At 67.4% G+C, this 53,832-nt stretch carries 46 protein-coding genes; 17 read left to right on the top strand and 29 right to left on the bottom strand.

The window, feature by feature from the left end; genetic code table 11:
• Positions 1–67: 67 nt before the first annotated feature.
• The 9 genes from ACTJJM_RS14420 to ACTJJM_RS14460 all read right to left on the bottom strand — a co-directional run bounded on the left by ACTJJM_RS14420 (position 68) and on the right by ACTJJM_RS14460 (position 8,644).
• Positions 68–622 carry a hypothetical protein gene (locus ACTJJM_RS14420; RefSeq protein ID WP_053443736.1) on the bottom strand — a complete coding sequence of 185 codons (555 nt, stop codon included), beginning with the start codon at positions 620–622 and terminating at the stop codon, positions 68–70.
• A 105-nt stretch (positions 623–727) separates the two neighbouring features.
• Complete coding sequence (locus tag ACTJJM_RS14425; protein ID WP_171954844.1) at positions 728–1,054, bottom strand: low molecular weight protein tyrosine phosphatase family protein; 327 nt, start codon at positions 1,052–1,054, stop codon at positions 728–730.
• A 104-nt stretch (positions 1,055–1,158) separates the two neighbouring features.
• Positions 1,159–3,351 carry a DNA helicase II gene (gene uvrD, locus ACTJJM_RS14430; RefSeq protein ID WP_440865778.1) on the bottom strand — a complete coding sequence of 731 codons (2,193 nt, stop codon included), beginning with the start codon at positions 3,349–3,351 and terminating at the stop codon, positions 1,159–1,161.
• Between the two features lie 10 nt (positions 3,352–3,361).
• The gene (locus ACTJJM_RS14435) at positions 3,362–4,783 is read right to left on the bottom strand and encodes an FAD/NAD(P)-binding protein (protein WP_197602371.1); all 1,422 of its coding nucleotides are present in this window, start codon (positions 4,781–4,783) and stop codon (positions 3,362–3,364) included.
• Between the two features lie 45 nt (positions 4,784–4,828).
• On the bottom strand, positions 4,829–6,247 hold the full coding sequence (gene cls, locus ACTJJM_RS14440) for a cardiolipin synthase (RefSeq protein WP_010482360.1): 1,419 nt from the start codon (positions 6,245–6,247) through the stop codon (positions 4,829–4,831).
• Positions 6,248–6,521: 274 nt separating this feature from the next.
• On the bottom strand, positions 6,522–6,689 hold the full coding sequence (gene rpmG / locus ACTJJM_RS14445) for a 50S ribosomal protein L33 (RefSeq protein WP_169411268.1): 168 nt from the start codon (positions 6,687–6,689) through the stop codon (positions 6,522–6,524).
• Between the two features lie 10 nt (positions 6,690–6,699).
• Positions 6,700–6,936, bottom strand: coding sequence for a 50S ribosomal protein L28 (rpmB, locus tag ACTJJM_RS14450; protein ID WP_005411638.1), 237 nt, complete (start codon positions 6,934–6,936; stop codon positions 6,700–6,702).
• Between the two features lie 249 nt (positions 6,937–7,185).
• On the bottom strand, positions 7,186–7,695 hold the full coding sequence (gene dnaQ / locus ACTJJM_RS14455) for a DNA polymerase III subunit epsilon (protein ID WP_053443739.1): 510 nt from the start codon (positions 7,693–7,695) through the stop codon (positions 7,186–7,188).
• Between the two features lie 55 nt (positions 7,696–7,750).
• The gene (locus tag ACTJJM_RS14460) at positions 7,751–8,644 is read right to left on the bottom strand and encodes a LysR family transcriptional regulator (protein WP_053443740.1); all 894 of its coding nucleotides are present in this window, start codon (positions 8,642–8,644) and stop codon (positions 7,751–7,753) included.
• A gap of 108 nt (positions 8,645–8,752) precedes the next feature.
• Here ACTJJM_RS14460 and ACTJJM_RS14465 point away from each other — a divergent pair, with 108 nt between their 5' ends.
• The 5 genes from ACTJJM_RS14465 to ACTJJM_RS14485 all read left to right on the top strand — a co-directional run bounded on the left by ACTJJM_RS14465 (position 8,753) and on the right by ACTJJM_RS14485 (position 15,440).
• Complete coding sequence (locus ACTJJM_RS14465) at positions 8,753–9,142, top strand: RidA family protein (protein WP_440865779.1); 390 nt, start codon at positions 8,753–8,755, stop codon at positions 9,140–9,142.
• Between the two features lie 227 nt (positions 9,143–9,369).
• Complete coding sequence (locus ACTJJM_RS14470; RefSeq protein WP_010482368.1) at positions 9,370–9,702, top strand: hypothetical protein; 333 nt, start codon at positions 9,370–9,372, stop codon at positions 9,700–9,702.
• A gap of 56 nt (positions 9,703–9,758) precedes the next feature.
• Complete coding sequence (locus ACTJJM_RS14475; protein ID WP_010482369.1) at positions 9,759–11,012, top strand: TolC family protein; 1,254 nt, start codon at positions 9,759–9,761, stop codon at positions 11,010–11,012.
• Complete coding sequence (locus ACTJJM_RS14480) at positions 11,009–12,214, top strand: efflux RND transporter periplasmic adaptor subunit (RefSeq protein ID WP_440865780.1); 1,206 nt, start codon at positions 11,009–11,011, stop codon at positions 12,212–12,214. The genes ACTJJM_RS14475 and ACTJJM_RS14480 overlap by 4 nt, the downstream gene beginning before the upstream one ends.
• A 10-nt stretch (positions 12,215–12,224) precedes the next feature.
• Positions 12,225–15,440, top strand: coding sequence for an efflux RND transporter permease subunit (locus tag ACTJJM_RS14485; RefSeq protein WP_440865781.1), 3,216 nt, complete (start codon positions 12,225–12,227; stop codon positions 15,438–15,440).
• A 54-nt stretch (positions 15,441–15,494) separates the two neighbouring features.
• On the opposite strand, the gene ACTJJM_RS14490 is transcribed toward ACTJJM_RS14485, so the two are convergent.
• The 9 genes from ACTJJM_RS14490 to ACTJJM_RS14530 all read right to left on the bottom strand — a co-directional run bounded on the left by ACTJJM_RS14490 (position 15,495) and on the right by ACTJJM_RS14530 (position 23,574).
• Positions 15,495–17,267, bottom strand: a complete 1,773-nt coding sequence (locus ACTJJM_RS14490; RefSeq protein WP_440865782.1) for a DUF885 domain-containing protein — start codon at positions 17,265–17,267, stop codon at positions 15,495–15,497.
• A gap of 162 nt (positions 17,268–17,429) precedes the next feature.
• Positions 17,430–17,777: a lipid-A-disaccharide synthase N-terminal domain-containing protein gene (locus ACTJJM_RS14495; RefSeq protein WP_008267433.1), complete on the bottom strand. Its 348-nt coding sequence runs from the start codon at positions 17,775–17,777 to the stop codon at positions 17,430–17,432.
• Entirely contained in the window at positions 17,777–18,499 is a 723-nt protein-coding gene (locus tag ACTJJM_RS14500) for a glycosyltransferase family 2 protein (RefSeq protein WP_043399632.1), read from the bottom strand. Before ACTJJM_RS14500 ends, ACTJJM_RS14495 begins: the two co-directional genes overlap by 1 nt.
• Before the next feature lie 89 nt (positions 18,500–18,588).
• The gene (locus ACTJJM_RS14505; RefSeq protein WP_005411650.1) at positions 18,589–19,554 is read right to left on the bottom strand and encodes an NAD-dependent epimerase/dehydratase family protein; all 966 of its coding nucleotides are present in this window, start codon (positions 19,552–19,554) and stop codon (positions 18,589–18,591) included.
• Positions 19,555–19,605: 51 nt separating this feature from the next.
• Positions 19,606–20,337 (bottom strand): suppressor of fused domain protein, encoded by a 732-nt coding sequence (locus ACTJJM_RS14510; RefSeq protein ID WP_049480334.1) that lies wholly within the window; start codon positions 20,335–20,337, stop codon positions 19,606–19,608.
• A 126-nt stretch (positions 20,338–20,463) separates the two neighbouring features.
• A complete protein-coding gene (locus ACTJJM_RS14515; RefSeq protein WP_049413186.1) occupies positions 20,464–21,387 on the bottom strand; it encodes a ParB/RepB/Spo0J family partition protein in 924 nt (307 codons plus the stop codon).
• Positions 21,387–22,184 (bottom strand): ParA family protein, encoded by a 798-nt coding sequence (locus tag ACTJJM_RS14520; protein WP_010482381.1) that lies wholly within the window; start codon positions 22,182–22,184, stop codon positions 21,387–21,389. The genes ACTJJM_RS14515 and ACTJJM_RS14520 overlap by 1 nt, the downstream gene beginning before the upstream one ends.
• 112 nt (positions 22,185–22,296) lie before the next feature.
• Positions 22,297–22,935, bottom strand: coding sequence for a 16S rRNA (guanine(527)-N(7))-methyltransferase RsmG (gene rsmG / locus ACTJJM_RS14525; protein ID WP_010482382.1), 639 nt, complete (start codon positions 22,933–22,935; stop codon positions 22,297–22,299).
• A gap of 39 nt (positions 22,936–22,974) precedes the next feature.
• Positions 22,975–23,574, bottom strand: coding sequence for a 4'-phosphopantetheinyl transferase family protein (locus ACTJJM_RS14530; RefSeq protein WP_049454213.1), 600 nt, complete (start codon positions 23,572–23,574; stop codon positions 22,975–22,977).
• An 84-nt stretch (positions 23,575–23,658) separates the two neighbouring features.
• On the opposite strand from ACTJJM_RS14530, the gene ACTJJM_RS14535 reads away from it, so the two are divergent.
• Positions 23,659–23,910, top strand: coding sequence for a GlsB/YeaQ/YmgE family stress response membrane protein (locus tag ACTJJM_RS14535; RefSeq protein WP_005411656.1), 252 nt, complete (start codon positions 23,659–23,661; stop codon positions 23,908–23,910).
• A gap of 46 nt (positions 23,911–23,956) precedes the next feature.
• On the opposite strand, the gene ACTJJM_RS14540 is transcribed toward ACTJJM_RS14535, so the two are convergent.
• From ACTJJM_RS14540 to ACTJJM_RS14550, 3 genes are all read right to left on the bottom strand, one after another.
• The gene (locus ACTJJM_RS14540) at positions 23,957–25,867 is read right to left on the bottom strand and encodes a CocE/NonD family hydrolase (protein ID WP_019338311.1); all 1,911 of its coding nucleotides are present in this window, start codon (positions 25,865–25,867) and stop codon (positions 23,957–23,959) included.
• Between the two features lie 222 nt (positions 25,868–26,089).
• The gene (locus ACTJJM_RS14545; RefSeq protein WP_010485044.1) at positions 26,090–26,476 is read right to left on the bottom strand and encodes a DUF4440 domain-containing protein; all 387 of its coding nucleotides are present in this window, start codon (positions 26,474–26,476) and stop codon (positions 26,090–26,092) included.
• A complete protein-coding gene (locus tag ACTJJM_RS14550) occupies positions 26,473–27,834 on the bottom strand; it encodes an MFS transporter (RefSeq protein ID WP_171954455.1) in 1,362 nt (453 codons plus the stop codon). The genes ACTJJM_RS14545 and ACTJJM_RS14550 overlap by 4 nt, the downstream gene beginning before the upstream one ends.
• 105 nt (positions 27,835–27,939) lie before the next feature.
• Between ACTJJM_RS14550 and ACTJJM_RS14555 the strand changes: the two genes are divergently transcribed.
• Positions 27,940–28,845 carry a LysR substrate-binding domain-containing protein gene (locus tag ACTJJM_RS14555; RefSeq protein WP_049452751.1) on the top strand — a complete coding sequence of 302 codons (906 nt, stop codon included), beginning with the start codon at positions 27,940–27,942 and terminating at the stop codon, positions 28,843–28,845.
• A 110-nt stretch (positions 28,846–28,955) separates the two neighbouring features.
• On the opposite strand, the gene ACTJJM_RS14560 is transcribed toward ACTJJM_RS14555, so the two are convergent.
• Together ACTJJM_RS14560 and ACTJJM_RS14565 are read right to left on the bottom strand one after the other, a co-directional pair.
• Positions 28,956–31,247 (bottom strand): NADP-dependent malic enzyme, encoded by a 2,292-nt coding sequence (locus tag ACTJJM_RS14560; RefSeq protein WP_043400158.1) that lies wholly within the window; start codon positions 31,245–31,247, stop codon positions 28,956–28,958.
• 230 nt (positions 31,248–31,477) lie between these two features.
• Positions 31,478–32,821 (bottom strand): dicarboxylate/amino acid:cation symporter, encoded by a 1,344-nt coding sequence (locus tag ACTJJM_RS14565; RefSeq protein ID WP_010480813.1) that lies wholly within the window; start codon positions 32,819–32,821, stop codon positions 31,478–31,480.
• A 330-nt stretch (positions 32,822–33,151) separates the two neighbouring features.
• Here ACTJJM_RS14565 and ACTJJM_RS14570 point away from each other — a divergent pair, with 330 nt between their 5' ends.
• Together ACTJJM_RS14570 and ACTJJM_RS14575 are read left to right on the top strand one after the other, a co-directional pair.
• Complete coding sequence (locus ACTJJM_RS14570) at positions 33,152–34,321, top strand: OprO/OprP family phosphate-selective porin (RefSeq protein WP_043400155.1); 1,170 nt, start codon at positions 33,152–33,154, stop codon at positions 34,319–34,321.
• 66 nt (positions 34,322–34,387) lie between these two features.
• Complete coding sequence (locus ACTJJM_RS14575; RefSeq protein ID WP_423165926.1) at positions 34,388–37,030, top strand: hybrid sensor histidine kinase/response regulator; 2,643 nt, start codon at positions 34,388–34,390, stop codon at positions 37,028–37,030.
• Between the two features lie 471 nt (positions 37,031–37,501).
• Here the strand turns inward: ACTJJM_RS14575 and ACTJJM_RS14580 are convergent, their stop codons facing one another.
• Genes ACTJJM_RS14580 through ACTJJM_RS14595 form a run of 4 tightly spaced genes read right to left on the bottom strand, consistent with a single transcriptional unit; the run spans position 37,502 to position 41,306 of the window.
• Complete coding sequence (locus tag ACTJJM_RS14580; RefSeq protein ID WP_005414428.1) at positions 37,502–38,152, bottom strand: response regulator; 651 nt, start codon at positions 38,150–38,152, stop codon at positions 37,502–37,504.
• 28 nt (positions 38,153–38,180) lie between these two features.
• Positions 38,181–39,236 carry an ABC transporter substrate-binding protein gene (locus ACTJJM_RS14585; protein WP_010480822.1) on the bottom strand — a complete coding sequence of 352 codons (1,056 nt, stop codon included), beginning with the start codon at positions 39,234–39,236 and terminating at the stop codon, positions 38,181–38,183.
• Positions 39,233–40,624, bottom strand: a complete 1,392-nt coding sequence (locus ACTJJM_RS14590) for a sensor histidine kinase (protein WP_029379709.1) — start codon at positions 40,622–40,624, stop codon at positions 39,233–39,235. The genes ACTJJM_RS14585 and ACTJJM_RS14590 overlap by 4 nt, the downstream gene beginning before the upstream one ends.
• Positions 40,617–41,306, bottom strand: a complete 690-nt coding sequence (locus ACTJJM_RS14595) for a response regulator transcription factor (protein WP_019337115.1) — start codon at positions 41,304–41,306, stop codon at positions 40,617–40,619. Before ACTJJM_RS14595 ends, ACTJJM_RS14590 begins: the two co-directional genes overlap by 8 nt.
• A 242-nt stretch (positions 41,307–41,548) precedes the next feature.
• Between ACTJJM_RS14595 and ACTJJM_RS14600 the strand changes: the two genes are divergently transcribed.
• From ACTJJM_RS14600 to ACTJJM_RS14620, 5 genes are all read left to right on the top strand, one after another.
• Positions 41,549–42,688 (top strand): OprO/OprP family phosphate-selective porin, encoded by a 1,140-nt coding sequence (locus ACTJJM_RS14600; protein WP_043400149.1) that lies wholly within the window; start codon positions 41,549–41,551, stop codon positions 42,686–42,688.
• A 75-nt stretch (positions 42,689–42,763) separates the two neighbouring features.
• Positions 42,764–44,092 (top strand): CitMHS family transporter, encoded by a 1,329-nt coding sequence (locus tag ACTJJM_RS14605; RefSeq protein WP_029550722.1) that lies wholly within the window; start codon positions 42,764–42,766, stop codon positions 44,090–44,092.
• Between the two features lie 24 nt (positions 44,093–44,116).
• Positions 44,117–44,857, top strand: coding sequence for an acetoacetyl-CoA reductase (gene phbB / locus ACTJJM_RS14610; RefSeq protein WP_005419193.1), 741 nt, complete (start codon positions 44,117–44,119; stop codon positions 44,855–44,857).
• 207 nt (positions 44,858–45,064) lie between these two features.
• Positions 45,065–45,589 carry a hypothetical protein gene (locus ACTJJM_RS14615; RefSeq protein ID WP_010480836.1) on the top strand — a complete coding sequence of 175 codons (525 nt, stop codon included), beginning with the start codon at positions 45,065–45,067 and terminating at the stop codon, positions 45,587–45,589.
• A gap of 160 nt (positions 45,590–45,749) precedes the next feature.
• Positions 45,750–48,047 carry a TonB-dependent receptor gene (locus tag ACTJJM_RS14620; RefSeq protein WP_440865783.1) on the top strand — a complete coding sequence of 766 codons (2,298 nt, stop codon included), beginning with the start codon at positions 45,750–45,752 and terminating at the stop codon, positions 48,045–48,047.
• Positions 48,048–48,562: 515 nt separating this feature from the next.
• On the opposite strand, the gene ACTJJM_RS14625 is transcribed toward ACTJJM_RS14620, so the two are convergent.
• Both ACTJJM_RS14625 and rsgA read right to left on the bottom strand, forming a co-directional pair.
• The gene (locus ACTJJM_RS14625) at positions 48,563–49,816 is read right to left on the bottom strand and encodes a flavohemoglobin expression-modulating QEGLA motif protein (RefSeq protein WP_049435336.1); all 1,254 of its coding nucleotides are present in this window, start codon (positions 49,814–49,816) and stop codon (positions 48,563–48,565) included.
• Between the two features lie 126 nt (positions 49,817–49,942).
• On the bottom strand, positions 49,943–51,052 hold the full coding sequence (rsgA, locus tag ACTJJM_RS14630) for a ribosome small subunit-dependent GTPase A (protein ID WP_053443496.1): 1,110 nt from the start codon (positions 51,050–51,052) through the stop codon (positions 49,943–49,945).
• Positions 51,053–51,166: 114 nt separating this feature from the next.
• Here rsgA and ACTJJM_RS14635 point away from each other — a divergent pair, with 114 nt between their 5' ends.
• Genes ACTJJM_RS14635 through ACTJJM_RS14645 form a run of 3 tightly spaced genes read left to right on the top strand, consistent with a single transcriptional unit; the run spans position 51,167 to position 53,783 of the window.
• Positions 51,167–52,441, top strand: a complete 1,275-nt coding sequence (locus tag ACTJJM_RS14635; protein ID WP_440865784.1) for a pyridoxal phosphate-dependent aminotransferase — start codon at positions 51,167–51,169, stop codon at positions 52,439–52,441.
• Between the two features lie 3 nt (positions 52,442–52,444).
• On the top strand, positions 52,445–53,062 hold the full coding sequence (locus ACTJJM_RS14640) for an SGNH/GDSL hydrolase family protein (protein ID WP_019338543.1): 618 nt from the start codon (positions 52,445–52,447) through the stop codon (positions 53,060–53,062).
• 4 nt (positions 53,063–53,066) lie between these two features.
• Positions 53,067–53,783, top strand: a complete 717-nt coding sequence (locus tag ACTJJM_RS14645; protein ID WP_049452762.1) for a methyltransferase domain-containing protein — start codon at positions 53,067–53,069, stop codon at positions 53,781–53,783.
• Positions 53,784–53,832 lie beyond the last annotated feature (49 nt).

A 53,832-nucleotide genomic window follows, 5' to 3' on the forward strand; every position in this document is an offset into this window, starting at 1 on the left:
GGCTGCTCTTCGATAACTGACCGGAAAAGCAGCCGAGCATGGGCTCGGCTCTACATCAGGCCCGCCTTCAGGCGATCTGCACCACGCGTGCGTTCTGGCACAGCGGATAGCTGGCCACGAATTCGGCAATCGCATCACGCATCGCCTCGAACGATTCGCCATACATGTACAGCGCGGTTTCGGTCGGGCCCTGCCACCAGCTGCAGATCTCGCCCAAGCCGTCGATGTTCTCCGACAGCTGTTCGAACACGTGGTTGGAATCGCACTGTTCGTAGACTTCGTCCGGCAGATTCAAGCCATCCAGGTAGATGCCGAGGCCCTCGGTCACGCCGAAGCTGCGATCAGCCTCGCCAGCCCCCTGCAGCTGCGAACCCTTCGGCGCGCCCAGCTGTTCCAGCAGGTCGATCAGCTTCGGCACGCCATCCGCACCGACCAGTGCCACTTCGATATCGCCGTATTCGACCTCACCCAGATCCGACATCGCGGTGCCGCCGCCGGTGAGCTCGCCCACCTGGGCCGCCTGCAGCAGCGCGTCGAGCGGATCTTCGAACAGCTCGTGGCGATGCTCCGGCTGCAGCCGGGCGTTCAACTTCACGGTGACGTGCAGCGTAGGTTCGGTCATGGGGCGTTCCTGGAAGAAGTACCGCCTATTGTAGAGCCAGGCCCATGGTCGGCTGCTTTTCGCGCCGGAAGCAGCCGAGCATGGGCTCGGCTCTACAACAGCCCGTCAGCGCAGGAACGGCGTCACCTTGCGCTTCAGCAACTCCACCAGCACCGGGGCCATGTACTCGTAGTCATCGGGAATATCCAGGCAGATCACCCGCTTGCCGTTCAGCCATGCCTTGTAGCGGCTGGACAGCCGGTTGCGGTGGGCCCGCTCCATCACGAACACGATATCGGCCCACTGCAGCAGCTCGGGGCTGAGCACTTCCTCGGCGTCGGCCAGCAACCCGGCCGAGGCGGTCTCGATGCCCGGCCAATCGGCGAATACCTGCTCGGCCGTCGGGCTGCGCAGGCGGTTCTGGCTGCAGAGGAAGAGCACGTTGCGGGTCATGCGTACTCACCTTGGTAGAGCCGAGCCATGCTCGGCTGGTTTTCTCCGCCAAAAGCAGCCGAGCATGGCTCGGCTCTACAGGAGTTCCCGCCCCTCGACGGTGATCAGATCACCGTCAGATTCGCATACGCCATCACCAGCCACTTGCTGCCGGCGTCGGCAAACTCGACCTGGACGCGGGCGTGCGCGCCGCTGCCCTCGTAGTCAGTCACCATGCCTTCGCCGAACTTGGGGTGGGTGACCAGCGCACCGAGCTTGACCGGCGGTGCCTCGATCGAGGCATGGCCCATCACCCGGCTGGCGCCCATCGAGGCCGGCCGCGAGACCTGCACCTTCGGGCGCACTTCGTGCAGCAGCTCGCGCGGGATCTCGCGCAGGAAGCGCGAGGGCAGGCTGTAGTTGTCCTGGCCGTGGATGCGACGCGATTCGGCATAGCTCAGCACCAGCTTCTGGCGCGCGCGGGTGATGCCGACGTAGGCCAGGCGGCGCTCTTCCTCCAGCCGCCCGCTTTCTTCCAGCGAACGTGCGCTGGGGAACAGGCCGTCTTCCATGCCCGCCAGGAACACCAGCGGGAATTCCAGGCCCTTGGCCGAGTGCAGGGTCATCAACTGCACACCGTCCTCGCCGGCCTGCGCCTGGCCTTCGCCGGCCTCCAGCGCGGCATAGGCCAGGAACGCGACCAGCTCGTCCATGTCCTCGCCCACTTCCTCGACGTCGTCGGCGCGGCGCACGAAGCGCGACGCCACCGAGACCAGTTCGTCGAGGTTGTCGGTACGCGATTCCGAATCCAGCGAATTGCGGCTTTCCTTGCTCCAGTGCTCGCGCAGCTGCGAGCGGGCCAGCACGTGGTCCACCCGCTCGGCCAGGGCCATGTGCAGGGTCTGCGCCTGCAGCTCGTTGACCAGCCCCAGGAAGCCGGCCAGCGCATTGCGCGCACGTGCGGCCAGCGCGCTGCCCTGAGTGACCAGCATGGTCGCTTCCCACAGCGAGATGCCCTGCGCACGCGCTTCGCGGCGCACTTCGTCCAGTGTGCGGTCGCCGATGCCCCGGGTGGGCGTGTTGACCGCGCGCTCGAACGCCGCGTCATCGTTGCGGTTGGACAGCAGGCGCAGGTAAGCCAGCGCATCCTTGATTTCGGCACGCTCGAAGAAGCGCATGCCGCCATACACCCGGTACGGCACCTGTTCACTCAGCAGCGCTTCTTCCAGGGCGCGCGACTGCGCGTTGCTGCGGTAGAGCACGGCCACTTCGGTGTAACTGCCACCGTCGCGCACCCATTGGCGGGCACGCTCAACGATGTAGCGCGCCTCGTCCATCTCGTTGTACGCCGCGTACAGATCGATCAGCTCGCCGTCACCGCTGTCGGTCCACAGCTGCTTGCCGATGCGGTCGGGATTGTGCGCGATCACCGCGTTGGCGGCACCGAGGATGTTGGCGGTGGAGCGGTAGTTCTGCTCCAGGCGGATGGTCTGCGCACCCGGGAAGTCGCGCAGGAAGCCCTGCACGTTCTCGACCTTGGCACCGCGCCAGCCATAGATGGCCTGGTCATCGTCGCCGACCACGAACACGTGGCCGGAATCGCCGGCCAGCACGCGCACGAAGGCGTACTGGATGGCGTTGGTGTCCTGGAACTCGTCCACCAGGATCTCGCGGAAGCGGGCGCGGTAATGCGACAGCAGCGCCGGGTTGTCGCGCAGCAGTTCGTGCGCGCGCAGCAGCAGCTCGGCGAAGTCGACCAGGCCGGCGCGGTCGCAGCGCGCCTGGTACTCGATGTAGGCCTGGCGCATGGTTTCCAGCCACGCGTCGTGCGGCTCGGGCTGGATGTGCTGCGGGCGGCGGCCCTCATCCTTCTGCGCGTTGATCCACCACGCGATCTGCTTGGCCGGGTACTTGCCGTCGTCCAGTTCCAGCGCCTGCACCACGCGCTTGACCAGCCGCAGCTGGTCGTCCGAATCCATCACCTGGAAGCCTTCAGGCAGCTTCGCGTCCTGCCAGTGCAGGCGCAGCAGGCGGTTGGCCAGGCCGTGGAAGGTGCCGATCCACATGCCGCGGCTGCCATGGGGCAGCTGGGCGTCGATGCGGTGGCGCATCTCGCCGGCCGCCTTGTTGGTGAAAGTCACCGCGAAAATGCCGTGGGTCGGCACGCCATTGACTTCATGCAGCCAGGCGATGCGGTGGGTGAGTACGCGGGTCTTGCCGGAACCGGCACCGGCCAGCACCAGGTGGTGGCCGGGAGGAGCGGAGACGGCTTCGCGCTGGGCCGGGTTCAGGCCATCAAGCAGGTGGGAGACATCCATGCCCCCCATTTTACGGCATCGCCGTCGCGGCTCCTGCGACCACCTGGGTGGCCAGTGCCTGGGCCTGCTGACGCAGTTCAGGCACCGCCAGGCTTTCCCACAGGCTGCCGATGCGCAGGCTGCCGAGCACACCCAGCCGTGCCTGCGGCTGGCCACCGGCAGCACGCAGGCGGTCGCCCGGCACGGTGCTGTCCAGGCCCAGCCCATGCGGGCCGGGGCGTGCCAGCCCATCGGCCTGCAGCTGCTGCAGCAACGGATTGCGCAGCGCACTGGCGCGGGTTTCGACGCCGGTGGCGTTGATCACACCGCTGATCGTCCACTGCTGTTCATTGCCGGAGGCATCGCGGCCCGACAACTGCAGCGCATCGCCGTCGCGCCAGACGCGCTGCAGGCGGGACCGGTGGATACGCAGTTGGCCGCTGTCCTGCAGGGCCTGCAGCTGCGCGTCCACCTCTTCGGCGATGCGGTGGCGATGCACGTCCCAGTAGCGCACCACATGGCGCAGGAAACGACGCTGGTCGGCCTCATCGAGGCTGCACCACAGCGCCTGCCCGTGCGGACGGATACGGTCCATCACGCTCTGCCATGGCAAGCCGTCGGCCTGCGCCTGACGCGCGAACCCACGTAGCGCGCGCAGGCGCTGGCGCAGGTTCATCGGCAGCAGCATCGCCGGATCGAAGCTGGGCAGGCCGCCGTGCGCGTGTGGCAGCGGCAGCAGGCCATGACGCGAGATCACATGCAGCGGCCCGGTGTGACCGGCGGCGACCAGCGCCAGCACGGTGTCGGCCATGCTCAAGCCGGAGCCGACAATGGCCACGGCCTGTTCGCCGGCCAAGGTACGCACACCGTCGTAGTCCCAGGCCTCGATCACGTCGTCGGCGGGCAGTGCCTCGGCACCGGCCACCGGCAGCGGCCGCATGCTGTTGCCGGTGGCGAGCACCGCCTGCGCGGCGTGCAGCGTGCCGCCATCGCCGAGTGCCAGCTGGTAGCCATGGTCATCCGGCTGCAGGCCCAGCACCGGTTGCGCGATCACCTGCAGCTGCGCCGGGCTGGCGGCCACGGTGTCCTGCAGGCGCTGCTGCAGGTAGGCGGCAAAGAAGTGGCGGCACACGTAGCGCTCGCCCAGCACCTCGCGCGCCTCGCCCGGGTAGGCGTTGGCGGCCATCAGGTAATCGAGGAAATCGCCGGGATGGTCGGCAAACGCGCTCATCTTGGCCGCCGGCACGTTCAGCAGATGCTCCGGCCACGGCGTGGCATAGGCGATGCCCTGGGCCAGCTGCGAGGCGGGTTCGAAGATGGCCAGCGCCAGCGGCGCGTGGGCCTGGCGCAGTACCTGGATCGCCACCAGCACCCCCGCCGCACCACCACCGATGATCGCCAGGTCCAGTTCGCCATTACGCGGTGAATCAGTCATGCACCGATTGTAGGCCATCGGCGATGACAGGCCGGATTGCCGAAGCGGGCGGTTACCGCCGCCTCACATCAACGCATCGGCCAAGCGTGCGATGCCCTCGCGGCTGCGCCGCCAGGCAGGACGCTTCCGCCATTGCTGCAGATCCAGCTGCCGCGATTCACGCAGGTAGCCATCCTCGATCCCGCACAGCTGCTTCACCAGCGCATGGTCGTAGCAGATCAGGCCGATCTCGGCATTCAGCGCGAACGAACGGATATCCATGTTGATCGAGCCGAGCACGGCGATGTCCTCGTCCACGCTCATGTGCTTGGCGTGCAGGAACTGCGGTTCGTACAGGGCGATGCGCACGCCACAACGCAGCAGCTCGTCGTAGTAGGCCTCCTGCGCCCACGAGGTCAGCCGCTGGTTGTTGCTGGCCGACAGGATCAGCTGCACCTGCACGCCGGACAATGCGGCGATACGCAGCGCGCTCAACGTGGCCTCGTCGGGCACGAAATACGGGGTCACCATCACCAGCCGGCGCCGCGCCAGATGGATCAGCGCCGCAACCGCATCGCGCGCGTTGCTGTACGGGTAGGCCGGGCCGCTGGGCAGCAGCTGGGTGGCGATGTCGTCGCCGCATTCGGGAACATCGGTGATCACATCCAGGCGCTGGCCGGTTTCCATGTACCAGTCGCTGGCGAATACCGCTTCCAGATGCGCGACCGCCGGGCCGCGCACGCGCGCCACCAGCTCGCGGTTCGGGTGGCCAGGCACGAACTGCGGGCCGGCCAGGTTCTGCGAACCGACATAGGCCACTTCGTTGTCGATCACCGCGATCTTGCGGTGGTTGCGCAGGTCCATGCGGCCGCTGCGGCGCCAGCGCAGGCCACCGGGCAGCATCGCACGCACTTCGATATCGCGTGCTTCCAGACGCTTGCGGTAGGCGCGCAGGCCGCGCTTGGCACCCACCGCGTCGAGGAGCACACGGCACTGCACGCCCCGTGCAGCCGCACGCTGCAGTGCCTCGACGATAGCCTCGCCCACCGCGTCGTCGAACATCAGGTAGTACAGCAGGTGCACCCGGTCTTCGGCCTGATCGATGTCGGCGATCAGCGTGTGCAGCGATTCGTCGTAGTCGGTCAGCAGATCGACGGCGTTGCCGTGCACCGGCATGAAATCGCCCTGGCGCTGCACCAGCGGCACGATCTCGGCGCTTGCGGTATCCGGCTGCGGGGTCCAGCGCAGGCGGTGCTGCAGCGCCTGTTCCTCGCGGATGACCTGCGAGGCCTCGGCCTGGCGGCGGATGCGTTCGCGTGACAGCCACGGGTGGCCAAACAGCAGATACAGCGGCAGGCCCAGCAGCGGCACGAAGCCGACCAGCAGCAGCCAGCTGCGCGCCGCACCCGGCGTGGTGCGGGTGGGAATCCAGCACAGCGCGACCAGCCGGATCAGCCAGTCGATCAGCAGCAGATACGAACCCAGCAGCCACTCGAACAGCATCGCGTCGCCCGTCGGGAGGTGATGGGCCATTCTGCCCAGCAGGGTGTGTAGAGTCGAGCCGCGCTCGACTGCTTTGAACCAGCGTGTTGACCAAGGTCGACACCTACCAGGCGCGGGGACAGTGCGCCGGCCAAGGTTGGCGGCCGCCGGGTATGGGAACAGCGTGCCGACCAACGGTCGGCACCCACCATGGGAACACCGGGCGTGGATACCGGGCATGAAAAAACCCGCCACAAGGGCGGGTTTCTTCGCGGGGATCAGCAATCCTTGCGGATTACTTGATCTTGCCTTCCTTGTACAGGACGTGCTTGCGCACGACCGGATCGTACTTCAGGAATTCCATCTTCCCCGGGGTGTTCTTCTTGTTCTTGTCGGTCGTGTAGAAGTGGCCGGTACCGGCCGAGGAAATCATACGGACCTTATCGCGCTTGCCTGCCATGATGCTTTACTCCTCAGACCTTTTCGCCGCGCGCACGCAGCTCAGCCAGAACGGAATCAATGCCGTTCTTGTCGATGGTGCGCAGTGCATGCGCGGAAACACGAAGCTTGACCCAGCGGTTCTCGCTGGCCACCCAGAAACGGCGCTCGTGCAGATTCGGCAGGAAACGACGACGGGTCTTGTTGTTGGCGTGCGAGACGTTGTTACCCGTCTGCACTCGCTTGCCGGAAACCTGGCATACGCGGGACATTGCGCACCTCGATAGTAGTAGTTGTCAGCCCGTAGCCCGGGAGACGGCGGCCTCGATGGTTGCCCACCACACGTCAAGAGAATCAAAGGGTTACGCTGGCGTTGGGCGGCCGGGGACGTGCTCCCGGAGGCGCCGCCCGGTAGAAAACCGGACACAGCGAGCCGCGCATTATGCACGGGTTCAAGCACTTGCGCAAGTTACCCACAGGCCGGGGCTGAACGCGACGGCCCCCTGTAGAGCCGGGCCGGCTTAACGCAGGTGCGGAATCACCTGGGCCAGCAGATGGGCGTCCTTCAGTGCGCCATGCAGGCCACGCGTCCCTGGAATGCGCAGGCGCTGCAGCACGTCGTCCAGCTTGTTGCCCTGACCGGGCCAACGCCCCCGCGCCAGCTTCAGGCTGCAGGTGATGCGGCAATGCTGGGCCAGCATGCCGGGGATGCCAGCCAGGCGCAGCTCGTTGTCCAGGAAGCCCACGTCGAAGGTGGCGTTGTGCGCGACCATCTCGCTGCCGCGCAGGAAGTCCAGCAGTTCGGCGGCCTTGCTGGAAAACAGTGGCTTGCCCACCAGCATCGCATCGCTGATGCCATGCACGCGCTGTGCGCCCCAATCGACCCTGCGCTGCGGCTGCAGGTAGGTGTGGAACTGGCGGCCGGTGAGCTGGCCATCGATCAGTTCGACGGCACCGATTTCGATCACCCGGTGCCCCAGGCGGTGGGAGATGCCGGTGGTTTCGGTATCCAGTGCGACGATGCGACTCATGCGTGAGGCTGTTTCCTGTTGCGTGCTGTGGTGATTTTCGCACGCCCGGTGTGTGTCACCCCAACGCTTCCACCACCCAATCGATGAACACCCGCAGCCGCTGGCTCATGTGCCGGTTCGGCGGGAACATCACGTGCATCGGCATCGGTGGCAGCTGCCAGTCCTGCAGCAGCGGCAGCAGCTCGCCACGCGCCACGTGCGGCGCGGCCATGTAGCTGGGCAACGCGACCACGCCAAGCCCCGCCAACGCAGCGGCCAGATAGGCATTGCCGTCATCGAAGCCAACCGTATAGCGGCCCTGCACTTCTACGCGCTCCTCGCCGCGCTGCGCGCTGAACACTCTCGCCCGGCCACTACGCGGGCTGAGGAAGCCGACCATGTGATGATCAGGCCCTTCCAGCGCGCGCGGGTCGGTCGGCAGGCCGAAGCGCTGCACATAGCCTGGACTGGCGTGGAAGCCGATCGGCAGTGCAGCCAACGGCCGCGCCACCAGCGCCGGGTCGGCCGGCGTGCCACCACGGATCACGCAGTCGACGTTGTCGGCGATGACATCGACCTCGCGATCACTCACGCCGAGGTCGAGCTGGATCTCCGGGTAGCGCGCCTGGAAATCCGGCAGCACCGGTACCAGCCGCAGCCGCGCGTAGGGCCCTGGCACATCCACGCGCAGGCGGCCACGCGGCTGGGCGGCCGCGTCGCCCAGCCCGCCTTCGACCTCGTCCAGTTCGGCCAGCAGGCGGGCGATGCGCGGGTAATAGGCCGCGCCGTCGGCGGTGACGCTGACCCGCCGGGTGGTGCGGTTGAGCAGGCGCAGCCTTAGGTGCGCCTCCAGCTGCTGCACCAGCTGGGTAACCGTGGTGCGGCTGATCTGCAGGGTGTGCGCGGCGCGGGTGAAGCTGCCGGTTTCCACTACCCGGGCAAAGGCCCGCATCGCCTCGAAACGGTCCATTTCCGGCGGTTATTGTTTGGGATTGGCAATCAATCTAAGCCGATCATCGCGGTTTTTCCAGACAGCGCTCGCGAGGAGGATGGCGTTCTCTCCCACGGGATCTTCCCCATGTCACAGCGTGATGTCGTTTTCCCCGCCGGGCGCCAGGCCCTGTACGAGCGCAACCGCTACTCGCCGGCGATCCGGTCCGATGGCTTCCTGTTCGTTTCCGGCCAGGTCGGCAGCCGCGAGGACGGTTCGCCCGAGCCGGACTTCGAAACCCAGGTGCGCCGCGCCTTCGAGAATCTCAATGCGGTGTTGGCTGCCGCCGGCTGCACCTTCGATGACGTGATCGACGTGACCGTGTTCCTGGTCGATCCGGAAACCAACTTCGAGAAGACCTGGGCGATCGTGCCCGAGTACTGGGGCGAGGCGCCGCACCCGACCCTGACCGGTATCGGCGTGACCTGGCTGTATGGGTTCCAGTTCGAGATCAAGGTGATCGCGAAGCTGCCGTGACCGAGCCCATGCTCGGCTGGTCGTGCGAAAGCAGCCGAGCGTAGGCTCGGCTCTACAGACGCGCAGCCGGTGTCCGCCCCCACGGGCCGAAAAGCGTGCCGACCAAGGTCGGCGCCCATCAGGGCAGAAGGCCCCCAGGCCGCCCACCTGAACGGGAGATTCCGACGTATTCCCGAAGCGGCCATTGATATTGTATCCGGCGAAAACCGCTTGCTAGCCTCCCCTTCATGCGCTGGATCACCCGCCACCTCCGTTCGACCCTGCTGATGCTGCTGATGGCGGCATTCGTGGTCGTGCCGGTGGCCGATGCCCTGGCGTGCACGGTGGAACCGCACGCCAGCACGGTGCATGTGGAATCCGCACCGGATGCCGATGGCGATACCGACGGCAAGCATGTCGGTGCCTGTGGCCACAACCACTGCCACCACTCCAACCTGAGCCTGCCGGCGCACACGATCGCCGCCTTCGGGGCGCCACTGCCGGCGCGCTGGATGAGTGCGGGCGATGCGGCGGCCTATACGGTCGCCCAGGATGAATTGACGCGTCCACCCCGGGCGTGAGTTGAGCGCGTCCCGCGATTGCGGGCTCCCGTTTCACTCACAACCGGAATCCCCCTATGTCGATCCTGACACCTCGGTCGCCGCGTGCGGCCGGGCTGGTCGTCGCCGTGTTGCTGGGCCTGGCCCCGGCGGCATCGGTGATGGCGCAAGCCGCCCCCTCCTACGACACCCTGCTTGAACGCCTGGACCAGCTGCCCGGCACTCGTGTGGGCACGGCACTGGCCGAGGCCGCCGATGCGCGCGCCGACCAGGCCCGTGCGCTACCCAATCCCTCCCTTTCCTGGTCGGCCGAAAACGCCTGGGGCTCCGGCACCTACCGCGGCATGGGCAAGGCCGACACCGTACTCACCCTGTCCCAGCCGCTGGAGGTCTGGGGCCAGCGTGGCGCGCGCGTTCGTGCCGCCCGTGCCGAGGCCCAGGCGGCCAACCTGCGTGGCGCGCAGAGTCGCAGCGACGTGGCCAGCCAGCTGGCGGTGGTCTATGCACAGGCGGAAAGTGCACTGCGCCGCTACACCCTGGCCGAGGAAGCACTGTCACTGACCCGCGATGACGCCAACGCCGTCAACGCCATGGTCAAGCAGGGCCGCGAACCACAGCTGCGCGCGGTGCAAGCGCAGAGCGAAGTAGCCAATGCCATGGCGTCGCTGGATGAAGCACAGGCGTTCCGCGATGCCGCGCTGGCCCGCCTGGCCGGCACCGCGCTGCTGGATGCGCCGGTGCAGTCGATCGACAACAGCCTGCTCGACCGCGCACCGCCGCTGCCGCGCGGTGCCACCGATACCGCACTGGCAGTGCGCATTGCCGAAGCCGAAGCCGATGCGGCGGGCAAGCTGGTCGACGTGGAGCGCAAGCGCGCCCTGCCCGACCTCAGCGTCACCGCCGCACAGACCCGCTTCCGCGAAGGCGGTGAGCGTGCCTACAACCTCGGGCTCAGCCTCAGCATCCCGCTGTTCGACCGTAACCGCGGTGGCATCCGCGCCGCCAATGCCGACCAGCGCGCGGCCGAGGCACGCCTGGACCAGCAGCGCCGCGACAGCGAGGCCGCACGCCTGTCCGCCGTGGCCGGGCTGAAGGCGGCCGGCAGCCGCACCCGTGCCGCCGATGAAAGCGTGGTCGCCGCCGAAGAGGCCTACCGCCTTGCACGCATCGGCTTCGACGCCGGACGCATCTCGCAGCTGGAACTGCGCAGCACGCGCAGCGCCCTCATCGCCGCCCGCGGCGCCGCCGTGGATGCGCGCCTGTCGCGCGTCGGCGCGGAAATCGATCTTGCCCGCCTTGAAGGGCGCGCACCTTTTGTGGAGGCACCATGACTCTCTCCCGTACCTTCCCGCTGATCGGCGGCGTGCTGCTGACCGTGCTGCTGGCCGGCTGCGCTGGCAACGCGCAGACACCTGCAAATGAAGACCCCGCCGCGGCCAAGGCGGGCACCGACGATGGCCATGGCCACACGACCGACAGCAAGGAAGCCAAGGCGGAAGCCGCCAAGGCGCCGGCTGACGCCGATGAAGGCGTGGTGCCGCTGACCCCGGAGCAGATCAAGGCGTCCGGTATCGAGGTGGTCGCCATCGGCCGCGGTGGCGGTGGCTCGACGCGCCTGTCCGGCCGCGTCGAGCCGTCGGTGGGCGCACGTGCCTCGGTGGCGTCGACCGTGACCGGCCGCGTCGAACGCGTGCTGGTCGCACCGGGCACCGCAGTGAAGCAGAACCAGGCACTGGCCATCGTGGTCAGTGGCGAGGCGGCGGTGTTCCGCGCCAATGCGCTGGCCGCCTCGGCCGAAGCCGAAGCCGCGCGCCTGGCCTATGGCCGCGACAAGGCGCTGGTCGACCAGGGCGTGGTCGCGCGCCAGGAAATGGAAACCTCGCGCGCACGTTCGCTGGCGGCACAGGCCCAGGCCGCGGCCGCGCAGGCCCAGGCCGCCGCCAACGGCGCGCCCGATGCCAGTGGCCGCGTGCGCATCACCAGTCCGGTGGCCGGCATCGTCGGTAACGTGCAGGTCACTCCGGGCGGCGTGGTCGCTGCCGGCAGCGCGGTGGCCGATGTCGCCGATCCGGCGATGAACGAACTGGTGTTCACCGCGCCGCCCGCGCTGGCCGCACAGGTCACGCCCGGCATGAAGCTGGAAGTGAGCGTGCCGGGGGGCAGCTTCACCGCCACCGTTACCGGTTCGGCCGCTGATGTGCGCCAGCAGGGCGGCGTCGCGGTGATCCGCGCCACGCCGGTGGACGCTTCGCTGCCGCCGGCCGGTTCGCCGGTATCGGCCGTGGTGGTCACCGAAGGTCAGGACGGCTCGCTCAGCGTGCCCGCCGATGCGGTGCAGAACGTCGATGGCAGCAGTGTGGTGTTCGTCGCCGTCGAAGGCGGCTTCAAGGCGCAGCCGGTACTGGCCGGGCGTCGCGCCGGCGACCGTATCGAGATCCTCGGTGGGCTGACCGGCAACGAGCGCATCGTCGGTGCCAACGCCTTCCTGCTCAAGGCCGAACTGGCCAAGGGCGAAGCCGAGCACGGCCACTGAGGAGGCGACCATGTTCAAGCTGATCATTGAAACAGCGGTGCGCCACCGCTGGCTGGTGGTGTTCATGGCCGCGCTGATCGCCGCCGTGGGCCTGTTCCAGCTCGGCAAGCTGCCGATCGACGCGGTGCCGGACATCACCAATCGCCAGGTACAGATCAACACGGTGGCGCCAGCACTGACCCCGGAGCAGATCGAGCGGCAGGTGACCTATCCGCTGGAAACCGCGCTGGCCGGCATTCCCGGCCTGACCACCACGCGTTCGCTGTCGCGCAATGGCTTCTCGCAGGTCACCGCGATCTTCACCGATGCCACCGACATCTACTTCGCCCGCCAGCAGGTAGCCGAGCGCATGCGCGAAGCGTCGGAAGACCTGCCCGATGGTGCATCACCGATGCTGTCGCCGGTCACCACCGGCCTCGGTGAAGTGCTGATGTGGACGGTGGACTTCACCACGTTCGACCCAGCCAAGCTGGCCAAGCCCGGTGAAGCCGGCTGGCAGGCCGGTGAGGTCTACCGCACACCGGAAGGCAACCTGCTGCGAACGCCGGAGGAACGCGCGACCTACCTGCGCACCGTGCAGGACTGGATCATCGCGCCGCAGATGCGTTCCAGTCCGGGGCTGGCCGGCGTCGATACGGTTGGCGGCTACGTCAAGGAGTACGGCGTGCATCCGGACAGCGCCAAACTGGCCGCGCATGGCCTCGGCCTGGCCGACCTGGTCACTGCCCTGCAGCGTTCCAACGTGCAGGCCGGTGCCGGTTTCGTGCAGCGTGCCGGCGAGGGCCTGGTGGTACGTGCCGACGGCCTGGCGCTGACCACCGACGACCTGGCGCAGGCGCCGGTGGCCACCCGCAATGGCGTGGTGGTGCGCGTGGCCGATGTGGCCGACGTCGACCTGAGCCGCGCGCCGCGCCTGGGTGCGGCCAGCCGCAATGGCCATGAAGCCGTGCTGGGTACCGCGCTGATGATCGCCGGTGGCAACAGCCGCACCGTGGCGCAGGCAGCTGCGGCGCGCCTGGAACAGGTGAACAAATCGCTGCCGGCCGACATCGTGGCGGCACCGGTGCTGGACCGCAGCGTGCTGGTCAATTCCACCATCAAGACCGTGGCCAGGAACCTCACCGAGGGCGCACTGCTGGTGGTGGTGGTGCTGTTCCTGCTGCTGGGCAACCTGCGTGCGGCGACGATCACCGCGCTGGTGATCCCGCTGTCGTTCCTGTTCGCAGTGATCGGCATGAACCGCTTCGGCATCAGCGGCAACCTGATGAGCCTGGGTGCGCTGGACTTCGGCATCCTGGTGGACGGTGCGGTGATCGTGGTCGAGTCGACCCTGCTGATGCTGGGCCAGCGCCGCGCCGAACTGGGCCGTGCGCTGACCGCGATGGAACGCCTGCGCGTGGCCGCCGATTCGGCGCTGAAGATGGCGCGCCCGGCGGCGTTCGGCCAGCTGATCATCCTGCTGGTGTTCGCGCCGATCCTCACCCTGGAAGGCGTGGAGGGCAAGACGTTCCACCCGATGGCGGCGACCTTCATGCTGGCCCTGGTCGGTGCCTTCCTCTTCTCTTTCACCTTCGTGCCGGCGATGGCCGCACTGCTGGTGCGCGAGCCGAAGCTGAAGGACGGCGAGGCACACAGCGATGATGGCGAGCACGAAACCAAGCTGATCCGTGTACTGCGTGCGCGCATCGAGCCGGTGATCCGCAAGGCCGTGGCGCATCCGCGCACGGTGGTGGCCGGTGCGGTGATGATGGTGGTGGTGGGCATCGGCTCGTTCTCGCTGCTGGGCCGTGAGTTCATGCCGACGCTGGACGAAGGCAACGTGGCGATGCAGGCCCTGCGCGTGCCATCGACGTCGCTGGAGCAGTCACTGGCCATGCAACTGGCGTTGGAGAAGGTGATTGCCAAGCAGCCGGAAGTGGAGACGGTGTTCTCGCGTACCGGTACCGCCGAGGCGGCGATCGATCCGATGCCGACCAATATCTCCGACAGCGTGATCGTGCTGAAGCCGCGCAAGGACTGGCCCGATCCGAAGCTGGACAAGGAAGCCCTGGTGGCACGCTTCGAGAAACTGGCCGGGCAGCAGCTGGGCAACAGCTTCGAGTTCAGCCAGCCGATCGAACTGCGCTTCAACGAGCTGATCTCCGGCGTGCGTACCGACCTGGCGGTGATGATCTTCGGCGATGACTTCAGCCAGCTGCAGAAGGTGGCCGACCAGGTGGCGCTGAAGCTGCGTGCGGTGAACGGCGCGGCCGACGTGCGGGTGGAACAGATCTCCGGCCTGCCTACGCTCAACGTAGCGATCGACCACGTGGCGGCGGCGCAGTACGGGCTGACCGCCGCGGACGTGAGTGATGCGCTGTCCACCGGCATTGGCGGTACTGCGGCCGGCAAGATCTTCGAAGGTGATCGCCGCTTCAACGTGGTGGTGCGCCTGGACGATGCCTCGCGCAACGATCCGGACCAGCTGGCCTCGCTGCCGATCGCCACGCCGTCAGGGCTGGTGATTCCGCTGTCGTCGGTCGCGCGCATCACGGTCAGCGAAGGACCGAACCAGATCAGCCGCAACAATGGCAGCCGCCGTGTGGTGGTGCAGGCCAATGTGCGTGGCCGCGACCTGGGTGGCTTCGTCGGCGAGGCACAGGCCGCAGTGGCCGACGTGGCACTGCCGCCGGGTGCCTACCTGACCTGGGGCGGTCAGTTCGAGAACCTGCAGCGCGCGGAGAAGCGGCTGGCGACGGTGGTACCGGTGGTGTTCCTGCTGATAGGTAGCCTGCTGTTCATGGCGCTGCGCAGCGGCAAGGAAGCCATTCTGGTGTTCAGCTGCGTGCCGTTGGCGCTGGTCGGCGGCATCCTCGCGCTGCTGCTGCGTGGCATGCCGTTCTCGGTGTCGGCGGCGGTCGGCTTCATCGCCGTCTCCGGCGTGGCCACCTTGAACGGCCTGGTGCTGATGCAGGCGATCCGCGAACGCCTGGATGCCGGCGACCTGCCGCTGCAGGCGGCGATCAACGGTGCCTCCAGCCGCATCCGCGCGGTGTTGACCACGGCGCTGGTGGCGATCGTCGGCTTCATTCCGATGGCGATTGCCAGTGGTTCCGGCGCGGAGGTGCAGAAGCCGCTGGCGACGGTGGTGATCGGTGGCCTGATCACCGCCACCGTGCTGACCCTGCTGGTGCTGCCGACGTTTGCCGCGCGCGTGGCCAAGCCGCGGGCGGTGGGGGTGAGGTGAGAGGGGGTCGGAGCCCCGCCCTTCGGGCGGGGCTCTGACCCGATCACACGACGGTCAGGCCTTCTTGCGTTCGGCGATGTAGGCCTGGATCTGCTGTTCCAGCACCGGCAGCGGCACCGAGCCCTGCTTGAGCAGGGTGTCGTGGAAACCCTTGATGTCGAACTTGTCGCCCAGCTCCTTCTCGGCCTGCGCACGCAGGCGCACGATGGCGATCTCGCCCAGCTTGTAGCTCAGCGCCTGGCCCGGCCAGGAAATGTAGCGGTCCACTTCGGTGGTCACTTCATGCTCGCTCAGCGCGGTGTGGTCACGCAGGTAGGCCAACGCCTGCTCGCGGGTCCAGCCCTTGCTGTGCACGCCGGTGTCGATCACCAGGCGCGCAGCACGCCACATCTCGTAGGTCAGACGGCCGAAATCCTCGTACGGGGTTTCATAGATGCCCATTTCCACGCCCAGCTTCTCGCAGTACAGCGCCCAGCCTTCGCCATAGGCGGAGATGTAGGCATTGCGGCGGAACTCGGGCAGTTTCTTCTGCTCGGCGGCGATGGCGCCCTGCAACGCGTGGCCCGGATCGGACTCATGCAGGGTCAGTGCCGGCAGGTTGTACAGCGGGCGCGACGGCAGGTTGTAGGTGTTGAGCCAGTAGGTGCCCATGCCACCGCGGCCGGCGGTCCAGAACGGCGCAATGTCCGGCGGCACCGGCACGATGGTGAAGCGGGCGCGTGGCAGCGTCATGTACTTGCCAAGCTGGCCATCGGCGCGCTTGGAGATCCACGCGGCACGCGACAGCAGCTCTTCCGGCGTCTTGGCGTAGAACTGCGGGTCGGTACGCAGGAAGGTCAGGAATTCGGCGAAGCTGCCCTTGAACTTCACCTGCTTGATGATGTCGTTCATTTCCTTCTGGATGCGTGCGACTTCATCCAGGCCGATGCGGTGGATCTCGTCCGGCGACAGGTCCAGCGTGGTGTATTCGTGGATCTGCTGCTTGTAGTACGCCTTGCCGTCGGGCATCGCTTCGGCGGCCAGGGTGGTGCGCGCCTGCGGCACGTACTCGTTGACGAAGAAGGTGCGCAGCTGCTGGAACGCGGGCACCACCTTGCCACTGATCGCTTCACGCGCCTGCGCCTGCAGCCTGGCCTGTTCGGCCGCCGGAACGGTGTTGGGCAGCTTCTTGAACGGCGCGTACAGCGGCGATTCGGTCGGGTCCTTCAATTCGGCGACGGTGGCGATGGAGACCTCGCGGCCATCGAGCACCGCACGCGGCACGCTGAAGCCGCGCTTCAGGCCGGCGCGCATGTTGTCGGTCTGCTGGCCGAAGTAGCGCGGCACATCGTTCAGCCGTGCGATGTAGTTCTGGTAGTCCTGCACGGTCTTCATCTCGCGCCGGGCCATGAAGGACAGGTTGGACCAGAACGAGGAGTCGGCGTTGAACGGCATCTCGTAGCCACGCAGGCGCGTCTCTTCGGCCAGGTTGAACACCTGGTCGTGGTAGATCGCGTAGTTGACCTGGTTGTCGGGCGACAGGGTCTTCGGATCGATCTTCTTCAGCGCGGCGAGGGTCTCGTCCCACACCTTCAGGCGCGCCTGCTGCGCGGCCGGGCCGACGTCGGGCATGCGGGTGGCGTTGGCCGGAGCGTCTTCGTCCTCGCTGGCCTCGCCGCCGCCATCCTGCCGCCATTTCCATTCCTTCTCGTACAGCGCGCGGAAGGCAGCGTCGGCGGGCGATTCGGCGGCCACGCTGGCCGGCGCGGCGGTGGCGGGCGGCGCGGCCAGGGCCACGGCAGGGGCGGACAGGGCGATCAGCAGGGCAACGGCAAGACGGGTTTTCACGAGCACAGGTTCCCGGGAAGGCAGACCCCGATCATGGCACCGCTCACCGTCCGTGGCATGGGACGAAGGTCCTGCCTGCGCCGCAGAACGGGGCCCGGTAGCGGCCAACCTGGGTTGGCCCCCCAAACCCAGCGCCGACCAAGGTCGGCATCTACCGGAGACCTAGTGGCTGGCCCTGTCCCGCTTCCAGCCCCGGTGCTTGATGTCCAGCTGCAGGCTGTACAGCGCGGTGAACGCCGGGAACAGGTTCTGCAGCACGCCCACCGAGTCCTGCTTGGCCGAGAACAGGAAGTAGCTCAGCGTCATCAGGCTGCCGACCACGCTCATGTACCAGAACAGCCGCGGGATCACCGGCTTGCCCGCACGCTTGGACGCGATGAACTGGACCAGCCAGCGGCCACCGAACATCAGCGCGCCGGTATAGCCGATCAGCTTCCAGCCGGTCACATGCAGGCCGGTCCAGTACAGCCAGGTCAGCGGCTGGTCGAGCCAGTGAAGTTCCAGCCCCATCACCGCTCTTCCACCGCAGTGCGCTTGCTGCGGGTGATCAGCCAGGCCACGCCGCGCAGATCACGAATGCCGACCAGCGCGCGGCCCAGATTGTTGTACTTGGACACGCCGGCGGTACGGTGGCGGTGGTTGACCGGCACGCTGGTGGTCTTCCAGCCAGCACGCTGCATCAGCGCCGGCAGGTAGCGGTGCATGTGGTCGAAGTACGGCAGGTCGAGGAACGCGCTGCGCTCGAACAGCTTGATGCCGCAGCCGGTATCGGGCGTATCGTCGCGCAGCATGCGTGCACGGATGGCGTTGGCCCACTTGCTGGCCCAGCGCTTGCTGCCGCTGTCCTGGCGGTTGACACGCCAGCCGGCGAACAGCTTCACCTGCGTCTCGGCGGCATCGCGCGCGGCCAGCAGTTTGGGAATATCGGCCGGATCGTTCTGGCCGTCACCATCGAGGGTGGCGATCCAGGGCGCCCGTGCGTGCTTGACGCCGGTGCGCACGGCGGTGCTCTGCCCGCTCTGGTTCACGTGGTGCAGCACCCGCAGTTCCGGCGTGGTCGCCTTCAGGCCCTGCAGCACCGACAGGGTGTCATCGCGCGAGTGATCGTCGATGTAGACGATCTCGAACGGCAGCCGCCCGCGCAGTGCAGCGGTGATTTCGGCAACCAGCGGGGCGACATTGTCGCGCTCGTTGAATACCGGGACGACAACGGAAAGCTCGGGTTGGCTCATAAGGCACTCGGCCAAAGGGGGACAAAGACCGCGCATTCTCCGAAGCCGAGGTTATCCGAAGATGAATCCGGCTGTGTGAGGATCCCTCCTCAGGCGCGATCACCAAAGTACTCGCGGCACCACTGCACGACGGGGGGCAACCCTTCTTCGATCGGGGTCACCGCATCGAAGCCGAATGCGTCATGGGCGCGCCGGGTGTCGGCCATCGTGCGTACCATGTCGCCGGGCTGCATGGGCTTGTAGACCTTCTGCGCGGGGCGGCCGGCCGCCTGCTCGATCACGCTGATGAAGCGCTCCAGCTCGACCGGCGTATGGTTGCCGAGGTTGAACACCCGGTGCGGTACCGGACCATCGGCCGGATGCGCGAGCGCGCCGAGAATACCCGACACGATGTCGGAGACATGTGTGAAATCGCGCTGCATGCGGCCTTCGTTGAACACGTCGATCGGCCGCCCCGCCAGCACCGCGCGCGAGAACAGCAGCGGCGCCATGTCCGGCCGGCCCCACGGGCCATACACGGTGAAGAAGCGCAGGCCGGTGGCATGCAGGCCGTAAAGCTGCGCGTAGGTGTAGGCCATCAGCTCGTTGGCCGCCTTGGTCGCCGCGTACAGCGAGCGCGGCTGGTCCACGCGCTGGTCCTCGGAGAACGGCGGCGTGGCTGAATCGCCGTAGACCGAACTGCTGGAGGCATAGACCAGGTGTTGCACGCCACGGTGGCGACACAGCTCGAGCATGTTGACGAAGCCGACCAGGTTGCTGTCGACGTAGGCATGCGGGTTTTCCAGCGAATAGCGCACGCCGGCCTGCGCGGCCAGATGGATCACCGCGGTCGGCTTCACTTCGTCGAACAGTGCCGCCAAGCCCTGCTGGTCGGTCAGGTCCAGGGTGCGCAGGTCCAGCGCCGGGCACAGCGCTGCCACGCGGTCGCGCTTGATCTGCGGGTCGTAGTAGTCGTTGAAGTTGTCCAGGCCGACCACCGGCTGGCCCGCCTCCAGCAGCGCGCGGGCGGTGTAGGCACCGATGAAGCCGGCAGCGCCGGTGAGCAGGATGGTCATGGCAGTTGCCTGGAAATCAATGAGTACAGGTGCAGAGGATACGCTGCGGGCTCAGAACAGCCCGAAACGCTTCTTGGCCACATTGGCGCGGCCGGGTTCGATCACGTCCTGGATCTTCTTCGCATCGAAGCGGTCGAGCAGCGCCTCGGCGCCCTTCTTCAGCTTCAGATCCATCTCTTCCGGATACAGCGGAACCAGGGCCATGAAGCTTATGGTCTTGCCGTCGTCCAGTTCCAGCGTGGCGAAGTCCTCCGGGGTCGTCACCGGCGGCAGCACGATGGCACCGTCGAAGCCCACGCCCGGCGCGTAGGGCTCGCTGGGATGGCCGTTGGGAATGGTGTGGCCGAAGCCCAGCCAGGTGTCGTACTCGTGCGGCAGCCGCGCCATGCCCTTCAGCAGGCGCACCGGCCAGTAATTGCGTTCGTCCTCGAAGGCATCCTGCGAGATCGGCCAGTCAGCCGGCAGGGTCACCATCAGTTCCATGTAGCGGGGCACGTCCGCGTCCACCTCGGCGGGCACGGTCATCGGCAGGTCGCTCATGCCGGAGGTGACCAGTCGCAGGTACGGACACTGGTCAGTGGCCGGTACCACGTGCACGTCGATGTGCACCAGGTCGGAGATGATCTCGTGGAAGACACCGGACACCGGACCCAGATGGCGCTCGATGTGCGCGCCGATCGCCTCGATGTGTTCTTCGCCCTGTGGCGGGGTGAAGTCCTTCTGGCGGCTGTGCACCATGATCGGGCTGCCGCCCGGGCTGACGTCGTCGAATGTGTTGCTCATGTCCTGCTCCCTGGATGAGGCCACGGACCGGAGAGCGATGCATCCCCCGGCGCGCGCGGCGGTGCGTTCCCTGTCACCTGCAGGACGCGGCAGGAACAGGCCGCATCCCCTGGCGCTGCGCCGGGCTCAGCCCTGGCGCGTACGCAGCTTTTCCAGCACGCCATCCAGGGTATCCAGGTCGGTGTAGTGGATGATCAGCTTGCCCTTGCCACCCCGGCCGTGGCTGATCGCCACCTTGGCGCCCAGCGTTTCGGACAGTTCGGTTTCCAGCGAGGCGATGTCGGCCTGCTGCACCTTCGGCGTGGCGACCGGGCGATTGCTCGGCACCTTGCCGGCGGCGAAGGCCTGCGCACGGCGCTCGACCTCGCGCACCGACCAGCCTTCATCGGCCGCTTCCTGCGCCAGCTTGCCGGCCAGCTCGGGGGCCAGGGTCAGCAGCGCGCGGGCGTGGCCCATTTCCAGGCGGCGGGTTTCCAGCAGCAGGCGGATCGCCACCGGCAGCTCCAGCAGGCGCAACAGGTTGGACACCGCCGCGCGCGAGCGGCCGACGGCCTCGGCGGCCTCGGCATGGGTCAGGGTGAATTCGCTGATCAGGCGCTGCAGCGCCTCGGCTTCTTCCAGCGGGTTGAGGTCTTCGCGCTGGATGTTCTCGATCAGCGCCATCGCAATGACGGTGCGGTCTTCCAGCTCGCGCACCACCACCGGCACTTCGTCCAGGCCAGCCAGCTGCGATGCGCGCCAGCGGCGCTCACCGGCGACGATTTCGTAGTTGCCGGCGGGCAGCTGGCGCACCAGGATCGGCTGGATCACGCCCTGCGACTTGATCGAGTCGGCCAGCTCGGACAGCTTGCCCTCGTCCATCTCGCGGCGCGGCTGGTACTTGCCCGGCTGCAACTGGCCCACGGCCAGCTTGCGCAGCACTTCACCCGGCAGCGGCTCGATCACCGCGGTGGTGGCCTGCACCTGACTGACCGCGCCTTTCGGGCCCAGCAGCGCATCCAGGCCACGGCCGAGGCCTCGCTTCTTGGCTGCCGGCTTGCTGCTGGTCATCAGACGGTCTCCACGGCCTTGGTGGCCTTGTTGCGTTCGTTGTTGCGGCGGATGATCTCGCCGGCCAGGCCCAGGTAGGCCACGCCACCGCGCGAGGCGCGGTCGTAGCCGACGATGCTCTGGCCATGGCTGGGCGCCTCGGCCAGGCGCACGTTGCGCGGCACGATGGTGCGGAACACGCGGTCGCCGAAGTGCTCGGTGAGCTCGGCCGAGACCGCGTTGGCCAGGTTGTTGCGCACGTCGAACATGGTGCGCAGCACGCCTTCGATCTCCAGCGCCGGGTTAAGGTTGGCACGCAGCGCATCGATGGTTTCCACCAGCGCGCTCAGGCCTTCCAGCGCGTAGTACTCACACTGCATCGGCACGATCACCGAATCGGCGGCGGCCAGCGCGTTGAGCGTCAGCAGCGACAGCGCCGGCGGGCAGTCGATCAGGATGTAGTCGTACTCGTCGCGGATTGGTGCCAGCGCGCGCTTCAGCCGCTGCTCGCGCTCGCTCTGCGCCATCAGCTGGATCTCGGCGGCGGTCAGGTCGATGTTGCCGGGCAGCAGGTCGTAGCCTTCGGCGGTCTGCACGCGCACGTCGGCGGCGCTGGACTCGCCCAGCAGCAGATCGTAGGTGGAAGCGGCCAGCTCACGCTTGTCCACGCCACTGCCCATGGTCGCGTTGCCCTGCGAATCCAGGTCGACCAACAGCACGCGCTTGGGTGCGTTGGCCAGGGAAGCGGCCAGGTTGACGGCGGTCGTGGTCTTGCCGACGCCACCCTTCTGGTTGGCGATGGCGATGATGCGGGCCATGCGGGTGTGCCTCGTCGACGTGTGCTGGGACCGGTCATTATGCGTACAACCGGCCCCTTGCGGAAATCGTGAATCGCCAACCCGTTGTTCCACAAAGGGCTGGCGGCGGGAATCAGGGACCTGTAACAGTGACCAGGTGGCGTTCGCCGGCCAGGCCGGGCACGCTCAGCGGGGTCACCTCACGCACCTTCCAGCCAGCCGGCAGGTCCGCGATCTCCTCATGCGGGTAGACGCCCTTCATGGCCAGCAGTACGCCGCCGGGGCGCAGCAGGTGGCCACCAACGCGGACGATGCCGGCCAGGGTGTCCATCGCGCGCGCGGTCAGCTGGTCGTAGCGGCCGGCCTCGTCCAGCGCCTCGGCGCGCGATTCGGCCACGCGGGCATTGTCCAGACCCAGCTGGCGCACGGCCTCGCGCATGAAGCGCGCCTTCTTGCCGTTGCTCTCGACCAGGGTGACCTGCAGGCCCGGGCAGGCGATCGCCAGCGGGATGCCGGGCAGCCCGGGGCCGGTGCCGAGATCAGCCAGGCTGCCATCGGCCACGAACGGCTGCATTGCCAGCGAGTCGAGCAGGTGGCGCGTGACCATCTCCTGCGGGTCGCGGATGGCGGTGAGGTTGTAGGTGCCGTTCCAGCGGTGCAGCAGGGCCAGGTAGCGCAGCAGCGGCGGCGCCAGCGCGGCGTCCAGGCCCATGCTGGCCAGGCCCTGTTCCAGCGTGGCAGCCACGCTGGCGGGAAGTGGGTGTTCGCTCATGCCGGCATTATCGCCGGTTTTGCGCGCTGATTCCCCGCTTCAGTGCGGATACCAGGCCAACGCCGCACGGAACTGGCCGCTGGCCTGCCATTCGTGCAGGTGCCAGCGCGCGGCCTCGCCCAGTTCCGGGTCGCACCAGCGCAGGTGCAGGGCACCATCGGCCCCCGGCGCCAGCTGCAGGCGGTGCAGGCCGAACGAGATGCCCTGGCCGTGCGCCTTCAGGATGGCTTCCTTGGCGCACCACACGCGGAAGAACCAGTGCTCGCGGCCGGCCTGGTCCAGACTTTCCAGCCAGGCCACCTCCTCGGGGTGGAAGAAGCGCTGCACGATCTCCAGCAGGCGGGCCCGCGGCCGCAGCAGTTCCAGATCCACACCCAGCCGCACGCCTTCGCCCAGCGCCACCAGCAGCACCTCGCCACTGTGGCTCCAGCCGGTGCCGTAGTGGGCCAGCGCGCCGCTCAGTTCCGGCCGGCCCTTGTCATCGCGGACCAGCGGCAGCGTCTCCGGGTCGGCACCCAATGCCTGTGCCAGCACCTGCCGCGCCTGCGGTTCACCGCGCTGGCCCGGCACGTGCGGACGCCGCCAGACCGTCACCGGACCGAAGCGCCACGGGCCATCGAGGGTGGCTGGCAGGCTCATCCGCACGCGCCCGTCACGCAATTGCACGACGGGTTCACAGCCCTGCGCGTCAACTGGTCACAGTTCCCCACCGGAGGTTCGATCATGGGCATCATCATCTGGCTGATCGTCGGCGGCATCGTAGGCTGGCTGGCCAGCATCATCATGAAGCGCGATGCCCAGCAGGGCATCATCCTCAACATCGTGGTCGGCATCGTCGGCGCGCTGATTTCCGGCTGGCTGTTCGGCGGTGGCATCAACGAAGCGATCACCATCCGCACCTTCCTGTTCTCGCTGATCGGTGCGGTGATCCTGCTGGCGATCGTCAACCTGTTCACCCGCAAGAGCATACGGTGATCTGGGGGGGTAGCGCCGGGCCATGCCCGGCGTCACCCTGGCCGCTTCAATACACCGGCAGATCGATGTAGCTCGCCTGTGCCGCGCTGTGCCAGACCCGCTGCGTGGCCTTCTGGTAATCGCCCGGCTTGGCCAGGTAGATGTTCGGCACGTAGGTCTGCGGGTTGCGATCGTACAGCGGGAACAGGCTGGACTGCACCTGCACCATCACCCGGTGCCCCTTCTGGAAGGTGTGGTTGGCGTTGGGCAGATCGAAGCGGTACGGCAGTACTTCGTTGGCCGCCAGCGGCTTCGGATCACTGAAGCTCTCGCGGTAGCGGCCACGGAAGATCGCCAGCGACACCGGCAACTCATAGCCCCCCATCTCCGGCGTGGACGCTTCCTGGTCCGGATACACATCGATCAACTTCACCACCCAGTCGCTGTCGGTGCCACTGGTCGAGGCCTGCAGATGCACCACCGGTGCGCCGCCGATGCGCAGCGGCGCGGCCAGCGGTTCGGTGATGAAGGTCAGCACGTCCGGGCGACCATCGACGAAGCGCTGGTCCTTGACCAGCCAGGTGGTCCACATGTCGCGGTCACCGAAACGTACCGGGCGCGGCACGAACGGCACCGGCTTGGCCGGATCGGACACATACTCCTCGAAGTCGCCCTCGCCCGCCGCCGGCGCCTGGAACGCCAGCTTGCCGCCGGCGCGCAGGAACAGCGGCTTGCTGCTGGCGGCACAGCCCTTGTCGCAGCTGCGCGGCCAACCCTTCAGGCGATCCCAGTGGTTCTCACCGGTGTTGTAGATCAGCACCGGCGGCGTGTCCGCCTTCGGCGCACCGTCCACCAGGTACTGGTCGAAGAACGGCTTGAGTACATCACGGCGGAACTGCAGCGCGGTATCGCCATCGAACTTCAGCGCGCCCAGTTCGCTGCCGCTGTAGTTCACCTGGCTGTGCCGCCACGGCCCCATCACCAGGTAATTGCGGTTGTTGCCGCTGTCGCGCCCTTCCATGGCCTGGTAGGCATGGTTGGCACCCCACATGTCCTCCTGGTCCCACAGGCCCTGCAGCCACATGGTCGGCACCTTCAGCGGTGTTTTCGCCATCACCGCATCCAGCGCCTGGCCCTGCCAGAACCCGTCATAGGCCGGATGCTCAACCAGCTTCTTCCACCAGGTCAGCTGGTCCACACCGGTGAAGCGCGCGTAGTCGCCGGCCGAACCGATGCGCAGGAAGGTGCTGTAGTCGTCGTAGCCGAGGCTGGGCAGCGGCGTGCCCTTGCCGCGCTTCTCGGTCTGCATCGCGAAATAGTTGAAGTTGACCTGGCGGAACGCACCGTAGTTGAGCCAGTCGTCGCCCATCCAGCCATCGACCATCGGGCTCTGCGGCGCAGCCACCTTCAGTGCCGGATGCGGGTCGGTCAGCGCCATCACCACGGTGAAGCCCTCGTACGACGAGCCGAGCATGCCGACCTTGCCATTGCTCTCCGGTACGTTCTTCACCAGCCAGTCGATGGTGTCCCAGGCATCGGTGGAGTGGTCCACCTTGGTGTTGTTCAACGGCCCGCGCAGCGGCCGGGTCATCACGTAATCGCCTTCGGAGCCGTACTTGCCGCGGATGTCCTGGAACACGCGGATGTAACCGCCGTCGACGAACACCTCGTCGCCCTGCGGTAGCAGGTCGCGCATGCGTGGCGAATCACTGCGGCTGGCGCGGCCAGCGGCATCGTAAGGTGTGCGGGTCAGCAGGATCGGCGCGTTGCGGGCGCCCTTGGGCACCACGATCACCGTATACAGCTTGGTGCCGTCACGCATCGGCACCATCACCACGCGCTTGTCGTAGTCACGACCGACATCGGGGGCAACGAAGGGCTTGCCGCTGATGTCCGGGGTCATCGGCGGGGTATCGGCGGCCAGCACGGTGCTGGACAGGCAAAGGGCAATGGCTACAGCGACGGCACGCACACGCATGGACAACCCCTCCCGGCAGGAAAGCCTCAAGCCTACTCCTGCCCCGAGCCGTGAAGTGTGTGCGGGCTTTGCATTCTGCGGTGGATGCAGGCAGGACTGATGGCACATGTGCTGCCCGACGGGCACGCGTCCATCTGGCCGTTGTAGAGCCGAGCCCACGCTCGGCTGGGGCCACCGCAACCTCCCCGAAGAGCAGCCGAGCCTGGGCTCGGCTCTACAACATCAGGCTGCCGTTACTTCATGCAACGCCAGCCAACGCCAACGGCCGTCTTCCTGCCGCAGCACGGCCAGTGCTTCACGCCAGGCCATCCCACCTTCAGCAACGCCCTGCCCTTCACGGTAGCGCAGCATCACCAACGGTGCCGGCACCGCAATGAACTGCAGGGCATCGATTTCGATACGCAAGCCCGGGCGGGCACCATGGCCGCCAGCGAACATGCCGGCCAGGGCTTCGCGGTCCAGGCGCTGCCCGGCAATACCGACCATGCTGAAGTCGGTGCAGAAATGATCCATCAGCGCATCCAGCGTACTGGCGGCTGCTTCCGCACGGAACCAAGCCTGCAGCTTGGCGATCAGATCATGGAACTCGTTCTCTGCGGTCATCGTCATTGCATTGTCTCGGGTTGGGAAAGAGAGATCGATTGCGGCCGGCGCAGCAATACCATCGGCAGCAGAGTCAGTAGGGCGGCCAGCCCCAGCGCCACGCGCGTGGCGTTTGCCGGCAGCCATTGCATGGCCAATGCCAGCAGCAGCGCAATGGCGGCGGTACCGAGGCAGAAGCTGAGCTGACGGTTGAGGTTCCAGAGGGCACTGGCATCGCCCAGCGCTTCACCCTCCACGCCATGGAAGGCCAGCGTCTGCGCCGTGCTGCTGCACAGGCTGCCGCCCGCCCCCATCAGCGCGAACAACAGCGCGGCCAACGCGAAGGCCGGCTGCGGCAGCAGCGCCATCAACAGCATGCCGCTGGCCTGCAGCAGCATGCCCGTACGCAGCACCGTGGCCGGGCCGAAGCGAGCCAGCAGGCGCTTGCTGGCCGTGATCGCAGTGGCCGAGGCCAGCGCCCACGGCAGCATCAGCGCGCCGATGCGTGCCGCGCTGTAACCGGCCTGGTGGAGCTGCAGGGTACTGACCAGCTGGCTGCCGATGAATACACCGGGTACGGCCAGATAGATCAGCATCGCCAGCCGCAGCCCACGATGCGACAGCAACGACCAGCGCAGGAGGGGCTGCGCCTGCCGACGCGCATGCCGCAGGTGGGCCACCGCCAGCAGCAGTGCGACCAGCAACAACACGGCACCTGCGCCGCGGTGTCCGGACTCACCCAGCCAGGTCAGCGCCAGCAGCAGCGCGCCCAGCGCCAGCATCGCGGTGGACAGCGCATAGGTCTGCAGCCGCGGCGCACTGCGCACGCCATCGGCCGGCATCCATGCCAGCACAAGCGCGATCGCCACCACCGCCAAGGGCAGGCTGGCCCAGAGCACGCCGCGCCAGGCCAACCACTGCACCAACAACCCGCCCAACGCGGGCGCCAGTGCCGGTACCAGCAACGCCACCAGCAGGATGCGCCGGGTCAGTGCACCTCGCTGATCCGCCGTGCATTGCCGGTACGCCGCGGCCTGCGCGACCGGAATCAGCAGGCCACCGGCCAGCCCCTGCAGCAGGCGCCAGCCGAGCAGCCAGCCGATACCCGGCGCTGCGCCAGCCAGCACAGCGGCAACCGCGAACAACAGCAACGCCACCAGCAGCAAGCGACGCTCGCCGCAGCGCGCAGCCAGCCAGGGCGCCAACGGAATCACCACGCTCAGGCCCAGCATGTAGGCGGTGCCGACCCAGGCCAGGGTGCTGATATCAGCGTGCAGTTCCGCCGCCAAGGCCGGATAGGCCACCGTGGCGATGAACATGTTGACCAGATCCAGGGCGAACACCAGCAGGAAGATCGCCTCATGGCGCAGGCGGGGGGACGGCATCGGCGGCGCTCCAGCAGAGAAGCGGCCAGCATGCCGTGCGGGCCTTGTTGGAAAAACACGACGACAGCTGCAACACTGTCAAATCTGTTTTGACAATAGACCGCCATGGTCAGCCTCGATCGCTTCGATATCTTCCGCGCCGTGGTCGAGGCCGGCAGCCTGACCGCCGCCGCCGATCGCCTCGGCCTCAGCCGCGCGGTGGTCAGCTTCAACCTGAAGCGGCTGGAACAGGAGCTGGGCGTGACCCTGCTGCTGCGCAGTACCCGGCACCTGGCCCTGACCGAGGCTGGCGAGCAGTTCCTGCAGCACTGCGTGCAGGCGCTGGACGCCGCCCAGGCGGCGATCGATGCCGCGCGCCGCGACCAGCACCAGCTGCAGGGCGTACTGCGCCTGACCACCACGCCGGAGTACGCCCAGCTCCGCTTGATTCCTGCGTTGGAGGCGTTCCGTGCGCGGCACCCGGCCCTGCAGCTGCACCTGTCGACCTCACCGGCACCGGCCGACCTGATTCCCGAACGCTTCGACCTGGCGATCCGCCTCGGCCGCCTGCCGGACTCTGGGCTGCATGCCAGCGAACTGGAACGGCATCCACTGTGCGCGGTAGCGGCTCCGTCCCTGTTGGCACGCCTGCCCTCTGCCGATGCTGCCGATGACCCCGTGCAGCTGGGTTCCCTGCCCCGCCTGGGCTACCCGCGTCTGGCCGACGTGCCGGTGGTGGCGCCGGATGGCAGCGACGCCCTGTTCGCCACCAACCCCGGCAACGCGGTGGTGCGCGTGGATGGCGCCAGCAGCCTGCGCGCCTTCGCCGTGGCCGGTGCCGGCGTCACCGTGCTGCCGCGCTGGCTGATCGAGGACGATCTGGCCCAGGGTCGGCTGCGACCGGTACTGTGCCAGCACCGCTTCCCGCAGCAGAGCGTGTACGCGGTCTACCCGCACAGCACGCAGCCCTCGCCAAAGGTACGGCAGCTGATTGATTTCCTGCGCGGGTGGTTTGGCAGCGCGCCTGTGTGACTTCCGCGCTCGCCGGGCATGGCCCGGCGCTACCCGATCCGGTTTCCGCTGGGCGGAAACGAAACGCGCCCCGAAGGGCGCGTTTCTGCAGATCGCAGCGGAACGAAGGCTTACGCCTTTTTTTCCGCTTCGATCTGCTTGCGGATCTGCGCATCCACCGCCGCAATGGCGGTCATGTTCAGGATCCGGCGCGAGGTCGCGCTGGTGGTCAGGATGTGCACCGGCTTGTTCACGCCCATCAGGATCGGACCGATCGCCACGCCGTCGGTGAACACGCGCACCAGGTTGTAGGCGATGTTGGCCGCTTCCAGGTTCGGCAGCACGAACAGGTTGGCGCGGCCCTGCAGGGTCGAGCCCGGCAGCAGCTTCTGCCGCAGCGCTTCATCCCATGCGGTGTCGCCCTGCATTTCGCCGTCCACGTTCAGACGCGGGTTGCGCTTGAGCAGCAGCTCGCGCACCTGGCGCATCTTCAGCGCATCCTTCGAATCATGGCTGCCGAAGTTGGAGTGCGACAGCAGCGCCACCTTCGGCTCGATGCCGAACAGCTTCATGCGGTAGGCCGCCTGCAGGGTCGCTTCGCACAGCTGCTCGGCGGTCGGGTCTTCCTGCACGTGGGTGTCCACGAAGAAGAACACGCCCTGCTGGTTGATCACGCCGGTCATCGCCGAGGTCGAGGTGACCTTCGGCTCCAGCGGCAGCACGCTGCGCACGTAGCCCAGCTTCTTGTGGAAGCGGCCGACGATGCCGGTCAGCATCGCATCGGCTTCACCACGGGCCACCATCACCGCCGCGATCAGGGTCGGGCGCGAACGCATCAGGTTCTTCGCCGCGGCCACGGTCACGCCACGGCGGCCGGTCAGGCCGTGGTAGTACTGCCAGTATTCGTTGAAGCGCGGGTCGTCGTTGATGTTGGTGACTTCAACGTTCTCGCCGATCTTCAGGCGCAGGCCGAGGCGCTCGATGCGCGATTCGATCACTTCCGGGCGGCCGATCAGGATCGGGTGCGCCAGGCCGTCATCGACCACGTTCTGCACCGCCTGCAGCACCACTTCCTCTTCGCCTTCGGCGTACACCACGCGCTGCTTGTCGCTGCGCGCGCGGTCGTAGACCGGCTTCATCATCAGGCTGGTGCGGTAGACGAACTGGGCAAGCTTGTCGCGGTAGGCACCCATGTCGGCGATCGGGCGCGAGGCCACGCCCGAATCCATCGCGGCCTGGGCCACGGCGGCCGACAGCTCCACCAGCAGGCGGCGGTCGAACGGGCGCGGGATCAGGTATTCACGGCCGAAGCTCGGCGTCTCGCCACCATAGGCCGAACCCATGTCGGTGGCCGCACGGCGCGCCAGCGCGGCGATGGCGCGCACGCAGGCGATCTTCATTTCCTCGTTGATCGCGGTCGCGCCCACGTCCAGCGCACCACGGAACAGGTACGGGAAGCACAGCACGTTGTTGACCTGGTTCGGGTAGTCCGAACGGCCGGTGCCGATGATCGCGTCCGGACGCGCGGCGCGCGCCAGTTCCGGCATGATTTCCGGGGTCGGGTTGGCCAGCGCGAAGATCACCGGATCCGGCGCCATGGTCTTGACCATGTCGGCGGTCAGGATGCCCGGTGCCGACAGGCCCAGGAAGATGTCCGCGCCGTCGACGATCTCTGCCAGGGTGCGCTTGTCGGTGTCGCGCGCATAGCGCTGCTTTTCCGGGTCCAGGTCGGTACGGCCGGTATGGATCACGCCCTCGCGGTCGAAGGCCAGGATGTTCTCCGGCTTCAGGCCCAGCTGCACCAGCATGTTCACGCAGGAAATGCCGGCTGCGCCCATGCCCGTGGTCGCCAGCTTCACTTCCTCGATCTTCTTGCCGGTGATCGCCATGGCGTTGAGCACGGCCGCGCCGACGATGATCGCCGTGCCGTGCTGGTCGTCATGGAACACCGGAATCTTCATGCGCTCGCGGAGCTTGCGCTCGACCACGAAGCATTCCGGCGCCTTGATGTCTTCCAGGTTGATGCCACCGAAGGTCGGCTCCAGCGAGGCGATGATGTCGACCAGCTTGTCCGGGTCGGTTTCATCCACTTCGATGTCGAACACATCGATGCCGGCGAACTTCTGGAACAGCACGCCCTTGCCTTCCATCACCGGCTTGCCGGCCAGCGCGCCGATGTTGCCCAGGCCCAGCACCGCGGTGCCGTTGGAGATCACCGCCACCAGGTTGCCGCGGGCGGTCAGCTCGCTGGCCTGCTGCGGGTCGGCCTTGATCGCTTCACAGGCGTACGCCACGCCCGGCGAATACGCCAGCGACAGGTCGCGCTGGGTCAGCATGGGCTTGGTAGCGGAAACCTTGATCTTTCCCGGCGGGGACATCCGGTGGTAATCGAGGGCGGCCTGTTTGAAATCTTCGTTGGACATCGATGTGGGTTACATGAATGGGCAGAAGGGACAGGGGATGATACCCCCGTTGGAGCGTCTGGACCTGTCGCTATCCTGTCGCAGGCATGCTGCGACCGCACAATTCCGTGCCGTATGCGACGGTACCGGGATACCAGCTTCGGCGTCTGCCATGACAGCCATGGGACGCCCTGAAACGCCGCGGGGCCGTACCACTGTCGTGATCGGCCCCGCGGTACCACACACCTGGATCAGCCCCTGGCCGGCAGCGCCTCGGGCACGGCATCGATCAGCGGCGGCAGTTCGCTTTCGCGGCCATCCAGCGCTAGCTGCAGGCGGTTGCGGTCCAGCGCCCCCTCCCAGCGCGAGACCACTACCGTGGCCACGGCATTGCCGATGAAGTTGGTCAGCGAGCGGCATTCGCTCATGAAGCGGTCCACGCCCAGGATCAGCGCCATACCAGCCACCGGCACTTCCGGCACCACCGCCAGGGTCGCGGCCAGGGTGATGAAGCCGGCGCCGGTAACGCCAGCGGCACCCTTGGAGCTGAGCATGGCGACCAGCAGCAGGGCGATCTGGTGGCCCAGGGTCAGTTCGGTGTTGGTGGCCTGGGCGATGAACAGCGCGGCCAGGGTCATGTAGATGTTGGTTCCGTCCAGGTTGAACGAATAGCCGGTCGGGACCACCAGGCCCACCACCGACTTGCTGCACCCGGCGCGTTCCATCTTTTCCATCAGCGACGGCAGCGCCGACTCCGACGAGGAGGTACCCAGCACCAGCAGCAGTTCGGCCTTCAGGTAACGCGCAAGCTTGAACACCGAGAAGCCACACAGGCGGCAGACCAGGCCCAGGATCACCGCCACGAACAGGAACGCGGTGAGGTAGAACGAGCCCACCAGCCAGGCCAGGTTGATCAGCGAGCCGACGCCGTACTTGCCGATGGTGAAGGCGATTGCGCCGAAGGCACCGATCGGGGCGGCCTTCATCAGGATGTGCACCAGCTTGAACACCGGGGCGACCAGCGCCTCCAGGAAGTTCACGATCGGCTTGCCCTTCTCGCCCACCGATGCCAGCGCGATGCCGAACAGCACGGCCACGAACAGCACCTGCAGGATGTTGCCATCGACGAACGCGCTGAGCAGCGTCTTCGGGATGATGTCCATCAGGAAGCCGACCAGGGTCAGGTCATGCGACTTCTCGACGTAGCTGTGCACCGCGGTCTGATCCAACTCGGCCGGGTTGATGTTCATGCCGGCGCCGGGCTGCACCACGTGCGCCACGATCATGCCGACGATCAGTGCCAGCGTGGAGAAGAACAGGAAGTACGCCATCGCCTTGGCGAACACGCGGCCCACCGTGCGCAGGTGGGTCATGCCGGCGATGCCGGTGACGATGGTCAGGAAGATCACCGGCGCGATGATCATCTTCACCAGGTTGATGAAGGCATCGCCGAGCGGTTTCATCTTCTCGCCGATCAACGGCTCGTAGTGGCCGAGGATGGCGCCCAGGACGATCGCCACGATCACCTGGAAGTACAGCTGGCGATAGATCGGCAACGGCTTTGCAGGCACCGGTGCTGCGGTCGGGATGTGCATGGCGGACTCCGGAAGGGGCGTTTTCAGGCACGTACGGCCCCGGGACTGCACGGGAACCGTAACCGTGGAAACTGATCGCAGGCCCTGTGCTGCACGCGCAGGGGGTGCGACCAATGGACGCCTTTGTACGCGCCGGGCACGCTGGCGCAGATAACCTATTGGTACTAGCCCCCCGGTTCAGGTGGCCGCGATGCCTACACTGGCGCCGCACCGCCCGATCACGGGGAGGCCGGTGGCCCGGGCTGAACGGCCGGGCGCGTCATTGCGAAAGTTCCGGCCCTTGCGGCCGTTGTTGTCCTGTCCACACGCAATCTGAGAGAGCCGCACCTAATGCGCCCGATTCCCACCTTGCTGGCCCTGTCGCTGGCCGCGCTTCCCGCCTTCGCTTCGGCTGCCGATTTCGACAACTGGCCGACCAGGTACGCCTTCGGCGACGGCACCGAATTGGCCGCGACCGCCAACATCGCCTACGACTACAACGATTTTTCCTCGGGCAGCGGCCTTGAGGACGATGACGCCGTGCGCCGCAAGGAGTTCGGCGCGACGCTGAAGAAGAAGGGCGTCTACGACGCGATGGTCTACTACGACTTCCAGTCCGACACCTGGCTGGACGTGTTCGTGCGCTTCGAAAGCAAGGCCTTCTTCGGCCGCGACATCGGCCGCTTCCGCTTCGGCTACATGAAGACCCCGGTTGGCCTGGACGCGAACACGTCTTCGCGCGCCGGCAGCTTCCTGGAAACCGCACTGCCCGTGCAGGCCTTCTACGCCGGCCGCCGCACGGGTGTGGAATGGGTGCTGGAGCGCCCGCAGTACCTGCTGCAGGCTGGCGCCTATGGCGGCAAGGACCTGCAGGGTGACAACCCCGGCACCACCCAGGCCGTGCGTGCGGTGTGGACCCCGGTGAAGGCGCCGGGTGATGTAATCCACCTGGGCCTGGCCTACTCGCAGGAAAATCCGCGTGGCTACAGCGATGGCCGCGACGTGCACCACGAGGCCAGCGCGCGCCTGCGCGCACGCCCGGAGGCCGGCCTGACCGACATCCGCTATGTCGATTCCGGCGCGCTGGTCACCGCCGACCAGATCCGCCGCACCGGCCTGGAAGGCATCTGGATCCGCGGCCCGTTCTCGCTGCAGGCCGAAGCCCTGCGCGCCACGGTCACCCGTCATGACGGCAAGCCCGACTACACCGGCAGCGGCCAGTACGCGATGGCCAGCTGGGTGTTGACCGGCGAATCGCGCCCGTACAACGCAGGTGCCGTGGCCAACATCAAGCCGGCGCACGACTACGGCGCGGTGGAACTGGTGGCCCGCTACAGCCGCCTGGACCTCGACGATGGCAGCATCCTCGGCGGACGCCAGCACGACCTGACCCTGGGTGCGAACTGGTACCTGACCAGCCACTTCAAGTTCCAGGCCAACTACGTCAAGGTCGACGCCAGCCGTCGTGGCGTGCACAGCACGCCGGAGATCTTCGAACTGCGCGCGCAGATGCACTTCTGACCCCTTCCACGTCAGATCCCGGCGGGCGTGCACGCCACGCCCGCCGGCCCTGCGTAGACTGCCGCCATGTACTGGCTCAGCCGCCACCGCATGCTGTTGCTGACCATCCTGGTGATGGTCGGTGGCACCGTGCTGTGCGCCGTCGCCGCCGGCCACTACGCCTGGCGGCGCGCCCTCGGCGAGGAAAGCAGCCAGGTGCAACGCCAGCTGCAGCTGTATGGACAGGGCCTGCAGCAGCGCATCGACCGCTTCGGCACGTTGCCGCAGGTGCTGGCACTGGATCCGGATCTTCTGCACGCCCTGCGCGTACCGCCCTCGCCTGCCGAACGGCAGCGGCTGAACCTCAAGCTGCAACGCGCCAATGAAGTTACCCGCGCCTCGACCCTGACCCTGGTGGGCCACGACGGCGTGGCAGTGGCAGCCAGCAACTGGGACCAGCCGACCACCAATGTCGGCGAGAACTACAGCTACCGCCCTTACTACCGCCAGGCACTGGCGCAGGGCCGCGGCCGCTTCTACGGCATCGGCATGACCACCGGCGTGCCCGGTTACTACCTGTCGCAGGCCATCGAGGAAGACGGCCAGCGGCTGGGCGTGGTGGTGATCAAGGTCGAGCTGTCGGCGCTGGAACAGGAATGGTTGAGCAGCCCCGATGTGGTGCTGGCCAGCGACGACCACGACGTGGTGTTCCTGGCCAACCGTGACAGCTGGCGCTACCGGCTGCTGCGCCCGCTGGGCGCCGACGAGCGCCGCGAGATGCTCGATGCCCGCCAGTACGCCGACCGCGCATTGCAACCCCTGCGTGCGCGTACCGAAGACGTGCTGGCCGATGGCGGCCGCATGGTGCGCCTGCTGGACCCGACGTTGCCGCAGCCGATGCTGTGGCAGAGCCTGCCGCTGCCCGCCGAAGGCTGGAACCTGCACCTGCTGCACGATGCCAGTGCAGCCACATCTGCCGGACGCGCGGCCGCACTCACCGGCGGTGCCGCATGGCTGGCGCTGGGCTTCCTGGTGCTGTTCGTGCAGCAGCGCCGGCGCCTGGCCAAACACCGCCTGCGCAGCCGCCGCGAACTCGAAACCCTGCTCAAGCAGCATGCACAGGAACTGCGCACCGCACAGGATGGCCTGCTGCAGGCCGCAACCGACGCTGACAGCGGCCTCAGCCGCAGCCTGGCGCACCTGCCGCAGGGCGTGGTGGTGATCGACCGCGAGCTGCGGCTGGTGGCATGGAATGCGCGCTATCTGGAACTGTTCCGGTTCCCGGCAGACCTGGTTCGCGTCGGCCGGCCGATCGAGGAACTGTTCCGTTTCAATGCACGCCGTGGCCTGCTCGGTCCCGGCCCGGTGGACGAGGCCATCGAGCGCCGCCTGAACCACCTGCGCAGCGGTCGCCCGCACATGCGCGAAAGCGAGAAGGACGACGGCACGGTGCTCGAGATCCGTGGCAATCCGCTGCCCGACGGCGGTTTCGTCACCAGCTATGCCGACATCACCAGCTACAAGAACGCCGCGCGCGAACTGCGTTCGCTGGCCGATGCGCTGGAGCACCGCATCGCCGAGCGCACCCGTGACCTGGACGAAGCACGCCGCGAAGCCGAACAGGCCAACCGCTACAAGACCCGCTTCGTCGCCTCGGCCGTGCACGACCTGCTGCAGCCACTCAACGCTGCACGCATGTTCGTCTCGGTGCTGCGCGGCAAACTGAGCGACCCGGCGCAGCAGCAGACCAGCGACCACATCGACGCTGCGCTGGCCGCGCAGGACGCGATTCTCAACAGCCTGCTGGATATCGCGCGGCTGGAATCGGGCAGCCTGCCCACGCGCGTGCAGGCGTTCCGGCTCGGGCCGCTGCTGCAGACGCTGGCGCGCGAGTTCGGCATCGCCGCACAGTCACGCGGGCTGGTGGTCGACTGGGTCGATACCGATGCGGTGGTGGTCAGCGATGAAGCCCTGCTGCGCCGCATCCTGCAGAACTTCCTGTCCAACGCGCTGCGCTACAGCGAACGCGGCCGCGTGCTGCTGGGTTGCCGCCGCCGCGAAGGCCTGCTGTGGATCGAAGTGCACGACCAGGGCCCGGGTATTCCGGATGCGCTGCAGGGCGAGATCTTCGAGGAGTTCCGCCGCCTTCACGACGGCCAGCAGCGCGGCGCTGGCCTTGGCCTGGCGATCGTCGATCGCATCGGTCGTCTGCTCGGCCATCCGATCCGCCTGCGCTCGCAGCTGGGCCAGGGCAGCGTGTTCGCGGTGGGCGTACCGTTCGGCGACGCCAGTGCGATTCCTGCTACGGCACCTGCGCCGGTGCTGGTGCAGGAACCGGCCGCGGACAATCCGCTGCGCGGGCGCCAGGTGTGGGTGATCGATGATGATCCGCACGTCTGCGCCGCCAGCCGCGCGCTGCTGGAACGCTGGGGCTGCGAGGTGATGCTGGCCGATGGCCCGCAGGCCGCGTTGCAGCTGGCAGCGACAGGCGCGGTACCGGAGCTGGTGCTGCTGGATGTGCGCATGGGCGATCACCACGGACCGGTGCTTTACGAGACGCTGGCGGAACTATGGCAGGCTCGCCCTCCGGTGGTGCTGGTCACTGCCGAGCGCGATGCGGGATTGCGTGAGATGGCCGCCGAGCGAGGCTGGGGGATGATGGCCAAGCCGGTGAAGCCGCCGGCGCTGCGGGCGCTGATGAGTCAGTTGCTGATCCGGCATCGCGGGTAGTTTCCAGCAAACGGCGCAGCCCCTCGTGGGTGGTGTCTGGTTGGTCGCGGAAGGCCGGATTGCTGAGGGCTGGCCGGATGGGTGGGCAGTGCGGGGACGCCGTGAACCCATCCATGGGGGCTTGGCCGCGGCATCCTTGCCGCGGACACCCCGCACTACCCACCCACCCGGCCGCTGACAGTTCACAGGTGTTCTCCACCCACGGACAAGAAAAAGAAGATCAAAAGCGGGTCGCCCGCTGCGCTTGCTCGTGTAGAGCCGAGCCCATGCTCGGCTGCTTTCCGGCCGGTCCGCGAAGCCGAGCGTGGGCTCGGCTCTACAAAGGGCGGCCTGACAGCCTGCTTTTGCTTTTGATCTTTTTTCTTCTCCGTGGGTGGCAGGCCACCGAAATCTGTCAGAGGCCGGTCGCAGCTTCTGCTTTCAGCGACCAACCCAAACCCACCCACGAGGGGCTGCGCCGTTGGCCGGAAACTACAACCCGATGCCGGCGTCGCCCTCGGGCTCCAGTGCCTTCACCAGCACCGCTGCCTGCGTTCGGCTATGGCACTCGAGTTTCTTCAGGATCGCGGTGACATGCACCTTCACCGTGTTCTCGGCCAGGCCCAACGTATAGGCGATCTGCTTGTTCAGCAGGCCATCGGCCAGGCACAGCAGCACGCGGAACTGCTGAGGGGTCAGCTGCGCCAGGCGGCTGGCCAGCAGTGCATCGGCCTCCGAACGCTCGGCGGCCATCGCCGGGAACCACAGGCCACCATCGAGCACCGCCTGCACGGCCTCGCCGATGGTCTCGGCCGGCGCCGACTTCGGGATGAACCCGGCGGCGCCGAACTGCTGCGCGCGGCGAATCACCCGCGGATGGTCGTTGGACGAGAGGATCACCACCGGGATGTCCGGATGCGAGCCACGCACGTGCAGCAGCGCGGAAAAACCGTGCGCGCCTGGCATGGTCAGGTCGAGCAGCACCAGGTCCACATCCGGATGTGCGTCGAGTGCTTCGGCCAAGGCCTCGGCGCTGGCGACCTCGCGCACCTGCGCCAGCGGCAGGCTCTGCCGCAATGACTGCACCACCGCCGAACGCAGCAGCGGGTGGTCATCGGCGATCAGGATGGTGTATTCGCTCATGCGGCCATTGTACGGGCAGGCCGGAGCCTCAGCGCCCTGCCGGCTCCACGCTGCTGCGCCAGGCATCGAGGAACTGGCGGCGCTTGAGCGCGTCCAGATACACCAGCAGGCCCGGACCCAGCTGGATCGGGCGGCGGCTGCGGCCCGGCGCATCATCGCCGCGCGCGTTGCCGGTCACGATCGGCATCAGCCGTGCCTCGCGCGACAGCACCTGCTGGCCGCGTGGCGACAGCAGGTAGTCGAGGAAGCGCCGGGCTTCTTCCGGGTGCGGGCCGGTGCGCGGAATCACTGCGGTGCGCAGCACCACCAGCGTGTAGTCCTCGGGCTCCACAATGCCCAGCGGCGCGCCGGCATCAACGCGCGCCTGCGCGTAGGAGCCGAGCACGTTGTAGACCAGCGACAGCTGTCCGCTGGCCACCTTGTCCAGCAGCACGCCGGTGCGCTCCTCGCGCACCACGTCGTTGTCGCCCAGCGCGCCCAGCAACGCACCGGCGATGCTGCCACGCTGCGCATCCTGGGTAGACAGCAGGTAGCCGACGCTGCTGCGCTCGATGTCATAGGTGCCGACCCTGCCGCGCAGCGGTGCTCCCTCGGCGCGCAGCCGGTCCAGCAGCTGCCGACGCGTGTGCGGCACCTTCGCGGCCGGCAGCATGCGGGTGTTGTAGACCATCACCACCGGCTCGTAGCTGATGCCGAAGGCCTCGTTGCGCCACTGTGCCCAGGCCGGCAGTGCAGCGGTCTGCGCCGAACGGTGTGGCAGCGCGTGGCCATCGTTGACCAGCTTGGTCTGCAGATCCATGCCGCTGGAGATCAGCAGGTCCGGCGATGCCGGCCCGCCGCGGTCGTGCAGGTAACGCGCGTACAGGTCCTGGGTGATGATGTCCTCGTACACCACCTCGGTGCCGGGATGCAGGCGCTGGTAATCGGCGATCACCACCGCGAACACTTCGATGTCGGTGGTGCCGTGAATGCGCAGCTGCGCAGTGGCCTTTGCCTGGGCCGGGAAACGGCGTACGTCGCCGGGCGCGGCCAGTACCGGCAGGGCCAGCAGCAAGGCAACGGCAGCAGCGAACAGGCGGATCATGGACTGCTCCGTGGCAGGCGGATGGTGGCGATCAGCCCGCCCTGCGGGCGGTTGCTGAGGTCGATGCGGCCACCATGGCTGTCGACCACGCGCTTGACGATGGCCAGGCCCAGCCCGGCGCCGCCGGACGGCGCGCCTTCGCCACGGGCGAAGCGCTCGAACACGCGTTCGGCATCAGCGGGTGCGATGCCTGCGCCATGGTCGGCAATGGTCAGCACCGCCTGACCGCCTTCCACGGTCAGCGCGATCTGCAACGGGCCCTCGCCGCCGTACTTCAGTGCGTTGTCGACCAGGTTCTTGATCGCCTCGCGCAGCAGCAGCGCGTCGCCGTGCACCTGCACCGGCTCGGCGGTCATCGCAAGTTGCACGCGCGGTGCCGGGCCGGCCTGCGGCAGGGCTTCATGCAGGGCCTGGTGCACGGTCTCGGCCAGGTCCACCGCCGCAAAGCGCTGCAGGTGCGAGCGATGGATCACGCTGGCATCGCTGAGCAGCTGGTTCAGCAACCGGCTCATGTGGGTGGCATTGCGCTCGATCGCCTGCAGGCTGCGCCGCATGTCTTCGGGGTCGTCGTCGTCCAGCGCAAGCTGTGCCTGCGCGCGCAGGGCAGCCAACGGCGTGCGCATCTGGTGCGCGGCCTCGGCCATGAATGCGCGCAGTGTCTCGTTGCTGCTGGACAGGCGCTCCATGAAGCGGTTCAACGCCGCCACCATCTGGTCCATCTCGCGCGGCACGCGCGCGTCGAGGGGCTTCAGGTCGGACGGTTCGCGGCGCGACAGCTCGCGTTCCACCCGCACCAGTGGGCGGAACGCGCGGTGCACGCCAAACGCCACCAGCGCCAGCAGCAGGCCGGACAGCACGCCGATCGCCAGCAGTGCGCGATTGACCATGTCCTGCGCGACGGCTTCGCGCGCACGCCGGGTCTGGCCCACCTGCACCTGCACCTCGCCCTGCGCCGAGGCCGCGGCGAAACTGCGGCCGACCACTACGAAGCGTACGGTCTCGCCGCTGTACGCCGCATCAAACAGTTGCGGCTGCGTGCCCGGACGGCGCGGCGGCGACGGCAGATCGCCATAACCTGTGATCAGGTTGCCGCGGCTGTCGGCCACCCGATAGAACACGCGGTCTTCCGGGGCCATCGCCAGCAGGTCCAGCGCCGCATAGGGAAGATCGACCTGCCACTGGCCGTCGACCAGCGCCACCGAATCGGCGATGGACAGCGCCGAAGACACCAGCAGGTGATCGTAGGAACGGTTTGCCGCACGCTGGCCATAGTCGCGCGCGGCGAACAGCAGCGCCACCGCGAACACCGCCAGCAGCGCGCCGAGGTAGAGCAGCAGCGTTCGCCGCAGCGAACCTGGCGCCGCGTTCGCAGCGCGTGCGTCAGCCATCGGCGTCGGCGCTGCCATCGCTGGCTTCCAGCAGGTAGCCGACACCGCGCACCGTGGTGATGCGCAGCGGTGCGCCGGCCAGCTTTCTCCGCAGGCGACCGACGTACAGCTCGATCGCATTCGGGCCGGCTTCGTCGTCGAAGCCGAACAGGCCGTTGCCGATCTCGTCCTTGCCGACCACCTGACCGAGGCGGCCGACCAGAATCTCCAGCAGCCGGTACTCGCGGTTGGGTAGCTCGATAGGCTCGCCGTCGAGACTGACCCGATGCGCGGCATTATCGAACTGGAAGCCGCCGATCTGCACCACTTCGCTGGCCTGGCCTCGTGCACGACGCAGCAGCACGCGGCAGCGCGCTTCGAATTCGCGGAAATCGAACGGCTTGCCCAGGTAGTCGTCGGCGCCGACATCCAGCGCCTGCACGCGGTCTTCGATGCCATCGCGTGCGGTCAGCATCAGCACCGGCGTGCTGTCGCCACGCTCGCGCATGCCGGCCAGCACGCGCAGGCCATCGAGCTTGGGCAGGCCGATGTCCAGCACCACCAGGTCGAAGCTCTGGTAACGCAGCACGCTGGCCGCCGCCAGGCCATCGGCCTGCCAGTCCACGGCGTGCCCACTGCGGCGCATGCGGCGGATGATCGCATCGGCCAGATCCGGGTTGTCTTCGACCAGCAGCAGGCGCATGGGCACGGGGGTGGGAGGGGAAACGAATGCTACCGCATGCCGCTGCTGCGCTCGCCGGGCCCCGTCCGGAGGCAGCAGCGGGTCGCTTTACGCTGCACCGCACAATCCGTTGACAGGACGATGACAGCTTGCCCGACCCAGACTGCGGCCGCGCACCGTCCGGTGCCCACGATTGCCGCGCGCCTGGCGCGCACCTGGGAGGGTTTGTGGAATTCACGTTTGCCTGGCGGCGTCCTGCCGCCATGATGGCGCTGGCTGCCCTGTCGGCGCCGGCCTTCGCTGCCGAAGACGACCGTCCGGTCACCGCCACCCTGGGTGGCCGCCTGCATCTGGACTTCGCTACCTTCGACAACGACAACCGCGGCACCCCGAACAAGGACGACACCGAAATCCGCCGCGCGTGGGTTGACGTATCCGGCAAGTTCTTCGTGGTCGACTACAAGCTGGAGGCCGATTTCTCCGGCGACCGCGTCGAGGCCAAGGACGTGTACCTGGCGCGCAGCTTCGGCAAGGCCGGCAAGCTCACCGTCGGCCAGTTCAAGCAGTACTTCTCGCTGGATGACCGCACCAGTTCCAACTACGGCAGCTTCCTGGAGCGCGGCAACGCCGGCACCACGCTGGCGCCGCTGTACCGCCTGGGCGCTTCGTGGCAGGCCAACCCGGGTGACTTCACCTGGGCCGCCAGCATCTACAGCCTGGAAAGCATCGACGCCTGGCAGGTGAAGGGGCGTGCTGCCGGTGGCCGTGTCACCTGGGCGCCCTCGCCCGCCGATGGCGACGTGCTGCACCTGGGCCTGTCGCTGGCCCGCGAGGCCTATGACAACCCCGGCGCGAACGGCGTTCCGGGCCTGAAGATCCGACCACGCCCGGCCGGCCACCTGTCCGATGAGAGCCGCCTGACCCTTGTCGACTTCTCCGCCGGCCGCGATACCGACGTCAACAAGTGGTCGCTGGAATACGCGCAGGTGCGCGGCCCGCTGTCGTGGCAGGGCGAGTTCAGTGGCGCCACCTTCGATGACGGTGCGCAGCGTGGCGACGTGATGGCCGCCTACGGCATGGTCAGCTGGTTCATTACCGGCGAAAGCCGCGCCTACGACCGCAAGACCGGCCGCTTTGCGCGGGTGAAGGACATCCGCCACAAGGCCGGTGCCTTCGAAGTAGCGCTGCGCTACGACCAGATGTGGGGTGCTCAGCATCTCAATGGTGCGCCGGACCTGCGCCGTGGCAGCACCGAAGCCTGGACGCTGGGTGGCAACTGGTACCTGCGCGACAACCTGCGCTTCATGCTCAACGTGATCGAAAGCCGCAACCGCGACCGCTTGGCCGGGGTGACGGTGGACCGCACGCGCGCGGTCACCGGACGCCTGCAGTACGACTTCTAAGCCTGATTTCCCGGGCATGCCGCCCGGGCCCCTTCCACTCCCCCACGTCCTGTATTCGCAAGGAGTCCGCAGATGATGCTAAGCATCCTCGGCTTTGGCATGGTCATTACGTTCATGTACTTGATCATGAGCAAACGCCTGTCGCCGCTCGTCGCCCTGATCACCATTCCCATCCTGTTCGCGCTGATCGGCGGCTTCGGCGCCGGCATCGACGAGATGATGCTGGAAGGCATCAAGAAGATCGCACCGACCGGCGTGATGCTGATGTTCGCGATCCTCTACTTCGGGGTGATGATCGATGCCGGCCTGTTCGACCCGCTGGTGCGGGTGATCCTGCGCTTCGTCAAGGGCGATCCGATGAAGATCGTGCTCGGCACCGCGGTGCTGGCGATGCTGATCTCGCTTGATGGCGATGGCTCGACCACCTACATGATCACCGTCTCGGCGATGCTGCCGCTGTACCAGCGTCTCGGCATGAACGCGCTGAACATGACCTGCGTGACCATCCTGGCCGGCGGCGTGATGAACCTGACCCCGTGGGGCGGCCCGACCGCACGCGCGGCCACCGCGCTGCACGTGGACCCAGCCGATGTGTTCGTGCCGCTGATCCCGTCGATGGTGATCGCCTGCGCCGGCGTGCTGCTGCTGGCCTGGTACCTGGGCCTGAAGGAACGCCGTCGCCTGGGTGTTGTGACCCTGCCCAAGGGCGGCAGCTGGATGGACAACAGCGTGTCCGACGACAGCAACGCGCTGCCGACCGTGGAAGATGCCGAAGACATCAAGCGGCCGAAGCTGCTGTGGGTGAACCTGGCACTGACCGTGGCGCTGATGACCGCGCTGATCATCGGCGTGCTGCCGATGCCGGTGCTGTTCATGGTCGGCTTCGCCATCGCCCTGGTCATCAACTACCCGAACCTGGCCGAGCAGCGCCGCCGTGTGGTCAACCACGCCGGCAACGTGCTGTCGGTGGTGTCGCTGATCTTCGCCGCGGGCATCTTCACCGGCATCCTCAACAACACCGGCATGGTCGAAGCGATGTCGCACAGCTTCCTGGCGGTGATTCCGGAGTCGTGGGGCCCGTACCTGGCGGTGATCACGGCGGTGGCGTCGATGCCGTTCACCTTCTTCATGTCCAACGACGCGTTCTACTTCGGCGTGCTGCCGATCCTCTCCGAGGCCGCGGGCAACTACGGCATCACCCCGGTGGAAATGGCGCGCGCCTCGCTGGCCGGCCAGCCGGTGCACCTGCTCAGCCCGCTGGTGCCCTCCACCTACCTGCTGGTGGGCCTGGCCAAGGTCGAGTTCGCCGACCACCAGAAGTTCACCCTGAAGTGGGCCATCGCCATCTCGATGCTGCTGATGATCGGCAGCCTGCTGTTCGGCCTGTATCCCCTCGCCGCCTGACCCTTTGCCAAGGAGCCTTCTGCAATGACGCTTCGAATCGCTTACGTCACCAGTGGAATGGGCAGTGTCGGCACTGCCATCTGCCAGAGCCTGGCCCGCAGTGGCCACACCGTGGTCGCCGGTTGCGCGCCGAACTCGCCGCGCAAGGCCAACTGGCTGCGCGAGCAGCGCGAACAGGGCTTCGATTTCATCGCCTCGGAAGGCAACGCCACCGACTGGGCTTCGACCAGCGCCGCGTTCGCCAAGGTGCGAGCGGAAGTGGGCGAGGTCGATGTGCTGGTCAACAACTCCGGCGGCAGCCGTGATCTGCTGTTCCGGCAGATGACGGTGGAAGACTGGAACGCGGTGATCGCCTCCAACCTCAATGCGCTGTTCAACCTCACCAAGCAGGTGGTGGACGGCATGGCCACGCGTGGCTGGGGCCGCATCATCAACATCGGTTCGGTCAGCGCCCACAAGGGCCAGATCGGGCAGGTGAACTACGCCACCGCCAAGGCCGCGATGCACGGTTTCAGCCGTGCACTGGCTGCCGAAGTGGCCTCGCGCGGCGTCACCGTCAACACGCTGTCGCCGGGCTACATCGCCAGCCAGGCGATCAGCAGCTTCCCGCCGGATGTGCTGGACCGGCTGGCGGCGTCGGTACCGGTGCGTCGCCTGGGCCGCCCCGAGGAAGTGGCCGGCCTGTGCGCCTGGCTGGCCTCGGATGAAGCCTCGTATGTGACCGGTGCCGACTATCCGGTCAACGGCGGTCTGTACATGGGTTGAGCCCGTCTCCACGCAAGGCGTGGACCGCCTCCCCCACGGAGTGCGCGGGGCCGGTGAACCTTCGCTTGCGAGGGGGATCCGGCCCCTTTTTGTTTCTGCATTTTCGGGACATATTGCCCGATACATCGGCAGAACCGGTGCTATACCTGCCAACGCTCGCCGAGCCCGATGGATGAACGGCCGGAATCGCGGATCAAGGAGGTTGGCATGCGTGCATTGCTGATTGCGCTTCTCGTGGTCGCCACCCCGCCACTGGCGGCCACCCCACCTGCTGCCACTGCGGATGAGGCGGATGCAACCTGGCGGCTCGTGGAACGCTGGTCCTTGCAGCTGTCACGCTCTGACCTTGTCGCGCAGCTATCACCCCTGGCTCCGGCCGGCTCGCGTTCGGAAGCAAGAATGGGCCGGGGCGACAGCGCCACCATCGATCTGGCGCCATTCGTGGTCGCTGGGAGGATCAAGGGGCCCTCTGGCCAGATCTACACCGACGCGTCGGGGCGAATCATCAAAGGCATTACGCTGCGGCTGAGCGGCGCCTGCATCTCGCGAAAGCAGATGGGTCGTCGCTACCCCGACTTCAATGTCCTTTCCGTGCCGTCAGGGCATAGCCTGGACGAGTCGACGGTGTTCGGCACAGTAGTGAACGGCATCCAGATCGGGTTCTCATTCTCCGAACATGACCGCGACTGCATGGACCAGCTCAAATTGAGCTGGCCTGGGGAGCGCTTCTGATTCCCACCGGCCTACCACCATGACGAACATGTTGCAGGACACGCACCACTGCCCTGCATCGTTCGTTGGTTTTTCGTAAAGAAGGTTTCATGTTCCGTTCGCATAGTGGCCATGCACCGCGCACGCGTGCCGGTGACCACCCCCAATGCAACGGACCACCATGCAGACCCGACACCTGACGATCGCCGTGGCGATCGCGCTCTCCGCCGCCGCCAGCGCCCATGCCGCCACCGCCGCCGATACCGGCGCCAGCACCGATGCCGCGCTGAGCGCGCAGACGCTGGATACCGTCTCCGTGATCGGCCAGGGCGAGACCCGCCAGGTGCAGCGCATCACCACCGTCGACAAGCAGGTGCTGCCGCCGGGCACCAGCGGCCAGAAGATCCTCGACCGCCTGCCGGGCGTGTCGGTGCAGTCCAACGACGCCTTCGGTGCCAACGAAGAATCGCAGACCATCAGCCTGCGCGGCTTCGACAAGAGCCGCCTCGGCTATACGCTGGACGGCATTCCGCTGGGTGACAACAGCTACGGCAACTACAACGGCCTGAGCATTGCCCGCGCGATCATCGCCGAGAACCTGGCCGGCGCAGAGTTGTCGCAGGGCATCGGCTCGCTGGGCGTGGCGTCGACGAGCAACCTGGGCGGCACCATCCAGTACTTCTCGATGGACCCGTCCACCGAATTCGGTGGACGCGCCAGCGTCACCGTGGGTGACAACAACCAGCGTCGCGGCTACCTGCGCGTGGATACAGGCGACATCAATGGTTTCTCGGCCTACGTGTCCGGCGTGCACCAGGACCAGGACATGTGGGCCGCGCCGTACCAGAACCAGACCACCCGCCAGTTCAACGCCAAGGCCGTGTGGAATGTCGGCGACCACCGCTTCGGTGCGTTCGTGGCGACCTCGCGCGCCAGCCAGGCCAACTATGCCTACCTGTCCAAGGACATGCTGGCGCGCGGCCTGGGTTATGACTGGAACATCTATGCACCGGACTGGGATCGCGCCGTGGCCGCCGCGTACTGCGCGCCAGGCACGCTGGACCGCAGCAAGTGCAAGTTCAGTGGCGGCGTCAACAGCATCGACGACGCCTACTACCAGAGCCGCGCACTGCGTGACGACAACCTGTACTCGGTCGACGCCGACCTGCGCCTGGGTGAACAGGGCCGCCTGAAGCTGCTGGCCTATCACCACGACAACCGTGGCCAGGGCCACTGGTGGGCACCGGGCCAGCCGTCCTACCCGGGTACCGACAAGATGCTGCCGATCTCCATCCGCAGCACCAACTACACGATCAACCGCGATGGCCTGACCGCCGCGCTGTCGTGGACGGTGGGCATCCACGAACTGGAAGCCGGCCTGTGGTACGAGCAGAACGACCATAACGTGTCGCGCAACTTCTACTACATCAGCGGCCCGTTCCTGGACGACCTGTACCTGAAGAACCCGGACCGCCTGCTGTTCAACCAGGACTTCGACATCCGCACACGCCAGTTCTACGTGCAGGACCGCATGCGCTTCCTGGACCAGCGCCTGACCGTGGATGTCGGTATCAAGAGCCCGAACACCCGCATGCGCGCAACCGCCCAGCCGGGCGTGGAAACCAGCATCGCCTCGGGCACGCTGACCGCCAAGAAGTCGGTGCTGCCGCAGGTGGGCCTGGGCTTCAAGCTCAACGCCAACAACGAGCTGTTCGCTTCGTACGCAGAGAACATCGCCGCCTTCGTCGGTGGCGGCAGCGGTGGCCCGTTGCAGGTGTCGCCGGAATCGTTCGCGGCCAGCGCCGGCCTGGAGCCGGAGAAGTCCAAGAGCCTTGAAGCCGGCTTCCGTACCTTCGGCGAGAAGTACCAGGCCTCGATCGCCGCCTACAACGTCAAGTTCGACAACCGCCTGCTGTCGCTGAACCCGTGTTCGAGCATCGAAGTCGGCACGCGTCCGGAGTGCGTGACGCGCTTCATCAACGTCGGTTCGGTGAAGAGCCACGGTGCGGAGCTGACCTTCATCCTCAAGCCGATCGACGGCCTGCAGTGGTATAACGCGCTGTCCTGGAACAAGACCACCTACGAGGATGACTACACCTCGGGCGGCGCGATCGTGCCGGTGGCCGGCAAGATCACGGTGGATACGCCGCAGCGCATGGCCTCCAGTGAGATCAGCTGGAACCGCGATGGTTTCTTCGCCAGCCTGCGTGCCAAGTACACCGGCAAGCGCTACTACACCTATACCAACGACCAGTCGGTGCCGGGCGTGACCACCTTCGACGCCGGTGCGGGCTACGACTTCGGCCCGGGCCTGGGCCTGCGCAACGTGCGGGTGTCGTTGAACGCGACCAACCTGACCAACAAGCGCTATGCGGGGCAGCTGAGTTCGTTCGCGCCGACCGATCCGAAGGGCACGCGGTATGCGATCCATGCGAGCGCGCCGCGGCAGTTGTTCATGACGGTGGCGGCGGAGTTCTAAATCGAAAGCAGGCGCTGCGGCGCGTTGATTGTTCCTGCATGGCGTGGGTAGGCAGGCCCATGCAGGACACGCCGTAAACCCGTCCTTGGGGGCTCGGTCGGCGCATCCATGCGCCTCACGGTCCTGCATGGGCCTGCCTACCCCCGCTGGACAGTTCCCCGCGCCCGCGCGGAGGCAATGGAAAGCAAGAGCAACAGCAAAAGCAAAGAGCCGGGCAATGCCCGGCTCTTTGCTTTTCAAGCGCAATCTCTCTGGTGGACCTGCTGCCGCGCCCGCAGGAAATTGTCTGGAGGAGGCGGGGCACCCTGGTCAGGACCGTTGGCGCCATGGGCCCGAGGCATGCCTCGGGCGGGTTGGGCAGGACGCCCAACCCCGGTCTTGCCGTGTGCGCAGGACAGCGCACACGAGCAAGGCGCCATCGAGCACCATGGAGGGGCTTTTGCGTGTCCTGACCAGGGTGCCCCGCCTCCTCCCAGCCGATAGCAGGCAGGCGCAGGAGGATCCGCCAACGCATTTCATTCCGGCGCCAGCTGGTCCATCCGTATCCGGTTGGCGAACAGCGAGAACGCCAGCATGCCGGCCAGGCCGTTCGCCCGGCTCACCCAGTGCGGCAGCCAGCGCGGCGGCTTCAGCACACCCGCTTCGAACAGCGGCGCGAACGCGATCGCATCGGCCAGGCTCATCTTGCCGGCGAACAACCAGCGGCAGACCTGCAGGCGGTCCTCGGCCAACATGTGGCGGAAGAAGGTATGCACCGACACCAGGCCACGCAGGTACACCGTGTCCTTGGTGAAGGCCAGGCCGCCACTGGGCGGCACGCCGCGGAACACGCGCTGTGCCGAAGCGAAGCTTTCTTCGGCGTTCTGCCCGGCATCGCAGAAGTAGCGGAACACTTCGATGAAATCGGCGCCTTCGCGTGCCATCGCGATCGCTTCGGTGCGCAGGCTGATGCGCTTCAGGCGCTCGATGTCGATGCTGCCGGTGATCTGTTCGGCGAAGGTGGCCAGCCCTTCCTGGGTGGCCGTCACCCGCGGCGAGGACAACGCCAGGCTGGGCAACACCGGTTGTTCGCGGCCGTTCAATGCGGTCAGCGAATGCACCAGCGCTTCGTGGTGGAACAACTGCGCGCGGTCGTAGGCGCTGAAGCGCGCGCTGGTGCGCAGGCGGATGCGGGTCGGACCGGCGGCGGCCTTGGACACCAGCTCCGGATCCAGCTGCACCTGGATGATGCGTGATTCGAAGAAGGCGTCCAGATCGTTCTGCAGCTGCAGTTGCAGCGCGATGGCCGAGACCGGCACCTGCTCTTCCGGCGCCAGCAGCTCGTGGTCCAGTTCGGCGGCAATCTGGATGAAGTGGCGCGCTGCTTCGCGCGTGCTAGGGCCATTGCCCGGCAACGGCTGCTCGGGTGCGCCGAACAGCTGCACCGAACAGGTATCGACGGCGGCGGTGCCCAGCCCTTCCAGCAGCTGCGCGGCCAGGTCCCAACTCTGTGCCGACTGTCGCACGTAGTGGCCCAGCGGATGAGTGTCATCACAGTCGGCGGCGATCGCGGCCAGCGCGCGGCGCTCTTCGCTGAAGTCGAGCCGAGGGTAGTCCACCTTCGGCAGCATCGGTTGCCCACGTGCCACGCTGTCCAGGAACGGTGCCTGCAGCGTGGCCGGCCAGCTGGTCAGTCCCAGCAGGCGGATGCCCCCCACGGCCTCGACCAGGCGCGCATCGAGCGCTGCATGGTGGGCCACGTCACGGTCCAGCGTCGCGGTCGGTTCCATGGGCGGACTATAGCGCCCTGCTGTGTCCGGCGCTGCGCGCCGCCGCCCGAGCATCGGCTCGGGCGCTACAGGAAATGACTCCGCCGCGGACCCACTGTAGAGCCGAGCCCACGCCCGGCTGCTGTGCTACCGCCGGCGGTTCTTGCTCGCCGGGCGGAACTGCTGGCCCTTGCCCTTCCTGCCACCACGCTCCTGCGCGGTCTCGGCCTGGCGAACCGCCAGCTTGGCCGCGGCGGCGGCCACTTCTTCCTTCAACTTGAAGTAGTTCAGCAGGCGGCTCTCTTCGATCTCGCCGGCCTCGATCGCGGCACGTACCGCACAGCCCGGTTCCTGCTGGTGCTTGCAGTCATTGAAACGGCACTGTGCGGCCAGCGCTTCGATATCGGCGAAGCCGCCTTCGGATAGCGTCTCTTCACCGGTCGGCTTCAGCTCGCGCATGCCGGGGGTGTCGATCAGGCAGGCGCCCGTCGGCAGCGGCATCAGCGCGCGATGGGTGGTGGTGTGTCGTCCGCGCGAATCGTTGGCACGCACCGCGTTGGTCTTCATCCGCTGCTCGCCGAGCAGGGTGTTGGTCAACGTGGACTTGCCGGCACCGGACGAGCCCACCAGCACCACGGTGCGGCCCGGGCCCAGCCACGGTTGCAGCACGGCAACGCTGTCGGCATCCAGGCCATTGATCGCATGCAGCGCGATGCCCTGCATCTCCAGCTCTTCCAGCACCGCCAGCGCATCCTCGCTGTACTCGGTCTGGTCGGCCTTGGTCAGCACCACCACCGGTTCGGCACCGCCACCGCCGACCAGCAGCAGGTAGCGCTCGATGCGGCGCGGATTGAAGTCAGCGTCCAGGCCACAGACGATGAACACCGTATCGATGTTGGCCGCGATCACCTGCTGGTGGTAGTGCTCACCCGCGGCACCACGCTTGATCGCGGTGCGCCGCGGCAGCAGGGCGACGATGCGGATGCCATCGAGCAGCACCCAGTCGCCCACCGCCGGCCGTTCATGGCTGGGGAAGCGGGGGCGCTGCCATTCGGGCAGCGACTCGGCCTTGATCGATGCATCCGGGCCATCGGCCACCACGTAGTGGGTGCGGTGCTGTTCGATCACCCGTGCCGGGCGGGCCTGCGGGTGCGCGGCCATCGCGGCCTGCCAGTCGGCCTGCTGTGGCGGGCCCGGCCAGGGCCAGCCGATGGTCTGCAGGGCGATGAAATCGGGGGTCTGGGTCATCGCCGCCATTCTACCTGTGCCGGCGCCGTGCCAGCCCAGCAATGACGGGCCCGGAGCCCTTGCCATGCAGTGCAGCAATTCCGGTAGGATGGAAGCCCCATGCCTTTTGACGGCCCAGCTCCCATGTCCACCACCTCGCCCAAGCCCCTGGCCATCCGCGAGCGCCTTTCCGAAGTGCGCTACGAAATCCGCGGAGAACTGGCGCGGCGAGCCCGGGAGCTGGAGGCGCAGGGCCGCAAGCTGATCAAGCTCAACATCGGCAACCCGGGCGCTTTCGGCTTCCGCGCGCCGGAGCACCTGCAACGCGCGATCGCCGACGACATGGGCCGCACCGACCCATACACCCACCAGCAGGGCCTGCCGGTGGCGCGCGAAGCCATCGCCAGCTACTACGCCCGCCGTGGCGCGCCCGATGCGCACCCGGACCGCGTCTTCCTCGGCAACGGCGTCAGCGAGCTGATCGACCTGTCACTGCGTGCGCTGCTCAACCCGGGCGACGAAGTGCTGGTGCCCTCGCCCGACTACCCGCTGTGGTCGGCTTCGACCATCCTCAACGATGGCCGGCCGGTGTACTACCGCTGCGCGCCGGAGAACGGCTTCCAGCCGGACTCGAGCGAGATCGAGACGCTGGTCTCTTCGCGCACCCGCGCCATCGTGCTGATCAATCCGAACAATCCCAGCGGCGCCAGCTACCCGCGCGAACTGCTGGAGCGCGTGGTGGAAATCGCGCGCCGCCACAACCTGCTGCTGCTGGTCGATGAGATCTACGACCAGATCCTGTACGACGACGCGGTGTTCCAGCCGGTCGCGCCGCTGGCCGGTGATCATCCGTGCCTGACCTTCAGTGGCCTGAGCAAGGTGCACCGCGCCTGCGGCTGGCGTGTGGGCTGGGCCCACCTCAGCGGTGACGATGCCCGCCTGGGCGACTTCCGCGCCGCGCTGGACCTGTTGGGCGCACTGCGCCTGTGCGCCAACGTGCCGGGCCAGTACGCCATCGAGGCGGCGGTGAACGGTCCGGACACCATCTCCGAGCTGTGCACGCCGGGCGGCCGCCTGTATGAAACCCGCCGCGCGGTGATCGAGGCCTGCGAAGCCAGCGAGCACCTGTCACTGGTCGCGCCGGCCGGCGCGCTGTATGCGTTCCCGGCCGTGGTCGGTGCCGCTGCGAAGGGCTTCGACGACCACGATTTCGCGCTGGACCTGATGAACAACGAAGGCGTGCTGGTGGTGCCGGGCTCAAGCTTCAACGTGCCCTACCGCCATCGTTTCCGCGTGACCCTGATGCCGGAAGCTTCGGTGATGCGCGATGTGTTCGCCCGCATCGACCGTGTGCTGGCGCGGCGTGCCGAGGATGCGACCAAGGTCGTGCCGCTGAAGCCGCGCCGTTCGGTGGCCTGAGCCGTGGCATTGTCCTACCTGGCGCTGGGCGATTCGTACACCATCGGTGAAGCGGTTGCAGTCGAAGGCCGCTGGCCGCACCAGCTGGCCGCCGCCCTGCGTGCGCAGGGCATCGACCTGTCCAACCCGCAGACCATTGCGACCACCGGCTGGACCACTGACGAGCTCGATGCGGGTATCGACGCGACCGCACCGCAGGGTCCGTTCGATTTCGTCAGCCTGCTGATCGGCGTCAACAACCAGTACCGCGGGCGTCCTCTGGACGAATACCGCAGCCAGTTCCAGGCCCTGCTGCAGCGGGCGATCGGCTTCGCCGGCGGTGATGCCGGCCGCGTGCTGGTGCTGTCCTTCCCCGATTGGGGTGCCACCCCGTTCGGTGCCGGCAGTGGCCGCGACCTGGCCGCGATCGAGATCCAGACCGACGAGTTCAATGCCGCCGCCGAGGTGATCAGTACCCGGCACGGCGTGGCCTTCGTCGACATCACCGACATCAGCCGCGCACAGGGCGAAGACCCGACGATGATTGCCGAGGACGGCCTGCATCCTTCAGCGCGGATGTACGCGCTGTGGAGCGCACGCGCCCTTCCGGTGGCCACGCATCTGCTTGGCGGCACGGACTGAAGCGATGGACGGCACGCCACGGAACGGCCCGCCCCTGCCCTGTACTCCCCTGACGTCCCCGCAGGCTCGCTTGATCGCCGAAGCGTTCCGCCCGGCGCAGGCCTGGGGCAGCCGCCGCGACTACTACTACACCCGTAGCAAGCTCGGCAGCGATCCGCTGTACGACGGCGTGCTGCAGCATCTGCCTGACGACGGGCAGCCGGTGCTGGACCTCGGCTGCGGGCTGGGCCTGTTCGCCCATGTACTGCGCCAGCGCGGCGGCACCCAGCGCTACCTGGGCGTGGACGTGGATGCGGGCAAGATCGCCCGCGCGCAACGTGCCGCCGTCGAGCTGCATGACGTGCGCTTCGACTGCGTGGACGTGCAGGCGCCACTGCCGGCGCAGGCCGGGCACGTCCTGCTGCTGGACGTGCTGCAGTACCTGGACGCGGGCCCACAGCAGGCACTGCTGCGCGCGGCCAGTGCGCGGGTGGCTCCCGGCGGCTGCCTGCTGCTGCGCACGCCGCTGGCCACCGGCGATGGCCGCGACCGCACCACGCGGGTGGCGGACCGGCTGGCCTGGCTGGTCGGCTGGATGGGCACGCGGCCGCGCCACTACCCCGATCCAGAGGTGCTGCAGACGACGCTTGCCGAAGCGGGATTGCAGGTGACCGCCCCCCGGCCGCTGCATGGGCGTACGCCGTTCAACAGTTGGCTGCTGGTGGCACGCCGGAACCTGTAGCGGGGGGGGGGGGGGGGGGGGGGGGGGGGGGGGGGGGGGGGGGGGGGGG

The sequence above is a fragment of the Stenotrophomonas sp. 22692 genome, assembly GCF_052045015.1.
In the GTDB taxonomy this organism is placed as follows: domain Bacteria; phylum Pseudomonadota; class Gammaproteobacteria; order Xanthomonadales; family Xanthomonadaceae; genus Stenotrophomonas; species Stenotrophomonas geniculata.

Coding starts and splice junctions, on each gene's coding strand:
- ACTJJM_RS14460 (WP_053443740.1), bottom strand. CDS start 8,644: ATGGACCGTTTCGAGGCGATGCGGGCCTTTGCCCGGGTAGTGGAAACC.
- ACTJJM_RS14595 (WP_019337115.1), bottom strand. CDS start 41,306: ATGCGCCTGCTGCTGGTCGAAGACAACCCGGATCTGGCCGATGCGATC.
- ACTJJM_RS14530 (WP_049454213.1), bottom strand. CDS start 23,574: ATGAGCCTGCCAGCCACCCTCGATGGCCCGTGGCGCTTCGGTCCGGTG.
- ACTJJM_RS14420 (WP_053443736.1), bottom strand. CDS start 622: ATGACCGAACCTACGCTGCACGTCACCGTGAAGTTGAACGCCCGGCTG.
- ACTJJM_RS14615 (WP_010480836.1), top strand. CDS start 45,065: ATGCGTGCATTGCTGATTGCGCTTCTCGTGGTCGCCACCCCGCCACTG.
- ACTJJM_RS14545 (WP_010485044.1), bottom strand. CDS start 26,476: ATGACGATGACCGCAGAGAACGAGTTCCATGATCTGATCGCCAAGCTG.
- ACTJJM_RS14500 (WP_043399632.1), bottom strand. CDS start 18,499: ATGAGCCAACCCGAGCTTTCCGTTGTCGTCCCGGTATTCAACGAGCGC.
- ACTJJM_RS14465 (WP_440865779.1), top strand. CDS start 8,753: ATGTCACAGCGTGATGTCGTTTTCCCCGCCGGGCGCCAGGCCCTGTAC.
- ACTJJM_RS14435 (WP_197602371.1), bottom strand. CDS start 4,783: ATGGCCTACAATCGGTGCATGACTGATTCACCGCGTAATGGCGAACTG.
- phbB (WP_005419193.1), top strand. CDS start 44,117: ATGACGCTTCGAATCGCTTACGTCACCAGTGGAATGGGCAGTGTCGGC.
- dnaQ (WP_053443739.1), bottom strand. CDS start 7,695: ATGAGTCGCATCGTCGCACTGGATACCGAAACCACCGGCATCTCCCAC.
- cls (WP_010482360.1), bottom strand. CDS start 6,247: ATGCTGTTCGAGTGGCTGCTGGGTTCGTATCTGCTGCTGATCGACTGG.
- ACTJJM_RS14555 (WP_049452751.1), top strand. CDS start 27,940: ATGGTCAGCCTCGATCGCTTCGATATCTTCCGCGCCGTGGTCGAGGCC.
- ACTJJM_RS14580 (WP_005414428.1), bottom strand. CDS start 38,152: ATGAGCGAATACACCATCCTGATCGCCGATGACCACCCGCTGCTGCGT.
- ACTJJM_RS14510 (WP_049480334.1), bottom strand. CDS start 20,337: ATGAGCAACACATTCGACGACGTCAGCCCGGGCGGCAGCCCGATCATG.
- ACTJJM_RS14560 (WP_043400158.1), bottom strand. CDS start 31,247: ATGTCCAACGAAGATTTCAAACAGGCCGCCCTCGATTACCACCGGATG.
- ACTJJM_RS14540 (WP_019338311.1), bottom strand. CDS start 25,867: ATGCGTGTGCGTGCCGTCGCTGTAGCCATTGCCCTTTGCCTGTCCAGC.
- ACTJJM_RS14485 (WP_440865781.1), top strand. CDS start 12,225: ATGTTCAAGCTGATCATTGAAACAGCGGTGCGCCACCGCTGGCTGGTG.
- ACTJJM_RS14425 (WP_171954844.1), bottom strand. CDS start 1,054: ATGACCCGCAACGTGCTCTTCCTCTGCAGCCAGAACCGCCTGCGCAGC.
- rsgA (WP_053443496.1), bottom strand. CDS start 51,052: ATGGCGGCGATGACCCAGACCCCCGATTTCATCGCCCTGCAGACCATC.
- rpmB (WP_005411638.1), bottom strand. CDS start 6,936: ATGTCCCGCGTATGCCAGGTTTCCGGCAAGCGAGTGCAGACGGGTAAC.
- ACTJJM_RS14625 (WP_049435336.1), bottom strand. CDS start 49,816: ATGGAACCGACCGCGACGCTGGACCGTGACGTGGCCCACCATGCAGCG.
- ACTJJM_RS14565 (WP_010480813.1), bottom strand. CDS start 32,821: ATGCACATCCCGACCGCAGCACCGGTGCCTGCAAAGCCGTTGCCGATC.
- ACTJJM_RS14550 (WP_171954455.1), bottom strand. CDS start 27,834: ATGCCGTCCCCCCGCCTGCGCCATGAGGCGATCTTCCTGCTGGTGTTC.
- uvrD (WP_440865778.1), bottom strand. CDS start 3,351: ATGGATGTCTCCCACCTGCTTGATGGCCTGAACCCGGCCCAGCGCGAA.
- ACTJJM_RS14495 (WP_008267433.1), bottom strand. CDS start 17,777: ATGGGGCTGGAACTTCACTGGCTCGACCAGCCGCTGACCTGGCTGTAC.
- ACTJJM_RS14515 (WP_049413186.1), bottom strand. CDS start 21,387: ATGACCAGCAGCAAGCCGGCAGCCAAGAAGCGAGGCCTCGGCCGTGGC.
- ACTJJM_RS14645 (WP_049452762.1), top strand. CDS start 53,067: ATGGACGGCACGCCACGGAACGGCCCGCCCCTGCCCTGTACTCCCCTG.
- ACTJJM_RS14505 (WP_005411650.1), bottom strand. CDS start 19,554: ATGACCATCCTGCTCACCGGCGCTGCCGGCTTCATCGGTGCCTACACC.
- ACTJJM_RS14590 (WP_029379709.1), bottom strand. CDS start 40,624: ATGGCTGACGCACGCGCTGCGAACGCGGCGCCAGGTTCGCTGCGGCGA.
- rsmG (WP_010482382.1), bottom strand. CDS start 22,935: ATGAGCGAACACCCACTTCCCGCCAGCGTGGCTGCCACGCTGGAACAG.
- ACTJJM_RS14480 (WP_440865780.1), top strand. CDS start 11,009: ATGACTCTCTCCCGTACCTTCCCGCTGATCGGCGGCGTGCTGCTGACC.
- ACTJJM_RS14585 (WP_010480822.1), bottom strand. CDS start 39,236: ATGATCCGCCTGTTCGCTGCTGCCGTTGCCTTGCTGCTGGCCCTGCCG.
- ACTJJM_RS14535 (WP_005411656.1), top strand. CDS start 23,659: ATGGGCATCATCATCTGGCTGATCGTCGGCGGCATCGTAGGCTGGCTG.
- ACTJJM_RS14575 (WP_423165926.1), top strand. CDS start 34,388: ATGTACTGGCTCAGCCGCCACCGCATGCTGTTGCTGACCATCCTGGTG.
- ACTJJM_RS14470 (WP_010482368.1), top strand. CDS start 9,370: ATGCGCTGGATCACCCGCCACCTCCGTTCGACCCTGCTGATGCTGCTG.
- ACTJJM_RS14605 (WP_029550722.1), top strand. CDS start 42,764: ATGCTAAGCATCCTCGGCTTTGGCATGGTCATTACGTTCATGTACTTG.
- ACTJJM_RS14635 (WP_440865784.1), top strand. CDS start 51,167: ATGTCCACCACCTCGCCCAAGCCCCTGGCCATCCGCGAGCGCCTTTCC.
- ACTJJM_RS14475 (WP_010482369.1), top strand. CDS start 9,759: ATGTCGATCCTGACACCTCGGTCGCCGCGTGCGGCCGGGCTGGTCGTC.
- ACTJJM_RS14600 (WP_043400149.1), top strand. CDS start 41,549: ATGATGGCGCTGGCTGCCCTGTCGGCGCCGGCCTTCGCTGCCGAAGAC.
- ACTJJM_RS14620 (WP_440865783.1), top strand. CDS start 45,750: ATGCAGACCCGACACCTGACGATCGCCGTGGCGATCGCGCTCTCCGCC.
- ACTJJM_RS14520 (WP_010482381.1), bottom strand. CDS start 22,184: ATGGCCCGCATCATCGCCATCGCCAACCAGAAGGGTGGCGTCGGCAAG.
- ACTJJM_RS14570 (WP_043400155.1), top strand. CDS start 33,152: ATGCGCCCGATTCCCACCTTGCTGGCCCTGTCGCTGGCCGCGCTTCCC.